Origin of the sequence: Microcoleus sp. B4-C2 (genome assembly GCF_036705265.1) — a bacterium.
In the GTDB taxonomy this organism is placed as follows: domain Bacteria; phylum Cyanobacteriota; class Cyanobacteriia; order Cyanobacteriales; family Microcoleaceae; genus Microcoleus.
In genome coordinates this window covers 1-48081 of sequence record NZ_JAUBUB010000002.1, presented here as the reverse complement: position 1 = coordinate 48081, position 48081 = coordinate 1, and the positions used below count along the sequence as shown (strand labels likewise).

Annotated in this window: 43 protein-coding genes and 1 pseudogene; 16 read left to right on the top strand and 28 right to left on the bottom strand. The window is 46.3% G+C overall.

All coding sequences use genetic code 11. The features are described 5' to 3' along the window. Positions 1-143: 143 nt before the first annotated feature. Together QUB20_RS01335 and QUB20_RS01330 are read left to right on the top strand one after the other, a co-directional pair. Complete coding sequence (locus QUB20_RS01335) at positions 144-335, top strand: NAD(P)H dehydrogenase subunit NdhS (RefSeq protein ID WP_333242613.1); 192 nt, start codon at positions 144-146, stop codon at positions 333-335. 153 nt (positions 336-488) lie between these two features. Next, the gene (locus QUB20_RS01330) at positions 489-1157 is read left to right on the top strand and encodes an HAS-barrel domain-containing protein (protein WP_333196850.1); all 669 of its coding nucleotides are present in this window, start codon (positions 489-491) and stop codon (positions 1155-1157) included. Between the two features lie 8 nt (positions 1158-1165). Here the strand turns inward: QUB20_RS01330 and QUB20_RS01325 are convergent, their stop codons facing one another. The 3 genes from QUB20_RS01325 to QUB20_RS01315 all read right to left on the bottom strand — a co-directional run bounded on the left by QUB20_RS01325 (position 1166) and on the right by QUB20_RS01315 (position 2507). After that, positions 1166-1396: a DUF7336 domain-containing protein gene (locus QUB20_RS01325; protein WP_333242616.1), complete on the bottom strand. Its 231-nt coding sequence runs from the start codon at positions 1394-1396 to the stop codon at positions 1166-1168. A gap of 53 nt (positions 1397-1449) precedes the next feature. Then, complete coding sequence (locus tag QUB20_RS01320; protein ID WP_333242619.1) at positions 1450-1992, bottom strand: hypothetical protein; 543 nt, start codon at positions 1990-1992, stop codon at positions 1450-1452. Positions 1993-2243: 251 nt separating this feature from the next. Further along, positions 2244-2507 (bottom strand): peptide ABC transporter substrate-binding protein, encoded by a 264-nt coding sequence (locus QUB20_RS01315; protein ID WP_333242624.1) that lies wholly within the window; start codon positions 2505-2507, stop codon positions 2244-2246. Positions 2508-2622: 115 nt separating this feature from the next. On the opposite strand from QUB20_RS01315, the gene QUB20_RS01310 reads away from it, so the two are divergent. Together QUB20_RS01310 and QUB20_RS01305 are read left to right on the top strand one after the other, a co-directional pair. Beyond that, positions 2623-2859, top strand: coding sequence for a helix-turn-helix transcriptional regulator (locus tag QUB20_RS01310; protein ID WP_333242628.1), 237 nt, complete (start codon positions 2623-2625; stop codon positions 2857-2859). Between the two features lie 99 nt (positions 2860-2958). After that, positions 2959-3261 (top strand): Rieske (2Fe-2S) protein, encoded by a 303-nt coding sequence (locus QUB20_RS01305; RefSeq protein WP_333242632.1) that lies wholly within the window; start codon positions 2959-2961, stop codon positions 3259-3261. 187 nt (positions 3262-3448) lie between these two features. Here the strand turns inward: QUB20_RS01305 and QUB20_RS01300 are convergent, their stop codons facing one another. Together QUB20_RS01300 and xrtO are read right to left on the bottom strand one after the other, a co-directional pair. Continuing rightward, entirely contained in the window at positions 3449-6349 is a 2901-nt protein-coding gene (locus QUB20_RS01300; RefSeq protein WP_333242634.1) for a TIGR02921 family PEP-CTERM protein, read from the bottom strand. After that, positions 6339-7892 carry an exosortase O gene (gene xrtO / locus QUB20_RS01295; RefSeq protein ID WP_333242637.1) on the bottom strand — a complete coding sequence of 518 codons (1554 nt, stop codon included), beginning with the start codon at positions 7890-7892 and terminating at the stop codon, positions 6339-6341. Before xrtO ends, QUB20_RS01300 begins: the two co-directional genes overlap by 11 nt. 127 nt (positions 7893-8019) lie before the next feature. Here xrtO and smpB point away from each other — a divergent pair, with 127 nt between their 5' ends. The 3 genes from smpB (at position 8020) to QUB20_RS01280 (ending at position 10270) form a co-directional block, all read left to right on the top strand. Next, positions 8020-8487, top strand: a complete 468-nt coding sequence (gene smpB, locus QUB20_RS01290) for an SsrA-binding protein SmpB (protein ID WP_006631384.1) — start codon at positions 8020-8022, stop codon at positions 8485-8487. Positions 8488-9329: 842 nt separating this feature from the next. Then, on the top strand, positions 9330-10046 hold the full coding sequence (locus tag QUB20_RS01285; protein WP_333057234.1) for a tetratricopeptide repeat protein: 717 nt from the start codon (positions 9330-9332) through the stop codon (positions 10044-10046). Continuing rightward, positions 10043-10270, top strand: coding sequence for an Osc7112_2153 family protein (locus tag QUB20_RS01280; RefSeq protein ID WP_333057233.1), 228 nt, complete (start codon positions 10043-10045; stop codon positions 10268-10270). The genes QUB20_RS01285 and QUB20_RS01280 overlap by 4 nt, the downstream gene beginning before the upstream one ends. A gap of 438 nt (positions 10271-10708) precedes the next feature. Here the strand turns inward: QUB20_RS01280 and QUB20_RS01275 are convergent, their stop codons facing one another. The 13 genes from QUB20_RS01275 to QUB20_RS01215 form a co-directional block, all read right to left on the bottom strand. Then, positions 10709-12169 (bottom strand): IctB family putative bicarbonate transporter, encoded by a 1461-nt coding sequence (locus QUB20_RS01275; protein ID WP_333242709.1) that lies wholly within the window; start codon positions 12167-12169, stop codon positions 10709-10711. 397 nt (positions 12170-12566) lie between these two features. Further along, on the bottom strand, positions 12567-13451 hold the full coding sequence (locus QUB20_RS01270; protein ID WP_333242640.1) for a histidine kinase dimerization/phospho-acceptor domain-containing protein: 885 nt from the start codon (positions 13449-13451) through the stop codon (positions 12567-12569). 158 nt (positions 13452-13609) lie between these two features. After that, a complete protein-coding gene (locus tag QUB20_RS01265; protein WP_333242642.1) occupies positions 13610-15052 on the bottom strand; it encodes a 1-acyl-sn-glycerol-3-phosphate acyltransferase in 1443 nt (480 codons plus the stop codon). A gap of 611 nt (positions 15053-15663) precedes the next feature. Continuing rightward, on the bottom strand, positions 15664-17670 hold the full coding sequence (locus QUB20_RS01260; protein ID WP_333242645.1) for a ribonuclease R family protein: 2007 nt from the start codon (positions 17668-17670) through the stop codon (positions 15664-15666). 313 nt (positions 17671-17983) lie between these two features. Beyond that, a complete protein-coding gene (gene rpsR / locus QUB20_RS01255) occupies positions 17984-18199 on the bottom strand; it encodes a 30S ribosomal protein S18 (protein ID WP_006631377.1) in 216 nt (71 codons plus the stop codon). 168 nt (positions 18200-18367) lie between these two features. Next, positions 18368-18556 (bottom strand): 50S ribosomal protein L33, encoded by a 189-nt coding sequence (rpmG, locus tag QUB20_RS01250; protein ID WP_006631376.1) that lies wholly within the window; start codon positions 18554-18556, stop codon positions 18368-18370. A gap of 38 nt (positions 18557-18594) precedes the next feature. Beyond that, on the bottom strand, positions 18595-19128 hold the full coding sequence (locus QUB20_RS01245) for an RDD family protein (protein ID WP_333242649.1): 534 nt from the start codon (positions 19126-19128) through the stop codon (positions 18595-18597). Positions 19129-19234: 106 nt separating this feature from the next. After that, positions 19235-19477: a DUF7219 family protein gene (locus tag QUB20_RS01240; RefSeq protein ID WP_190658612.1), complete on the bottom strand. Its 243-nt coding sequence runs from the start codon at positions 19475-19477 to the stop codon at positions 19235-19237. Positions 19478-19839: 362 nt separating this feature from the next. Further along, on the bottom strand, positions 19840-20121 hold the full coding sequence (locus QUB20_RS01235) for a type II toxin-antitoxin system mRNA interferase toxin, RelE/StbE family (RefSeq protein WP_333242652.1): 282 nt from the start codon (positions 20119-20121) through the stop codon (positions 19840-19842). Positions 20122-21019: 898 nt separating this feature from the next. Beyond that, the gene (locus QUB20_RS01230; protein ID WP_333242655.1) at positions 21020-21493 is read right to left on the bottom strand and encodes a hypothetical protein; all 474 of its coding nucleotides are present in this window, start codon (positions 21491-21493) and stop codon (positions 21020-21022) included. 161 nt (positions 21494-21654) lie between these two features. After that, positions 21655-21873, bottom strand: coding sequence for a hypothetical protein (locus QUB20_RS01225; RefSeq protein ID WP_333242658.1), 219 nt, complete (start codon positions 21871-21873; stop codon positions 21655-21657). Then, positions 21870-22049 (bottom strand): hypothetical protein, encoded by a 180-nt coding sequence (locus QUB20_RS01220; protein ID WP_333291101.1) that lies wholly within the window; start codon positions 22047-22049, stop codon positions 21870-21872. The genes QUB20_RS01225 and QUB20_RS01220 overlap by 4 nt, the downstream gene beginning before the upstream one ends. Positions 22050-22065: 16 nt before the next feature. Then, positions 22066-22695 (bottom strand): hypothetical protein, encoded by a 630-nt coding sequence (locus QUB20_RS01215; protein WP_333242660.1) that lies wholly within the window; start codon positions 22693-22695, stop codon positions 22066-22068. A gap of 57 nt (positions 22696-22752) precedes the next feature. Between QUB20_RS01215 and QUB20_RS01210 the strand changes: the two genes are divergently transcribed. Both QUB20_RS01210 and QUB20_RS01205 read left to right on the top strand, forming a co-directional pair. Further along, positions 22753-23460, top strand: coding sequence for a hypothetical protein (locus QUB20_RS01210; protein WP_333242663.1), 708 nt, complete (start codon positions 22753-22755; stop codon positions 23458-23460). Positions 23461-23682: 222 nt separating this feature from the next. After that, positions 23683-24561, top strand: coding sequence for an SGNH/GDSL hydrolase family protein (locus QUB20_RS01205; protein ID WP_333242666.1), 879 nt, complete (start codon positions 23683-23685; stop codon positions 24559-24561). 116 nt (positions 24562-24677) lie between these two features. Here QUB20_RS01205 and QUB20_RS01200 read toward each other — a convergent pair whose 3' ends face one another. From QUB20_RS01200 to QUB20_RS01190, 3 genes are all read right to left on the bottom strand, one after another. Next, positions 24678-25577 (bottom strand): DUF4436 family protein, encoded by a 900-nt coding sequence (locus tag QUB20_RS01200; protein ID WP_333057223.1) that lies wholly within the window; start codon positions 25575-25577, stop codon positions 24678-24680. A gap of 228 nt (positions 25578-25805) precedes the next feature. Then, on the bottom strand, positions 25806-27320 hold the full coding sequence (locus QUB20_RS01195; protein ID WP_333242669.1) for a carotenoid oxygenase family protein: 1515 nt from the start codon (positions 27318-27320) through the stop codon (positions 25806-25808). Positions 27321-27463: 143 nt separating this feature from the next. Next, positions 27464-28918: a folate/biopterin family MFS transporter gene (locus QUB20_RS01190; RefSeq protein WP_333242672.1), complete on the bottom strand. Its 1455-nt coding sequence runs from the start codon at positions 28916-28918 to the stop codon at positions 27464-27466. 261 nt (positions 28919-29179) lie between these two features. Here QUB20_RS01190 and QUB20_RS01185 point away from each other — a divergent pair, with 261 nt between their 5' ends. Then, positions 29180-29665 carry a cupin domain-containing protein gene (locus tag QUB20_RS01185; protein WP_333242676.1) on the top strand — a complete coding sequence of 162 codons (486 nt, stop codon included), beginning with the start codon at positions 29180-29182 and terminating at the stop codon, positions 29663-29665. A 6-nt stretch (positions 29666-29671) separates the two neighbouring features. Continuing rightward, the gene (locus QUB20_RS01180) at positions 29672-30307 is read left to right on the top strand and encodes a class I SAM-dependent methyltransferase (RefSeq protein WP_333057219.1); all 636 of its coding nucleotides are present in this window, start codon (positions 29672-29674) and stop codon (positions 30305-30307) included. A gap of 73 nt (positions 30308-30380) precedes the next feature. Here QUB20_RS01180 and QUB20_RS01175 read toward each other — a convergent pair whose 3' ends face one another. From QUB20_RS01175 to kdpA, 6 genes are all read right to left on the bottom strand, one after another. Continuing rightward, complete coding sequence (locus tag QUB20_RS01175) at positions 30381-31649, bottom strand: sodium:proton antiporter (protein ID WP_333242679.1); 1269 nt, start codon at positions 31647-31649, stop codon at positions 30381-30383. Between the two features lie 202 nt (positions 31650-31851). Continuing rightward, the gene (locus QUB20_RS01170) at positions 31852-33003 is read right to left on the bottom strand and encodes a universal stress protein (RefSeq protein ID WP_333057217.1); all 1152 of its coding nucleotides are present in this window, start codon (positions 33001-33003) and stop codon (positions 31852-31854) included. A 133-nt stretch (positions 33004-33136) separates the two neighbouring features. Then, positions 33137-33763, bottom strand: a complete 627-nt coding sequence (gene kdpC / locus QUB20_RS01165) for a K(+)-transporting ATPase subunit C (protein ID WP_333242682.1) — start codon at positions 33761-33763, stop codon at positions 33137-33139. 41 nt (positions 33764-33804) lie between these two features. Then, positions 33805-34074 (bottom strand): K(+)-transporting ATPase subunit F, encoded by a 270-nt coding sequence (kdpF, locus tag QUB20_RS01160; RefSeq protein ID WP_333242684.1) that lies wholly within the window; start codon positions 34072-34074, stop codon positions 33805-33807. A gap of 131 nt (positions 34075-34205) precedes the next feature. Continuing rightward, positions 34206-36299 (bottom strand): potassium-transporting ATPase subunit KdpB, encoded by a 2094-nt coding sequence (gene kdpB / locus QUB20_RS01155; protein WP_333242687.1) that lies wholly within the window; start codon positions 36297-36299, stop codon positions 34206-34208. Positions 36300-36377: 78 nt separating this feature from the next. Then, entirely contained in the window at positions 36378-38138 is a 1761-nt protein-coding gene (gene kdpA, locus QUB20_RS01150) for a potassium-transporting ATPase subunit KdpA (RefSeq protein WP_333242690.1), read from the bottom strand. Between the two features lie 300 nt (positions 38139-38438). Between kdpA and QUB20_RS01145 the strand changes: the two genes are divergently transcribed. From QUB20_RS01145 to QUB20_RS28575, 3 genes and pseudogenes are all read left to right on the top strand, one after another. Continuing rightward, on the top strand, positions 38439-39539 hold the full coding sequence (locus QUB20_RS01145) for a HAMP domain-containing sensor histidine kinase (RefSeq protein ID WP_333242693.1): 1101 nt from the start codon (positions 38439-38441) through the stop codon (positions 39537-39539). Continuing rightward, on the top strand, positions 39536-40228 hold the full coding sequence (locus QUB20_RS01140) for a response regulator transcription factor (protein WP_333057210.1): 693 nt from the start codon (positions 39536-39538) through the stop codon (positions 40226-40228). Before QUB20_RS01145 ends, QUB20_RS01140 begins: the two co-directional genes overlap by 4 nt. A gap of 202 nt (positions 40229-40430) precedes the next feature. Continuing rightward, positions 40431-43130 (top strand): annotated as a pseudogene (locus QUB20_RS28575) (esterase-like activity of phytase family protein); the annotation flags it as partial. Here QUB20_RS28575 and QUB20_RS28570 read toward each other — a convergent pair. After that, on the bottom strand, positions 43066-43227 hold the full coding sequence (locus tag QUB20_RS28570; protein WP_445299367.1) for a hypothetical protein: 162 nt from the start codon (positions 43225-43227) through the stop codon (positions 43066-43068). The pseudogene QUB20_RS28575 and the gene QUB20_RS28570 overlap by 65 nt on opposite strands. A 740-nt stretch (positions 43228-43967) precedes the next feature. Between QUB20_RS28570 and QUB20_RS28565 the strand changes: the two genes are divergently transcribed. Both QUB20_RS28565 and QUB20_RS01130 read left to right on the top strand, forming a co-directional pair. Further along, on the top strand, positions 43968-45032 hold the full coding sequence (locus QUB20_RS28565) for a calcium-binding protein (RefSeq protein WP_445299366.1): 1065 nt from the start codon (positions 43968-43970) through the stop codon (positions 45030-45032). Between the two features lie 312 nt (positions 45033-45344). Next, positions 45345-48081, top strand: a 2737-nt coding sequence (locus QUB20_RS01130) for a choice-of-anchor Y domain-containing protein (protein ID WP_333291096.1), incomplete at its 3' end; no start/stop codon positions are given.

Sequence of the window (48081 nt, the reverse complement as noted above, 5' to 3'; positions counted from 1 at the left end):
AGGCAAGATGCCTGTGCTTGTTTGTGGAACAGGCATCTTGCCTGTGCTTGTTTGTGGAACAGGCATCTTGCCTGTTTTAGCATCAACTCTCGATCGCCAAGAAACGCTAAGCTATAAACAGCCAACTTAACTTTCAAACAATTATGATTTTTCCAGGTTCGGCAGTTCGAGTTAAAGATAAGGGTGAGATTTACTACGCCTTTCAAGGACAAGTCCAGCGAGTTAGCGACGGGAAAGTCGCGGTACTGTTTGAAGGCGGGAATTGGGACAAGCTGATTACATTCCGCGTGTCGCAGTTGGAACTTGTGGATGCTACGGCGGGCCGGGCGAAATAGTCAGCGGTCATTAGTCATTGTTAATGGGTAATTTGTAATTGCTAAAGTACCCAATACCAGGCTACTAACTCAAGACCCTTGAAAACTAGCACAAAACCAATGACTAATGACTAATGACTGATGACGAATGACTAATGACTAATCACTAAAACTATGCGTTTACCTTTACCCCAATTTGCTACAAAAGAGCGCCATCCCGATCGCATTGCTGAGGTAATCGAGACGGCAACTTCGGAGTTTTTGGCTCAATGTTTGGAACCGGAAGACTTAAGCTTTCCCGTGATGCCGCCTTTTGGGAGTTGGGTGAAGGCCGAGGATGAAGAGTCGAAAAATCAAATTTACGGCGTGGTTTATTACGCTACGACTAGCCCGATCGACTCGGTGCACAGAGCTCGCGCTTTGGGTTTGTCCCTCGAAGAGTTGCGGGAAGAACAACCGCAGATTTTTGCGATGCTCAAAACCGAGTTTCGAGTGGCGATTGTGGGGTTTGAGGCTGCGCCGGAAAGGTTGAACGGCCACGGCCCATCGAGGGGTAAAATTTATCAGTATTTGCCACCGCGCCCGCCGCAAATTCACCAGGCGGTTTATCGCTGCGAACCGGATGAGGTGATTGATTTTACCGTACAGTTGGACTTTTTGAGGACGCTGCTGGGGGTGACTAATGCGCCAGTGGATGCGCTGACGGCGGCGGCGATTCGTGAGATTTATCAGTTGCGGATGCGCGATCGATCTTGGTTGGTGGAAGCGGGAAGGAGTTTGAGTGTTTTGCTGAAGGATGATTACGATCGGTTGCGGGTGATTTTGAGTCAGATTCATCCGTAAGGGAAAGGTTAAGAATCTGAATAATAAACAGTTACATAGCCGTCGATCCAGTGGTCTTTATCTAAGGGATAACAGCTTATATGAAAGCCTTCTGGAGCATCTATAAAACCGGGCTGGGAGAGCATTCTTGCCTTAGCAGATTCGGCTAATGTTTTAGTCGAATAAATACCGATAATTTTGTAGTCTTCGCCGTCATCTCCGAATTCATGGACGTGCTGAAGAATAAAGACATTAACCATCTTCTTAAAATCATTTAATTATTGCTCTTTAAGTTGATTATAGTAGAAAGCATTCATTCCAACCATGCGTCTAAGTCTAATGTAAAGTGATGGGTACTTTCCAGCAAAAAAGAGCGACCTTGTTTAACTAAATTGCCTTGACAAATAACCGGAATTCTGGCTTGATAAGCTTTAACTGCCAGTTCGTAGACTGGTTCTGCTAGTTCTAACTGAATGCGCCGCAGCTTGCCAACAATAACGCCCGTCAAAGTTAATTTTCCGGCTGATAATCCTTCTTGCAAGTTGGTGACTATGCCTTGAATGGTAATGTTAGGAACTGATGTCAAGAGGTTGCTGAGAATTTCGAGCTGGGAACGATTTTCAGCAATTTCTAGGGTTTGTAAAACTTCAGCCATCCGGCGGGGAAAGTCTAAAAATTCTGGTTTTAATGGTAGCAGAATCTCTAACTCTTCTGAGGTTTCGCTGTGGCGATTCCAGAGAGAAGCTTTATCGTCAATTTGTCGCACTTCTTGCCAGCAATGCGTTTCGAGGTAAGTACGCACAATTTCTGGCTGTAGATTTTTGAGAATTTCGGGATCTCGAACGGTGACTATCATAGGGTTTCGCTCTGGCGATCAATTCGCGACATAAAGGTGGTAAGCTGTTCTGCATTTAAATTGTCTGTCAAAAAACAATCTAACTCTTGTGGGGTGGGCGTCCCGCCCGCCCTGAATATGCAATTTAAAGGCGCGACAGCTTAAGAGCTTTTACATTAAGGAAGAAACGATCGCACTTAATTCAAAATGCGATCGCCCCATTCAGTTTTGCAGAACACTGCGTCTGATGTAAAAGAGCATTTTTGCCCAATTTAATCTAAAGAAACATAGCGAATCAAACTCCGCATGAGCTTGCCGATAGTCGGGGCAGGTAAAATCTGCGACCATTCTTGAACTGCTGCAAAGCGACGCAAGTAGAGTGCGCTAACAATTTTATCGATTCCCTTCTGGGAGCCAATCACTAGGATCAGCACAGGTTCCCGGTCTGGTTCAGCAGGCACAGGATTTGGCTGCGATGTCGGCGATGTAGGGATTTCGTTGATATTTGTGGAAACAAAAAGCTGTGTTTGAGTCATTGCGGTCGCTCTCCTCTATCTGATAGGTGCTAATTGTCAACTACTCGCAGTGTAGCGCATTAGATGACAATCAGCAACGTTTACAGGAGCATGACTCTCTGACAAAATCGGGAACATGGCAAGAGCAGGTAAAGCCCTCAAAAAAATATTAGAGGCATACGATATCAGTCAATATCAATTGGCGGCAAAGATGGAAATCGATCGCTCAAACGTTAGTCGTTGGGTGAGTGAAGAACGAGATCCATCCGCTGAGGCGGTATTTGCGATTAAGCAAGCGTTGCAGACATTCAATCGGGAGGCGGCTGATGAATTCGTCAGGTTGTACCTGGGAAATGACGAGGAAAACGGTTAGGTTATCAGGTGTGGAGAGCGCCCCACCGATCGCCCTTGCTGCATTCAAGGACGATCGCCCATTAATTTGCAATAATTTATTTAAAGCGAGGAAGATTATATGTGGCTAGAAATAACAGCGCTAAATCAAGTTCCCGAATGGGGTGTCTTGAAGGTAAAAGTTGACGAAACTTCAGTGATTTTGAACCGTCAAGGCATGAATGTCACTTGTTACCGCAATGCTTGCACTCATTTGGAATATCCGATCGACATGGGTAAAGTCAGCAACGGTATCATTACCTGTCCTTTTCACAAATATCAGTACAAATTAGATACGGGTAAATGTTTGAATGCACCCAGCGATTCCCTGGAATCTTATCCGGTAAAGATTGAGGGCGATCGCGTTTTTGTAGAAATAGATTAGTCATTAGTCTTAGCTAAGTCCGACAGTCCGACAGGGGTTGAAACCCCTGTCTCATAGCTAAAGTCGTCTAAAGACGACTGTAGATTAGTATTTGATATCAAGTCCGGCTTAAATACCCCCTCACTCTCTTAGTCTGCGGAGGCCGACTTTGTTTATGTAGTAGCGGTTTCAAGCGCCGAACCATCTTTCAACCTACCATTTTCGCGCGCCGCTGGCGGAGGAAAATCACCAAAAGCCCGATCGCACCTACCGCCAACAGCAGCCATTCTTCCGGTTCAGGAACCCCCGAAACATTCAGAGGATTATTCGGCTTACTCAACTGTTCCTTACCCGATTCTACCTCTCTGTCAAATCGATCGCTCTTAGCTTCCGCTGCTTTTAGTTGCTCCCTTTGCGCGTCATTAACTAACACAATCATCGAAGAATAAGGCGTCACCACTTTGAAATTTTTAGCTACTGCGTGCATCGCATCCAGTTGCGTCAATTGATTGGAACTTTTCTGCTTGCTAAGTGCAGTTATCAACTGCCGCGCAGCTATTGGTTTAAATCCTTCATTTCCGGCATCTTTTGGCTCTGTAACAGCCCCCGATTTGAGTGTCTTTTCTGATTTGGAATTTTTGGCATAAGTCCAAGCATAGCCGTCAACAACGCTAACGGTAGATTGGCCCGAAGCTGCTGTCGTTGCTACTCGCTGCATCGCCTCTTTCATATCTGTAGAAACTCCGCCACCGCTATCTTGAATGACCTTTAAAGTTGCGTCGTCGTAGCCGGGGGGCAAACCTCCCAAATGCACTGTCCATAGGGGTGCAGAGATGGAAAGTTTAAGTTTGCGATCGTCCGACAATTCGTAACTGTGGCGATCGCTCACCAAAAATACATTATCGTAACTTTTATCGCCCCGCAACTGTGCAAACTGTTGCAGCATATCTTTGAGCTGGATTGTACCATAAAATGTCACCTTTGCCGCATCGAAATTGCGTACATCTTCCACAAACTTAGGTGGCATTCCCGCAGCGCTGGCGATATACAAATCAACAGCATTTTTTCCTGCTGCATTAGCTTTCAACCATTCAAAAGTCTCTTTTACATCCTTATTTTTCGCCACCATGCTGCGGGAAGTATCGAGAATAACTGCAATTTTCTTGCCTTGGGGTAGCGAGTAATTTGGATCAGCCAACGGCTTAGCAGAAATGATATTTCCTCCCGGTAGAATCGCCTGCTGCACGGTTAGCGGTTGCTGTGCGACTGCGGGCAAAAAGGGTGGTAGCCAAGTTTCTCTTGCTTCTTTACCGCTGTATTTTACATCTTTTCCGGCGATCGTGCGGCGAGTATTTTGGTTCCAAAAAATGTTGCGTTTTTCAGCCAAAACAGGCATCGCCCAACCCTGCGGCTGTCGCATGACTTTGTAAGTAAGCCACAGGTGCATTTCCGTTGGCCCGTCAGTTGGCATGAATTCTCTTTTAGCCGGGATTGGAAAAGCCCGCAAACGGTATTGTTTGGGGCCAATTTGTTCTAGCAAAGCCGGATCGACTCTTTCTACTACCTGTTGGTTGTAGACTTGCTGTGCGGCACCGCGAGGCGATACCGTAAATACAAAACGTTTATTTAAATCCCCAGTATCTCCTAGCCAAACTCCTGTAACTGCGGCGCTTTCAGGGAGGGAAAAGTAGTAAAATACTTCTTGCAAGTTCGGCGTTTGATTTTTGTAAACTTCGTAGAGTTGAACGTCAGCCCAGTCGCCGTTTTCTTTGACTGTAACTTCTTGCGACTGCAACCACACTTTTTCTTGATTGACATTCAGCAAACCAGCTTTAGCTTCTTCCCGATTTGATGTTGACTGCACCGCGTGTTTTACTGCTGCTGTGTCGCCTTTTTGCAGTTGCGTATCGAAGAATTCGCCGTAGAGTTTTTCTGCTTTTTCCACATCAGCACTAGAGCCTTGATACAAAAACGGCGACATTAAAAAATTATAGCTGTTCTGCAAGGTTTGAGCCGCTGCGTCAGGGAAAATCCAAATATTTTTGTATATCTCATAAATGTGGTTGTTTTCTCCTACAGTGCTGAGGTAGCGGTAAGGGGACAAATAAGCGTTAACTAAGCCCGATCGAATCATATCAGATTTGGCTAATAAAGTTTGGCGGCTGCTGTCGTTTGCGGGGGGAGTCGCCAGCATTTTCAGCGCTGCAACTTGTGGCTGCTGCTGCAAAGCCGAGAAAATAGCCAGCCAAGCTGCTATGACTCCCAAACTTCCGATTAGTGCTTTATTTTTTCCGTATTGTGCAGCAAAACTCTGCCATATTTTCCGCCCGGAATGAATGTAGAGAAAGCCGTACAGCGAAGGCATGACAACGAATAAGCTACAGGTTAAACCAAACAATATAAACGATAGCGGTATCCAAATTAAAGCCGAGGCCCACGCCCCGTATTTAAACATCTCCAGAAATGGTGAAACCCATGTAAACTTGAAAAATTGAATGACGACAAATAAGAATCCATAAAGTGTATACAATGCCACAGGTACAGCGTAATAAAGCAGCAATGTTGCCGCCCAAGTGCCAACTACTACCATTAAACTGTGACATCCTAATTGCAGCCACGCACTTCGCTTTTCTCCGATTAAGTTGAAAATACGAGGCTGTTGATTATGGGAATTCTGGGAATCGAAAATATTTTGCACATTTTCTCTTTTACCCAGATATCCGTACAGCATTTCCACTGAAAATGCTGCAATGCACAAAGCAATAGTAGCGATGATTAGAGAACTAGCTGGGGTGAGTTCTCGCAGCAGGAACAAGCGGAGCAAACACAGCAAAAATAGCGGTGATTCTACGCCGTAAAACCAACGCATTAGCTGTAGGGGTTGCTCGCTAAAACGCCTAGATCCTATTACTGTACATACAGTGGGTACTGCGATCGTAGCTGCCATCGTCAAAGAAAACTCTAGCGGGATAGTGCCCTCGATTGTCGCCATAATTAATGGCACTCCTATAATCGGCAAAATTCCCAAGTAAACAATCGATAAAAATGTCAAATTCCAAACCCAAAAAAATGTTTGAAAAATTCCATCAAATACCTGTTTAATTTTCATTCATTTCTCCTTGTAAGCTTTGTTTAACGGTATCGTAGACGTTACCAGCAAACTCTTTTACCTCATGATTTTCTGCTTGTAGGGATCTGTCAAATAAAATGGAAACTAGCACCCAAGTATGATTTTTATGGGTAATATCGCTGCCGATGCGCGACAAGAAGTTATCGGTAGTTTGCTGGGTCGATTGCAGCCAGTATGCAGCAGATAGTTGGTTGTCTTTGAGAGACAGCCAGCGCGCTGTTACGGAAGGAGTTAGTTGTTTTTTTTCTATGCCATTGACGGGAATTCCGCTGGCTACAAAACACAACTCGGGGGCGTGATAAGTTTGCCAGGATGTGCTCGCTACTGTGAGCATGGAACCGCGCAAGTTGCCGGCGACAAATCTGATTTTTTGTGTTTGCGTGTCTGGATAGTTGCCAAAGAATTTTTGTTCGCTAGGATTCAGCGGAATCGACTCTGATTTAATGTATTCAGGTAATGTTAAAGGTGCGATCGCCATTTTTGACGTTTCTACATGAGACAGTTGAGCCATTATTGCCAAAACTGTGACTGCTGCAATTATTCCTGGTTTGGCTAAAGGGTGATTTGGAAGAATTTCTGAGTTTGGTTTTGCAGAAATACCGCTGGTTTTTTCTGGCTGAAATTTCGGTACTCGTTGCAGCATTAACCACGTCACAAAACAAGCACAGACTAAACCGACAATTCCCAGAGGAACGTGCATAATTTGTGCTATGTTTGGCTGTTGAAAAACTTCTGAAACCAGGACTAACACGGCAACCCGCGCAGCGTTAGCACATACCAACATTAAGAGATTAGCAGCGCCGACTGCTAGCCATCTTAAGCTCAATTTACGCCCTTCCAGCCAGGTAGCAGCTAGCAAAAATAGCGTTCCGACTAAAAGGGTTTTAATGCCGCTGCAAGGCACGTCAACCTGAGCGATGCCGTTTTCCAAAATGATAATATCGTAAGAAGAAATAGCCCCAATGTGCAGCAGAGAAAGCAACTGTTCTACTACCTGAGCAGTGAGGACTCGCGCGGGCAAACCTAAGCCGCTATTCAACTGACTATTAAATGGTAAAATACAAGCAAGCAAGCCCGCAATTGGTAAGTTTTTTCGCCAAAAGTTGGAATCCACCAATAAGCCGCACAGCCCGTAAGTTCCGAGGATAAATAGCAGGACAGTAACTTGTTTGATATCAATTATGTACTGAAGGGCGATCGAGCAAATACCCGCACCCAACATTAACAGCAGCGGATCTCGCCTCAAAACGAAATTGGGTGAAAATCCGAAGGGGCGAGCGGAGTTCCCGCTCGATCGCACTACTAATGCTACAATCAGAAAGCCAATTACTATTTTGTACAGTGTGGGTATCTCAACAAACGAGGATAACAGCCACTTAACAGCCGAGATATTGGCCCAAAACCAAGCAAGCGCCAGCAAAAAAGGAGCCAGCCAAACCAAATTAACCGCAGGATGAGGAGTAACAGAATCTGGAATTGCAGAATCAGTGATATTGGTGCGCTGCATGATACCGCTTGACATTCACGTTGGTGACATCTTAGCTCAGCCAAATTGGTAATGTCCAGACCGATTATTTAAGTTTTGTCAAGCTTCGATTTTCTCTACAGAGAAGCTAGCGTTATAATAATTAATTTTATCGGAGGTAAAAATGAGCGAAAAAAGTCCAGGATACAAAATTGTTAGCGATAACCGACAAGCGCGCCATCTCTATGAAATTATAGAGACATACCAAGTGGGAATCGAGTTGAAGGGCACCGAAGTCAAATCTATTCGGGAAGGAAAAGCCAATTTGCGCGACGGATATGGCTTAGTTCGGAACGGGGAACTGTGGCTGATCAACGTTCACATTTCGCCTTGGAGAAGTGCTAGCAACTATTTTAATCACGAACCCCGCCGCACCCGTAAATTGCTGATGCACAAGCAGGAAATTCGCAAATTAATCGGCAAAGTCGAAGAAAAAGGCTTGACTTTAGTGCCGTTAAAAATGTATTTGAAAGGCGGCTGGGTAAAACTGGATATCGGTTTGGGTAAAGGGAAAAAACTGTACGACAAGCGCGAAGATTTGAAGAAACGCGAAGATAAGCGGGATATGGAAAGAGCGATGAAGCAATTTTAGTCAGAGTCATTAGTCATTAGTCATTAGTTATTAGACATCTCCGAAAAATAAACTAAAACCTTTGCTACTCAAAGGTTGAAAGTTAATTTAGGGAGATGTTTATTAGTCAGGAGTCATTAGTGGTTCATGATGGGTGATTGCTGATTAATGATTGGCTATTTTAAATCGATTTCGGTTCATGACTCATTATAATATTTTTCAAAATCCTCAAGGGAGGAGGTTGAGGACTTCCATCGTCACTACAAACTTAATTAGAGTTATTTCACCGCAGTCCATCTTAGGATCGCGAATTAAATAACTTACAATTTTAATTGTTATTGTGGGATGGGCCTGAAAGCCCGTCCTTTTTGGACGGGCTTTCAGGCCCATCCCACTTTCAAGAGTGGAAGTTATTTAATTCTCATTCCTTACAGCAAATTCTATGTTGATTAACTAAACCCCAGCTCGTTCGCTCCCCGTAGGGAAACGGCCCAGGGTAAGTCCCTCTACACTTCATAAACCTGGAATACGCTGTATCTCCTCATACAGTCGCATACTGTCGATCGACTGCTGCCTAAGTATTATTACTTAGACAAGGAGAAGAGTTCTATCTGCTTTCTGCTTCCCGGTTCTTTTTTTCTGAAAATATCCGGATGGCTTGTGGAGTCTCAGGAATGGTTAACCTATGCTCGAATACCTCTGGGTAGTGGGAACATTACCCAAGCATTCGGCTGTGGACTCACAAACTCTTATAAGAAAGGGACTCAAACCTGAGTCATTTCGTAAGATTATATGCCATTAGGGTGGCAATTAAATCTGGTCAAAAAAATATCGCCCAACTCTCAAGTTAAAAAATGCTAAAAATGACACCATTAGCTAACATTTTCAATGCCATGAAAGAGCCAGTAAAAAAGCATAATAACTCCAAGTGGGGAGCCTTCTTGCTGATGCTAGCAGTAGGCTTTGGCGGCTGGCAAATTGGGTTGCCGGAGCTGGCATCTTTTTTTAATAATAGGGCTTTTGAAAACTACAAAGCCAATCGATTCGCTGATACTCAACAAGCATATGAGTTAGCGCTCTGGGTAGATCCAAAAAGCCGCACAGCTCTTTACAATTTAGGATGGCTTTGCGAAGAGGTGCAAGATTTAGAGTGCGCCAGAGAAAAATATCTGCAAGCTGCAAAACTCGGTCTGCCTGCTGCTTACAGCAACCTGGCTAGGTTATATATAGTCGATAAAAAAAACTATCCGGCTGCCGTCCACTTCCTGTGGCAAGGTTTGAAATTAGCTGAGGACGATCGAGTAAAATATTCTTTACTCAAAAACTTGGGATGGGCTCGCCTGGAACAGGGTCGATATTCAGAGGCATTGCAGCATCTGGATGAAGCGATTAAAATTGATAGTGAAGGGCCAGCAACTTACTGCTTAAAAGCGCAAGTCCTAGAAAAGATAAAAAATACGAAGGAAGCGCTACCGCAGTGGAAAATTTGTCTAAAGTATGCGGATTCTCAAGAATTCGATGAGGATATATGGATAGGGATGGCACGTCAACGATTAAACGAGGAAAAAACAAAAAAATGAAACGCACAGTTTTGCTTTCATCAACCATACTGGCAATTATAACGGTACTGGAGCTAAGTCAAGCCTCAAAAGCAGTGCCAACTCCTGCGACTGTTAAACCTGCCCTTAATCAATCAGTCGAAATGCTGTTGAGTTCGGATCAGTCGATGCGACAGTGCAGAGATAGAAATGGTGGAAAATATGCGTGTCCGAGATTCATCATGACTCCGGAGAGCGAAGAATAAGAGTTATTTTCAATAAATTTTGTAGAGTGTACCATCACCACTTTACAGCAACAGGTATGTAGTATGTAGTAGTAAGTATGCAGGGTGCGCCGTCCGCACCTTATAGCATTTGAGATGTGAGATTAAGAATTGAAGAATTGGAAATAACTTATGGCGATAATGGTTTGCAGCTTGCATAAAGCTGCATTCTTTTTTGGAACTGTTATAACTCTTAATCATTGCTGTCTAGGCTATTGCTGGCATCCACACCGGGCGCAGGGCTGTTTCATTCGACCAAGGGACAAACCCTGGTGAAGATTCCCGATATTTGAAACATCGATTTCATCATTGGTGGAGGGGGTAGGCAAAGAAAGGAACTACCCCTACAAAACGATGATTTCCCTGAGAATGAAACCGCCCTGCCACCGGGCGGGGATAAAACCCCGCCAGCAATTCTATCTACTCGCCCTCCGTCAAAGCTGAATCTTGCTGCTGATGCGAGGTGCTGTAAAAACTAGCAATAATCGCCACCATCAACCACCAAAGCATATTAACTTCCGGCCGGTACCAAACTGTATCGACAAAACCGTGGGCCATCATGCCGGCTAAAGTGGCGATCGCCCCAATCAACCAAAACCCCTGATTCGATTTGAGATTTTGGATTTGAGATTTGGGATTTTGGGATTCTTCCTCTAAATTAGAGATGTTAAATTGTGCATCCCGCAGATTTTTGATCTGCAACAAACCATGATTGACGGTGACAGTCATCAGCCACAGGAAACACATTAAACCGATAAAACCGGTTTCTACCACAATTTCCAGCAGCACCGAGTAAGCGCTCAAAGCAGTGAATCTCGGCTTCATATAAAGCGGGTAAACTTTATTAAAAGCAGTGTTTCCCGGCCCGATTCCCAGAATTGGCCGATCGCGAATCATGTCAATCACCGCCGTCCACACATTAATCCGAAAATTGTTACTACTGTCACCTCGTCCAATAAACATACTCGAAACTCGATCGCGCAGAGGCTCCACTAAAGCCACTCCTAAAATTAACGCCCCAGCCAAACCTCCTAACCCTAACGGCAGCGCCCAAGTTCGCCAGAACCGAGGCATCAAAGGGCTGTACCAGTACCACAGCAGCACTAAAAATACCACCAGTAGAGCCACAAAACCGATCCAAGCACCCCGGCTGTCCGTGTAGCGCAAACACGCGCAATTCACCACCAGCATCGTCAGCGCTAAAACTCTTGTTCCCCATCCTTTCCACACAAAAAGCGCGGCGGCGCTCAATGCAATGGCTGGCAGTAAATAGGAACCAAGCAAGTTAGGATTTCCCAGAAAGCTGTAAACTCGCGTGACATTGGCTTGAGTAGAAGTCGGATCGTTCCAAGTAGCTAATGGTGGCACTTTATCAATCCACTGCCGCACGCCGTAGAAACTGACAACTAGAGAGACGTTCAAAAATACGGCAATTAACCACGATCGCCAACGGGGATCTCGCAAGATCCGAGCCATCAGCGCAAAAAACAGCAAATACAGGGTTAGCTTGCTCCAACCAGTAGCAGCGGCGACTTTCACCGGCGACATCGCCGTTGCGACGGTGGCTATGCCCCAGTACAGCAGTACCAGCAAGTAAATCGGCCTCAAGGCGATCGGGCGATCGTCCGAAACAGTTAGCAGCACCCAAAATGCAGCGCTAGCCGCCATCAACACCCCCACCAAGGCATTGTTTACAAACGGCGCCAAACCGAAAGTCAAGGCCAGCAAAACAAAACCCAAGGGTTCTGCCCACTGCATCAGCCAGCTACTCTGCCGCCAACTGCGTAAAGAGCCGATCGCCAAATTGAATAAATAACTTCTACTTTGCCACTGAGAGAGCGGCAAATTTGCCAGAGTTAATTGTTGCCAAACTGAATTCATTTTTAGATTGATTATTGGTAATTGGGAATTGGGAATTGGGAATTGGGAATTGAGTCTAAAAGCATCGACAATTGGTAGTAAGCTGTTACGCATCTAAATTGTATTCTTGTGGGGCGGGACGCCCACCCCACAAGAATTTGCTCGAATTTGATTGTCAAATGTAGATGCGCCTCAGCTTAACTCGCATCTTGAACCATTCTCGATTAAGGCTTTTCGGGTCGGCTCCACCCAGAATAAATTTCTTGTGGGCGGGGCACGCGAGGCCGCGCATAAAAGCCTTATTGAGAATGGTGCAACATCTCAGTATTAATTAACAAATGACTTGTTTCATCTTCCTTCTTCTTTCCATCCGTTACATCCGTTAGAAAATCCGTTGCCGAACTTCCTTCTTCCTTCTTTACCCTTCCAACAATTCCGTAGCATTTGTGCAGGGCAACCAGAGCACGTAGCGATATCCAGATTCCGGGGTTCCTTGAATCGAGAGTTGACCGCCTTGAATTTCCACCAATTGGCAGCAAAGCAGCAGCCCCAAGCGTTCGCGCGCCCCGTAACCAGCTAACACTGGTGCACTATCCTCTGCATTCTGCGCCGCCAAAGCCGCCAACTCAGAAAACGCCAGCGTTAATCGCTGCGAACCCTGTGTCGGGAGTTGCGGTTCTCCGGGAGAGTCGGTTTCGGAGTTCGATGGCGAACCGCTACCAGATCCGGCCTTCAACAAGTAGTCGGTGTAGAGTTTAGCATGGGGCAAACTTTCCCCTAACCAAGGATGAAAAACCCAAACTCCGATGTTGATACCGTCTTCTTTCCGAGAAACGTGGACTCGAATCACGCTGCCTGCCCCAGCAGATTGAATAATGCTAAAAATTAAGTGGTGCAGCATTTGCTGAACCTTATCTTTATCTACCAACCAGATGCGCGACCCGGGCCCCATCGACAAATTAATTTCTTGCTCTCGTCTACTTGCCACGGACGACAGAATTGTCACAACCTGCTGGCACAGAGTTTCTATATCGACTGCGGTTCGCTTCAAGGTGAAAGCGGAATCATCTAGTTCGGCCAGTTCCAAAATTTCTTCAACTAGCGATCGCAAAGAGCGGCTGCTGTCTTGGATCACGTCAATATATTCTTTTTGCTTGCTCGTTAAGGGGCCATAAATTTCTTGTTTCAACACACTTGCCATGCCGAGGACAGAAGTGAGTGGTGTGAGCAATTCCTGCGCTAAATTATTTAGCAGTTTTACTTTAATTGAGTTAGTAGACAAATCGATAGGTTTGTTAGTCATCGTTAATTTTTATTGGTTCATTGTCGAGCGAGGGTTTGCGGTTCATTAGACCTATTCCAAAAGTCTATAACAATTTGTTTATAATTCACCACAAAAAAAAGGTAGTGAAGAAGAATATATATTCCTTATTCCCTAAAAGCTCTTCCTTATCTGAGTAATTAAGATTTAATCATTGCTTCTAAAGCTGATTGCAAGTCTTGAGTGAGTTCGGCAACTGCTAACCTGCGACTGGTTTGATATCGATCCCAACGATCGCTCACTGATATGGGTTCGCCCACGGTCATTTGTACCTGCTGTTTGCCCAACTTCGGTCTGCCGAAAGGATTTCCCCCTTTGATGCGAGCCAGTACGTCCCACAGCAGTAAAGTTGTTTCTGCCAAACGTTCTGCTGTCAGTTGTTCTGCGACGTACCTGCCCGTGACAGACACGAAACTTTCTACAAGTCTCATGTGCCACATCCGAAGACTTGCTTCTTCAGCGAGGCGATCGGCTAATCCTCTTTCTAAGGGAGAAAGTGCTGCAATATCTTTGATATCTTCTCGATAAATATACTCCCAGCCTGCTTGTTCCAGACGGCGGCAGCGGTCTATTAAACTGCCTTTGGGCTTTAAGTTAAAATATTCTTCGGCTACTTGCAAACCCACGTCTAACAAAGCTTTCAGTCGAGCAATCATTACTTCATTGTCCGAATCATTTGCCGTTATTTTGGGGGAGAATAATGATGTTAAACTAGATGTAGATGACTGTATTTGCTTATGATAAAAACGGCTGTAAAACTCTTCCATTACTGCTAGCAAATGACCGCCAAGTCGAATCAGGCGTAGATATTGGAATTTATGATTTTGGTTTTCGGAATCGGAATTTGCCGTCTCTAAATTAGCGATATCGGTGCGTTCTAAGGGTGGCAGTCCGCAATCAATTTCTAATTGAGTTAAAAGTTTTTCTAGGGGTTGCCAAGGTGGATTGACATAGCGGTATTGAATGCCGATCGGCACAATTAAAACTTTTTCAGTGCGTCCGGCTTTTAGCAAATCTTCAACGCACCAGAAGCCCATTTGAGCAATTCCCGGTTCGAGGGGGCTGACTATTTCATTGTGACCGTTGGTAGCGCCTTCTGGGGCGGCGGCGATCGGGAATTGGCTGTTGACAAATAAATCGCGGGCCGATCGCAATCCGGCGCGATCGATCTTACCGCGAACGATCGGAGTGCCACCGAGTTGGGAATAAAGCCAGCCGACTCCCGCACCGGCCCACAGGGGAATGCCGCGATCGTAGATAAAGTGGGAATGTACCGGGAATTGCAGGGGAATGCCTTTTGCCCGCGCCGCCTGGGGAACGAGTTTCCAAATTAGTTGTCCCAAACAGTAGGGATCGTCTGAGTTGGGGTGGCGGAAGGCTAGCAAGAAGCGAACTTTCTGATTTTGAAATTGGTGGAATAGTTCGGCGAGGGTTTCGACGTTTTCGGCTTGAACGTGGCTGATACTCGTCCGAAATCGCAGCCACCAGGGGAGTATTTGCTTACAACCTTGCATCACTAGGGGGTTGTAGGCTGGGGGTATGAATTCCAGCGGCGGCTGAACTTGGCTAATTGAATTGGGCATTTTGCGATTTTAAATTTTAAATTTTAGATTTTAGATTACTAGGTTGGGGTGAAAACTTCCAATTTTGAGAATGCTGAAGTTTGTTTTATTAACCGCAGAGGACGCAGAGGACACGGAGGAAGAGAGGATATAGCAAAGCGTGTCGTGTCAATTTAATGTCAAAAGTATTACCTGTCTGGGATCGGATATCATGTCGAGTCGATCGACCCCAATATTTTGGTCGGGGCCGGTGTACGGTATTTCTGGCTGATATTACAGATTCAGAGGTAAACTAGCCCTGACAAGAATTAGGATTATTTTACAGGACTAAATATAAAGCGATCATCTTTTTTACCCCCTGTCCTTGACAAGGCAGGGCTGTTTCATTCTCACGAAAATGGCGATTTAGTACGGTAGTGCCCCCGTGCCTACCCCCCCACAGACGACTTCACAGGCGTTTAAGACATGGGGGCAGCCACGGGGGGCAGCCCCTACAAGAGAATGAAACAGCCCTGCTTGACAATGGGGATGCGAGGAGGTCAGAAACTCGACTAAAAACGAGATTTATCCTCAGTTTCCACCTTCAACACAGATTTTTGCAATCCAAAATCTAAAATCTAAAATCTAAAATCCTATTGTGCGGCTTCAAATATCATTTCTTGGAAGTTAATGACATCCGATCGCGGATCGCAGTGGGTGACTTTGACTTCTAGTCGATCGCCGATTGCGACCGATCGACCAAATCGCATTGCCAATTCTAAACCCAAATCTTCCAATAAAATCAATCCCAGATTGCTGTCTTCCCTCAGCCAGCGAAGCATTAAGGCTTCCCAAACTTCATCGGGGTTGCGCCGCAAATATTCCAATCCCCAATAGCGGTTGGTTTGGCGTTCGACAGTGGATGCTTCTTTAACTGCGGTGCCGAGACACATCACAATGTCCTGTATTTCTTCAGCGGAAAAAGGTAGTGGTTCGCCCCGCAGGTGGGCTTTGATTTGGAAGTGAGTCAGCAAGTCGGTATAGCGGCGGATGGGAGAAGTAACTTGGGTGTATAATTCCAAACCCAAGCCGGCGTGGCGTCCGGGGGTGAGTCCCATTTCGCTGCGGGGCATACACCGGCGCACGGCGCAAGCGCGGGCGGGGCCTGCGGGAACGGCTAGCAGTTCTTCATCGGGAGGGAGTTCGGGCTGTGGCTGATAGCGGTAGGGTATGGGCAGGTTGTGAGCTTGACCGTAGCGGGCGGCTAGTTCGCCGGCTAAAATCATCATTTCGGCGACTAGCATCCGGGCGGTGGAGTCGTCGATGACGTGGATTTTGATGTCGTCGCCGTTGACTTTGATGACGGATTCTGGCATGAAAATGCTGATTGCGCCTTGGGCTTCCCGCCATTTTTGCCGCAGTTTGGCCGCAGAGGCGATCGCTGCTATTTCTGGTTCTGCTTCGATTCCCAACTCCAGCATTTCGTCTACGTCATCGTATGTCAAGCGGTAGGTGGGTTTTATGGTGCTGATGTGGATGCTGTAATCTTGAGCCGCGCCGATTTCGTCTAAGGTGACGCTGAAGCTGAGGGCGCTGCACTCTTTGCCTTGAATTAAACTCATTGGCCCGGTTGCCAAAGCTGGGGGAAACATGGAGATCATTCCCGTGGGCAGGTAAACCGTAGTGGTGCGCTTTCTGGCTTCGAGGTCGAGTTCGTCTCCGGGGGAAAGCAAGCGGGTGGGATCGGCGATGTGTATCCAGATCCGCTGCTGGCCGTTTTCGAGGAATTCTAAGCTGAGGCCGTCGTCGATTTCGGTGGTGCTTTCGTCGTCGATCGTGTAAACCTTGAGGTGAGTTAAATCGAGACGATTTGTGTCGGAGTCGGTTGGGGGATTTTCTAGGCAGCGTTGGGCCACTTCTAATACCTTTGCGGAGAATTGTAGGGGAATTTGGCTTCGCCGCAAAAACAGGTTTTCGTGGGTACTCCAGAGGCCGAGCTCGACTAGGAGGCCAAATGCTGCTTCGGGGTTTTCGGATCGTTGTAAGCTGGCTAAAGTTTCTAAGGCTGGGGTGCGGTGCGTTGCTTCTTCTCCGAGGAGGGCAAAGCGTTCTAGGGCGTCGAGGCGAGTTCGATCGCTATTTTCCCAATCTACATTTTCCCCTGCCAGCCGCTGTTTGACTCGATCCCAAAATCCTTGGGATTCTTGGTGTCGCTGCTGTTCTACTTCTTGCTGGTGTTTGATTTCGGCTACTTGGGCTGCAGATCGCGGTTCGTAGCGATCGCCCTTTTGTTTGAAATACAGTTTATCTGTTGACAGCAAACAGTAGGCCGCGTAACACTGGGCCGCACTGCGTTCGGAAAATAGCAGTATTGCCAGGGATTCGGGATCTGCTGTTTCTCCGTCACCGACTAAAAGTTCCCAAGCGACTTCCAAACTCGACGGATCTGAGTAGGCTTCTACTTCTTTGAGAAATTTGGGAATGTCGGAGGGTTTGTAAGTTTCTCCGACTACTTCGTAGCTGATTTGTTTGGGCGGTATGCTGTGCGGTTGACCGTTTTCGTCTACCACGACCCAGTTTTTCTTGCCGTCGGGGCGATCGGCAACTGCCAGACGGCGGTCGCCGTGCACTCTAAATTCTACTAACGTTCCCTTCTCCACTTGCCAGCTTTATATTTGAGATTTTGGATTTTTACCGTGGCCACTTATCGAGTTTCGAGCTTGCGATTTTAGATTTTGGATATTGGCATTTTTTCTGGTCAATTGTGAAAGTTAAAATCTAAAAAGTTGTTCTTTATTCTTGCTTTTTTTTTAACTTTTGACTTGTGATTAAGACTTGCGCTGCTGCGACTCTTAATCTTATTTCGCGATTATTTCGCTGCATTCTTGCTGCACTATTAATGACAGAAAGACGTTGTTTTCGCGCAAGTCTTATTCCCAGTCCAAAATCTAAAACCCAAAATCCCAAATCCTGTTAACCTTCTTGGTTTACGAAGGGCATCAAAGCTACAATTCTTGCTCTTTTGATGCTTCTGGTCAGGTCTCGCTGCTGTTTTGCCGTCAAACCGGTAATCCGGCGGGGCAAAATTTTACCGCGTTCTGTGACGTATTTTTTGAGCAAATCTACATCTTTGTAGTCGATCGGGTCTCCTGGTTTGATGGGCGAAACGCGCCGGCGAAAGTAAGTCATGGTTTGTTGTTTGTTGACTGTTGTTTGTTGACTGTTGATTGTGAGTTTTTAGTTATTAGCCGTTAGTTGCTAGCCGTCAGGAAAGCATTGGTTAATTATCTGCTTTTCGCCGATCAATATCAATTGCCAACAACTGATGACTGATGACTAAGGACTAATGACTAATCGCTACTTGATCTCTTTGTGGGCAGTGTGGCTGTTGCAATGGGGGCAGAACTTTTTGAGTTCCAGCCGCGCCGTCGTGTTGCGACGGTTCTTGGTGGTGGTGTACCGAGACACGCCTTTTGAGCGTTTGCTTACGTTTGTACGGCACTCAGTACACTCTAGAGTAATTATGATGCGGACGCCTTTAGCCATAATTCTAAATAAATTTCGACTAATTTAAACACAATTTATTATCTTCTCACATTGCTCTGCACTTGGTCAAGCAATCTTCTAACTTTGATGTCGAGGGAGTAGCCACGGCGGGTTCCAACTACGATCGTCCCGCCGATGCGATCGTGGAAAGCTTGGGGAAACCTTTCGGCGGAGGTGAGGGCTACGCTACAGTCGATCGCCAGGGGCAGCATCAGCAGCAAGACGGCGGCGTTGGTAGATGTGAGTCCACCTATACCTGCGAAGGCTAAGGCCGCGCAAAAGCCCAGCAATGCCTCGCGCTTGCACAGTTTTTGCACTCCGGGAGTCCGTTGGAATCTGGGATCGACAATTTTCATGTCCAAAGCCCAGCGCCCGAGACTTTGACCTTGGTTTTTCCTGACGATGGCTACGCGCATGATCAGCCACAGCAGGACAAAAAATATGGTTTGGACGATCGCATTAGTACCCAGAAGCAAACTGGGCAGCCAAACTGCGATTCCGTCGATGCAGAGTGCCGCGGCGCGGCGGCCGACGGATACTTTGGGAAGGAGAGGTACTAAATCGGAACTCATAGGCAAAAGGGTCGATCGTCACTAGCTACTTTTTGATCTTAAGCTCTCGATTAATCGATCGGCATCAATGGCGTGTAACTCAACTTCCAAGCCAAGCGCTAATTATTCAAGCTGAAAATGGATTTTCGCCGATTCCCAACTGCTTTTTTGACTTTTCCACCTGTTCCCACAGTGTTTGGATCTGAGTAAATGCCTGTTCCACAGAGATTTTACCGTTAGATGTCAAGGAACTGATGTAACCCACTCGCTGAGAAAACTCTTGTAAATTCGCATTAAATACTAAATTCTCTGGCTTTACTTCACCGTAATAACGATTTTGAGGATATAAAAAATTTGAATTTGCTACCATTGCTTTAACCTCGCTTGAAAACCTTTTTTTCTAGTTATCTATATTATAAACCGCGATCCCCTTCTAAAGGTGTGCTGTAAGTAGCAGAAATCATGTGACATTGGGCGAACTTTTTTGTGATGGCAATTACATCGACAGATGAGGGCGACAAAAACCTCAGTAATTTCACCTGTACAACTTACGCAGGCGGGGTCAATCGATTGCGCGATTTTAGATTTTAGATTTTAGATTTTAGATTTTAGATTTGAAGCATTGACCCCACGGATAAATTCGGGGGGAAAGTTTCTCGGATACAGGTTTTTTCTTTATCGAAATCCAGGGGCTTGCAGCCGTAGGGTATAGCGTCAAGCCGCAGCTACATATTAATAAACCTCATCATGGCTTCCAATATCAACCAAGACAATTAAATCATCACCTGTTGTAGCATCTTTTTTGAAAGCAAAAATGATTCGACAATCATAAGCAACAGAACAAGACCACAAACCGTCCAATTTACCCGTTAACTTATGAGATTTTAAAGCGTGATTAAAAGGATCATCGCCCAACAATCTTAAAACCTCTAATATCTGGTCTTGTAATTGGTGATTTTTTTTAATTAATCGCTTAAAACGTCTTTTGAAACACGGATCGGTTGTTAAAATCATTCTTCCTCATCCTCCAATAAATATGACTTCAAATTCTCACAAGTTAATTTCAAGGCTGTTCTTGGCTATACAGCATTAAAAAAAATGTATGTATAGCATGGCTAAGGCGCTTTACTCATCACCCAGTTCGCGCAGTAGAAGGAAGCAATTACCAAAGCGCCTTAATAGCCTTGGCGGTTGCTATAACTTGATAATTCCTCTAGCAATTTGCTCAACAAGTTCCTAGCGAGAAATGCGGTATCTTTTAGAAAAAACATCCAGTTTTTTGATAGCCGTTTTGGTAAGGCTAAAGGCGCAGCTTTTTTTGATCTCGTCGTACATCTCTGGCTGATTTCTCATGCTTTTATGTTTGGGTTTAGCCATGTCAAAAACTCCTTTCTGATTCAGAAAACAAAATTTCAGCTTGATCCGACGTGAAAATGACCAAAAAAAAGGAGTTCTTGGTAGGACTCCTGGCAAAGGTTTACATTATTCAATTTTTGGTTGTGAAGCGTTGGAAGAACCAAACGCTCGTCCGACAAGATAGTCGAGTTTTTCGAGAAGGTTATAAGTGCTAAGTTTGAATATTTCCACTTGCTTCTTGCAAAGCAGGGAGTGCTGGAAATTCTAAGCTTTGGGATTATAAAAGTCATGATAACACAAACAATCAAAATCGGCAATAGTTTTGTAATTTATTCTTTAAGTCTTTGCTAGATTGCTTTTAGCTCTTAATAAGAGCATGGTAGTGGTTGAGGACTTAACTTTTACAGCGGTTCCTGCTGTATTACGGCATACTCAATGAATCCTCAATATTTAAGAAATTGGTTTGTCAATTGTTGCTGCTATACCTCAGAAAAGCAGGAACCACTGTATCATTCTTGGCAATTAATAATTGGTAATTGAGTAGGATATAAATCTTTCATTCTTCATTGAAGTCTTCATTAAAGTCTTCATTGAAGTCTTCATATAACTTTTCTTCTTTTATCTCTAACATATCTAGCGCTTGATCTAGCCAAAAGTCCGAATCGGTTGACGCTCTTCTTTCAAATAGATAAACATTTCTTGTGTAATCTATCAATTTACCGGAATCAGTTTGACCCATATAATGTTCAGGGGTAACGCTAAATAATTTCCAACCTTGACTTCCTAATTTATTAAATAATGTGATATAGTCATCTTTCATCTTTATGTTATTTGTATATGCCCCTGTAATTATAAATCCATTAAAACGATATTTTAGACCCAAAAAGTTAGATTTTAATTCGTCGTTATAGTAAACTTGAATATATTCATACTGGGGCTTAGTCACTATTTGTTCTACCAAAGAGAGTAGTCCCCTTATAAATTCTTTATTTTCTAAAAATTTATTTATTTCATCTGAATTGTCATTCATAATAATACCCTCAACCGTTCAAAATTTTAATATCCTAGAGATTATTATAGCAGCGATCATCACCCAACAATTCTAAAACCTCTAATATCTGGTCTTGTAATTGCTTATTTTTTTAATTAATCGCTTAAGACTTCTTTTGAAACTCGGATCGGTTGTTAAAATCATTCGTCCTCATCCTCTAATAGATATGACTTCAACTCTTCAAAAGTTCCTCTCATGGCTGTTCCCGTCTCTACAGCCCTAAAAACTTCCTGAGCACTCGCCAAAATTTCATCCCGCCGATTTTCAATCCGTCGCTTGCGGATAAACTCAAACAACCGATCCTGATCTTCTATTGATAAACTTTCGATTTGATCGATAATTTCTTGTACCGTCATCATACAGCCTCCTTTAAAGTAAAATTAACTAAAGATTTAGCCTCCGCCCAAACCCGATCCTCAATCAAACGACTTAACCCCTGTTCCGTCACAATATCCACCTTACAACCTAACATATCTTGCAAAGCCATGACATAAAAAAATGAGATGATAGGCAGTATAAGCAAGCTTTTTTTCATTACTCTAATCATTTCATTACTTCTTTGGCAAAGTATCACTACAACCAGCTTCTTTAAATTGTTGAAGCAACCGATTTCTATCGGCTTGAGAAATGTAACTCATTAATTTAGCTGGATCGACGAGCGGTTTAGGCCAAGCATATTCGTAGATACCAGCTTGATTGTTGCTAGTGTTAATAAAAGTCACCCCTAAATAGTTACCTTGTTGAACCAAAATCGTGCGTTCGCTTGTTCTGATTTGTTTGCCAGAGATAGTTCCTTGAGCAAAACTTATCCCGATGTCATTGGCTGTGGGAATAAAAGTTTCTAAAATACACACTCGACCTTTGATCGTTGAGGGATAAATATCTAGATTTTCTTCTAGCGCCGTCCATTTACCGATAAAAGGTGCTACATCAGGATTAACTGGCAACCAAGCTCTAACAAACGCTTTCAAGTTCTGAATTTCATTTTGATTACGGCGATCTCGAAGATAAAAATCACGATTTCCCGGCTGCGGAGAAGCAACAAAACTGCGAAAGCGATTCATTAATTGCTGTAATTCATTCTCAGTTGGATATCGTTTAGATTGTTGTGCAATAATTGGTAAACAGCAACCCAAAATTATCATATTGACCATCAAGGTTACTAGCGCGCGTTTTCTCATAAGTAATACTTTCCAGTTCTGTCAACCCTTAGTTTACCAGCCTTGCTCATACAACTTATGTATAAACCACCACTCTCACAAGCCCAACTCGAGCGCACGCCAATCACCTGCGATCGCACTGTGCTAAGTAAAGCATATGCGATCGGCAAAAAAGCAGAGCGCCACAATTTGGCAAAACTAATAACCTGTGCGGTTATATTACTGCCTGCAAACCGAGCTTTTTCTGCTCCTACTTACTTGGGTAGCGAACCTAGTGCTGAGGCTGACAGCGCTAAATTTACTCAAAAGGTTAACATCATCCAGGCTCAAAATAGCACCCAGGTGCCGCTGAGCATTCGGTATGGTGGAACAGAAGCTAGGGGAGGCTTTGTCCTCATGCAACTGACTGCACCCAATCGAGATACAACTCAACCGGCTTACGGTGGCAAGCTTCGTTTCTACGATGTTCATCTTGCCAAAATGTTTGAAACTTCCCATTTTTTGTGCCAGCAGTTTAGAGGCGTTTCCGGTTATGAATGGGTTTATTCAGCAGGTAATGGAAGTATTCGCATGGGAAACTTTAGAATTCCCTGTAGTTTAGCTAGCGAAATGGCTTCAACCTACGGCTTAGGTAAGCCAGAAAGCACAAGCATTGCCAAAGATACCGAGGGCGGCCCTCCTGAATCAGATGTCTATTCTATTCCGATTTTAGACATCACCGGTTCTAAAATTCAGCGGTGGATGAATTTTGTGCAAAATTTTAAACCAACTAGCAGGGATATGTAGTGACCTGCAATACTCAACACTCAAACCTGCAATAAACGTCATTTCTCAGCGTTCGACCGATCGCAAATCGACTGATCTCGCCGAACGTCTCACGCCGAAGTCCAGGATTGTTTGCAACTATAGTGAAATTGATGGCTCACTCTCAGAAGACTCAGGCTAAAATCTACGATTAAACTGAGGACACGCATCAAATAGGCTCTTTTTTATTCTTCCTTCTTCCTTATGTCTGCAAATGCGCGTCAAGCGAAGCTATCCCGAAGGGAATCGCCCCGTCCCAAACCCCGGCTGAGGCAAGTTTTAATCAGACTTCCCATCGCCGTAATTGCTGCTGTTATTGCCTTCAACCTTCTTCACTCCTTAATTCCAGTGTTTAAAGAATCTGTATCCCAAGCAACGCCGCCACCAGAAATCCAGAACGTACTCGCCGGCAATCGCAAAATTGTGATAGTGGGCGACAGCATCACCGAGGGCGGGAAATACCCCGGAGGTTACGTTTGGCGGCTGCAACGCTATCTCAATGCCCTTTATCCCGATCGCCAAATCGAAATCGTCAACGCCGGAATCTCCGGTAACAAGGCGACTGATATGCAAGCACGCTTCCAGAAAGATGCGATCGACCAAAAGCCAGATTTAGTGATGATTAATGTCGGAGTCAACGACGTTTGGCACGCTTTCTTTGACTTCCAAAACCTGCGATTTTATCCGCAAGGCAAGTTGCCCACCGGAGTGCCACTGGCAGAATATCGGGAGAAAATAACTCAAATGGTGCTGGCGGCAAAAGCCGCAGGAATTCGAGTTGTACTGCTTTCTCCTACTCCTATCGGCGAAATTCTCGACAACCCAGAAAATCGCAGGTTGCAAGAGTATATTGCCGCGATGCGAGAAATTGCGTTAGAGAATCAGTGCTTGTTTATCGATTTGAATGCGCCTTGTCGGGAAGTTATCGCCACGTATCAAAAGCACGCGGGCAAAACTCTGAATTTGTTGGCTGCAGATGGAGTGCACCCAAATCAATCGGGATATCGAATTATAGCTTTTACTATCTTGCGCGGTTTGGGCGTACCCGCAAAGGATATTGAGAATTTGGAAGTCAAAAATTGAATCTTTGAATTTAGTTAACAGTTGACTTTGGGGTGTTAATTGAAAGTATCAAAGCTACAAGCCCCCTGATTTATGTCGCGGGTAAATTATTCCAATATAACATCTAAAATCTCAAATCATTCAATCGGCGGATGATACCGCTTTAACCAACAACTACCGATAATCACCAACGCCACCACAACTATAATTTCTGTCCAAAAAAACGACAGAAAATCACTGGCAGTTCCCACCGGCGGAACTCCCGGTTGAGCATTGCGAATAGCGGGAAAAGCAAATAGCATTACACCAGTCCAGCTCAGCATTCCCACTTCCGGTAACTTACCCGATTTCATCACTTTTAATGCTAGCAAAAGCGCCATAATTGACAGCACCCACATGATCACAATAATCACTAAGGCAAAGAATTTCACCGGGAGCGATCGAGTTGCAGAAACATCGATATAAATAAAGATAGATGAATTCTCTTCCATCGGCTTATAACTGATGTCGAAACCGGGAACATCGGCATGGAAATTAAATTCCAGAGGTACGGGATTGAGTTCAAATGGAGCAAACTTTTTACCAATCGAAGGCAGCGGGTCGATCGAAATAGCTACTTTAGCAATGTGGGTGTCAAACGGGTAATTGTTAATTTTCCCTTTGACTAAGTTAAACTTCAATGCAGGGACAATCATCGGTTTGCCTTCTTTAAAGGTAATTTCCGAATCCGGTACATTTGCGCCGTTAACTGTCATTAACAAGTCTTGAGCCGGGTAAGTTGGCCCTTTTTTATAAATACCTTTGAGTTCAAACTGCAAGCGGGCTTCTAATTCGTTTTTAATGGGGTCAACGGCAATTAATGTCATTTTTACCTCAACCAAGCCTTTCGACGCTACAGCGCTTTCTGGAGATGGATTGTAAGGCTCTTGGGCGTTAGCATTGTGAGAGTAAATAGATAAGATAATTGCAAAGATTACGACCAGACTGCAAATTAAAATAAGTATTTTTTTGAGATTAACTTTGTTGATACTTTGCATTTAATAGGGATTTTTATGTGTTAAAATGTTGTTAGTATTTCCCGCAGTCCGCCAGGGGTTTAAACCCCTGGCTCATAGCTAAAGTCGGTTAAAACCGACTGAAGAAACTTGAGCGATAATAAATGTTGGTTTTAGTCCTCTTTTAGAGGACTTTCGCTGTGAGCCGGGGTTTTCAACCCCCGGCGGGCTGTGGCGAGCGGCGCAAGAACCAGGCGAATCAACGCGAAACTACGAACCGATAGGAAGCAGTACATTTGATGTAAAACTGCCGTGCAAGCCGTAGGGAATGTGCTGTTTTAAATGCAAGCGCGCTACAGGGCCTTTGGTAATGTCGCGAGCATCTAAAATCACTAAGGTCGATCGATGATTAGCTGCATCATACATTAAAAGCAGCAGCCAGCCGTCATCCTCAGCCGTTGCACCTTCAGGCGAGACGCCTGAACCACGGGGAACAAACACCGGTTCCCCCGCAAAACCGCGCGGCGCCGCACTCCAAATTTGCCTTTCACCAGTCACGAAATCAATTTTGAGGATAGCTTGCAAAGGAGCATTTCCCGTGGGAGCATCCGCAGCACCGATATAAAGATATCGGTAAGGTTGTCCGACATTCTTGGGATGCAAAGTGGGAAACTCGCAGCACCGAGTTTCAACAACTTGATGCTGTACGGTTTTGTCTTGCAAATTCAACTTAAACCGCCACAATTCGCCCGCTGGAATGCTCTCAAAATCAACCTCGCGAAAATCGCCGTCTGCTTCTACAGTTGGAAATGATTCGTAACAAACTGAATCCACAAAAACTTCGTCTCCTTCTTCCCATGCGTTGCAGTGGTGGAACACAAAACAAGGTTCGGTTTCTAATATCTTCACCTCGTCAGTGCCGTTGCGGGGAATTAAAATTGCTTGCGTTGGCTTGTTTGGCGAAAATTGAATGCACTGGGATGCACTCCGAAATCCTAACAAGAAAAGCAGCGGATTAAATGAGACGGGATTTTGGAAGAATATGCAGTAATTCGGGGTAATTACCATGTCGTGCAGGAAGGCAAAACCCGGTATTGCATGGGCGTGACGCTGCAAAAGTTTGCCGCTTTCGTCGAATTCGTAAATCGTGATGGTACTCGACAAACCGGGCTTGACGGAAAAGTTGATTAATCTGTCTCCTTTGCCATTTTTCCCTTTTTCAATTCTGGGGTGGGCGGCGAAAGCTTCGCCGGGTTGTAAAACGCCGTCTAGGGTGTCTAAGCCGAGTGTTTCTAGGGTGCGGGGGTCGAGTCTGTAGGGCTGTGCGGCTTCCCAAAGTGCTAGCAGTTTGTCGCCCCAATAAATGATGTTGGTGTTGGCAATGTTTTTGATTTTGACATCAAAGATGTTGGCCAGCGGGCCCCCTGGCTTTTGTGTGCCGAAAACGCCTCGGTGGAGGATTTTTCCGGCTTTTTGTTCGGCGAGATAGCCTTCTGTGCGGACGAATCGGTTGCGGAAATGGGCGCGGCCTTCGGATATTGCGATCGCACAAATCATCCCGTCGCCGTCAAACGGATGGTGGATGCGCTGGCCGTTGACATCTAATAATCCGGGCCCGTTGCGAAAGAATGTGCCTTGCAAGCCGGGGGGGATTTCGCCTTCTATGTTGTCAATCCAGTAGTCGGATTCGTTGGGTTGGGATTCGTAGCCGCGCTGCCAGTCTGTGCGATCGTATGATAGGTTTTGGGCGGCTGTTTGAGGTGGGGAAAGTTGTAAGTTTTGCATGGGTGTAATAAGCTTTTCTTGATTTAACCGCAGAGAACACAGAGGGCGCAGAGAGAAGGAAATTCGGAGAATGGGGAAACACAGTTAAATTCATCCGTTAAATTCATCCGTGTATCCGTGTCAAAATCCGTGTGTGCCTGCCTTTATTTGCTGTCTGCGGTGCGGCTTTGTGACCTTACTGTCGGTACTAAGTCGGGAAAGTATTCGGGCATGAAATGCTGTCCGCCTGGTTTGGAACTGCCTGGTTCTGGTTCTAATACGGGAAGAGACTTTTGATTGTTTGGATCGCTGCTTTCTGTACTGTCGGCGGGCAGCCAATTTAAGAAGGGTAGGGGCAGAAGTGTGGACAGGTTTGTGATGACTATTAGCAGCCAGAGGTTATCGAAATTGCGATCGGTAATTCCTAGCAAGTGGGTCAAAAGTGCGCCGCCTTCGTGGGAAATAAGTCCTGCTAAGTTGGTGACTGACATCAACACTGCAAATAAAGTTGCTTCGACGCCTGGGGGACACAATCTGGCGGAGAGTACGAGCACCGGCATATAAGCAATTTGTCCGATTACTGTCAGGATTAGGCTGTCTCCGATGCTGAACCATTGATCGTCAATTCCTAAAGCTCTGTTGGCATGAGTTACTAATAATAAAGTAGTCATGCCCAAAGCTGTCGCTATGACGGTTGACCAGCCAAAAATTACTCGAAATGGAACTGTTTTGAGGAAGCGCTGAAACAGCCAGATGCCGGCGAGGGAGGCAATGCTGGTAACGAGGCGCACTCGGCCGAGAAATTCTGGTTGAAAGCCTAATTCGTTGGTGGTGAAAAAGAAGAAGGCGGAGTCTGAGCTTGGGGTGGCTTGCCAGAGGAAGAGAAAGGCTGTGGGCAGCCAAATTGTTTTTTGGGTAACAGCTTGCCGTAGTTGTTTGAATTGGTCTTTGACTGTTTCAAAGTCGGTTCTTTTGTTGGTTTTTTCTTCGGCAATTAACCAAGCTGTTGCTGATACAATTAGCGGGAAAGATGCGGTGATTAAAAAGATAGTATGAGTGCTGAAGTGTTGCAGCAGGGAACCGCTGAGGTAGGCGGTAATTAGTCCGCCGAGGGCTGCAGCGCCCCAAGACAAGGATTGCAGGGAACCGGCGTCGGTAACGGATTCTTTTCTGGCCCTTTCGACTACCAGGGAGTCGGCGATTACGTCGCTGACGGCGAGGGAGAGGGAACTCAGGGCGATCGCGCCTGTAGCTGCCAGCGGTGTGTGTACAATTGTTGCGAGGCTCACCCATGCTAAGGTTCCCAGCAGCCCGGAGAGGACGATGTAAGGGCGTCTGCGGTAGCCGAATATCGGCAAACCGTCCGACATGAAGCCGAAGACGGGTTTGATAATCCAAGGCAGGGCGACGACGCCCAGCATTGCCGAGACTTCTGCCGGACTCATGCCGAGTTCGTCTTTGAGAAAGAAGCTGACGGCTAAGCGGGCTAGTCCGAGAATGCCTTGGACGAAGTAAATCAGTAAGATGGCTATGAGTTCGGGGGTTGGCTCATTCCCAAAGAATACTTTTTCTTTTAAAGATTCTTTGAGTTTGCTGACGCCGGAGGGGGAAACGAGCATTTGAGCAATATTTCTTAATGAATCTCAATATTTATAACACATTCTTAATGAGTTGGGGGAACTGCCGGAGGTGGGAGGCGAGAGTGGCGGGGATCTGGTAAGTGCTATAAAATTGTATTTATCTTGAATTTAAGCGTGTTTTGTAATAATAAAAACCGAAAAACGAACCGCGAAGGCGCGTTAGGCGAAGCCGCGCGTAAACCCTAGGACGCCAAGCAAGAGAAAGAAGAAAAAACTCACAACTGCGGTCAGCTTTGTTATATGATTATTGACCCTAAAAATGTGCCGGAAATTACGGGTTCTAAGTACCCTCAGCAATTCCAATCTGCTGTTGCGGGGAGAGTTAAAAAACGCTTGGGCGATGCTGCCGGATTGCAGAATTTTGGGGTAAATTTGGTGAGACTTGCGCCGGGAAGTTGTTCTGCTCTCAGGCATTGGCATACCCGTCAAGATGAGTTAATCTATGTTCTGGAAGGGGAAGTTACTCTGATTACAAATGCGGGAGAGCAAGTGCTGCAACCGGGTATGGCGGCTGGTTTTCCGGCGGGTGATGCAGATGGGCATCATTTAGTCAACCGCTCGAATGCAGATGTGGTTTATCTGGAAATTGGCGATTCCCTTCGGGATAGCTTCGCTTCACGCACTTCGGGAGATAGTGCCGAATATCCCGATGACGATCTAATTGCCAAAGCTAGCGATAATGGTTGGATTTTTACGCACAAAAACGGCGAGATTTATGAGAATTAAAAAAATATGAGTCAAGTGAATCTTTGGACTTCGGCGGAACACGCTTTGTGGTATCTGGCTAAGGCTGATGGAATTCCTCACCGCACTGAAGGTGAAGCGGTTTTGTTGGAGGAAGTGCCGAAAAATGTGAAGCGAATTCTGGATGTGGGTACGGGAGACGGGCGGTTGCTGGGTCTGCTTAAGTGCGATCGACCAAATGTTGAATGTGTGGCGATCGACTTTTCGCCGACAATGCTGGAAAAAGCCAGAATTCGCTTTGCTGATGACCCAAATGTCACGGTAATCGAGCACAATTTTGATGAATCGCTGCCGGATTTGGGGAAGTTTGATGCGGTTGTTTCTAGTTTTGCGATTCATCATGTAGCAGACGATCGCAAACGTTCGCTTTACACTGAGATTTTCGAGCTTTTGGAACCGGGAGGCATTTTTTGCAACTTGGAGCACGTAGCGTCCGCAACTCCGGCTTTACATGAGAGATTTCGAGAGGCGATCGGTATTAGCGATTCGCCAGATGATCCGTCTAATAAATTGCTGGATGTAGAAACCCAATTGCGCTGGTTTAGAGAAATTGGTTTTACCGATGCAGACTGTTATTGGAAGTGGCGGGAGCTCGCTTTATTAGTTGGGGTGAAACCTGTTTAGCTGGGGATAAGGACACGGCAGTTCCGTGTCCCTACAAATATTGCATACAATCTGTATGAGTTGCGTGAATTAATTAAATTAAATCCGGGACTTTAGGTTTGATTCGGCGCTCGTACCAGTTCATTAACGGGGTGGAACTAATACCGTGCAGAATCACAGAAAGTACGATCGTTGTAAAGGTAATCCAGGCAATTTTTTCGGCGGTTTCGCCTTTCAAACCGTCACCGAAAGCATAAGTAAGATAATAGATAGAACCGACACCACGAATGCCGAACCAACCGCACAGCAAGCGGCTGGCGGGATGTAAAGAACTGCCGATCGTACTAATCCAAGCTCCCACAGGCCGAATTAAAAAAATTAACAATCCACCTACTAAGAGGGAGTATCCTCCATAGGCCAACATAGGCTCTAAACGCAAAAGCGAACCTAATAGTAAAATAGTTGCTACTTCCATTAACTTTTCTATGCGCTCGGTAAAGTGCAGTTGGGAAAGCGGCTTTTCTGGGTTGCGGTAACTCCGCTGCGCGACAATTCCTGCTACAAAAACTGCGAGAAATCCGTAGCCGTTGACTACTTCTGTGAGGGAATATGCGATCAGAATTGTGCTGAGAGCAATGAAATCTTCCATTAATTGATCTGCAGGTTGATAGCGTTGGAGTTGGCGATCGATCCAGGTGACGGCTTTAGCTACTAAAATTCCCATAACGATAGCTGCGCCAATCGCCCAAATCAAGTCAACTGCCGCCCACTTCGCAAACCAGTTCGACCAGTTGTTATCTTTTAGCGCATAAATGCCGAAATAAACAAAGGGAAAAGCTAAGGCATCGTTTAAACCGCCTTCAGATGTTAAACCAAAGCGCAATTCGTCGCGATCGTCTATATCAGCTAACTGAACTTCTGAGGCTAAAACAGGATCGGTGGGAGCGAGAATTGCTCCCAGTAAAATCGCCGGGCCCCAATCTAATTTCACAAACCAATGAGCGACGGCGGCGACCGCAAAAATAGAAATTGGCATTAAAAAACCGATCAGCCGTGCTGTGGAATTCCAGGCCCAAAGTTGGAGCGGGCGATTCATTTTTAAGCCGCAACTGAACAGAGAAACAATAACTACAAATTCTGTAAGTCTTTCTATAAATTGAGCTTCGGGACGCAAGTCAATCAGCTTGATGCCGTAGGGCCCCAATCCGATACCGACAATTAGATAAATTAAGGCATAAGATACAGGCAATCGCGAAATCCAGCCGGAACCCAAGGTAACGGTAAGCAGGAGGATGCCAATAACTAGCAAGTTGAGAATGTAATCATCCACCATAACGATCGCACTTTTAATCAGATATAGCAAGTGCTATTTTGACAGGTAAAAGCTTCGGGCGCATCCGTCGTCCGCTAGATTCAGCTATCCTCCGAAAGTGGTGTGGGCGGGTTTATATAGATTGTTAGTGGGAATTAGAGATTGTTGGTGAAACCCTCCCTACAAGTATTATGGTTAATTTATCGGCTCTCATCCGACTCATGACTAATGACTAATGACTGAAGACTAATAATTAATTAGAAAGACCACTTTTTTCAGTAGCGATTATGTGCAAATCTACGTGTTTGAGCGATCGCACTAACTGTTGAGTCAAAGAACCCCGCAGCAGCAATTTCCAGCGGGATTGCTGGCTTTCGCCGATCACAATTTGAGTAACGCGATACTGTTTAGCTACTTCGGAAATCGCTTTGGCTATATTAGTGCCGTTTACCCGCAAAAATTTCCCGTTAAATTCTTGACACAGTTTCTCACAAGTTTCAACGTGCAAGCTTTCTGCTTTTGTTAAAAATCGGTCTGGATCGTTGACAAACACAGCATAAAATGGGGCATTCATGTAGCTCGCAATCCTCGCGCCTCGCCGCAGCAATTGCAAGGAGTTCGGATAAGTCGAGATGCACACTAAAACTCGTTCGTGAATGTTGCAAGATTGACCTTTTAAAGTTGCTGCGTCGTCTTCCACAGTGTCTGCGACTTCTCGCAGGGCGAGTTCTCGCAAAGCGATTAAATGACGGCGCTGGAAAAAATTTTCTAAAGATTGTTCAATTTTTTCAGGAGCATAAATCTTGCCTTCTAGCAACCTTTCTTCTAAAGTTTCCGGCGTGACATCGACAACGACTATTTCGTCAGCATCTTCGAGGACGCGATCGGGCACTCGCTCTCGCACTACAACTCCGGTAATTCTAGCTACTAAATCGTTGAGACTTTCTATGTGCTGAATGTTAAGGGTAGAGAAAACATCAATTCCAGCCTTGAGAATTTCTTCCACATCTTGATATCGTTTTTCTCGCAGAGAACCGGGAATGTTTGTATGAGCGAGTTCGTCTATTAATGCTAATTGAGGACGGCGTGCTATGACAGATTCTGTATCCATTTCGGTGAGCATTTTTTCGCCGCGTAGCATTTGTTTTTTGGACACTATTTCCAATGCTTCTGCTTTAGCTGCTGTCTCTTTCCTGCCGTGAGTTTCTAACAGTCCAATTACCACATCAATGCCTTCAGATTTGAGCGTGTGTCCTTCTTCCAGCATTCGGAACGTTTTGCCGACACCGGGGGCCATGCCGATAAATATTTTGTGCTTTCCCCGGCGGGAGGTGCGATCGTAAGTGCGGTTAGGTTGGGCATAAACCGCGTCTGGATTGTTAGTAAGTTCGCTAGAGTGAATCATAGCTGAGTTGTCAGTTGTTCTTTGTTCGTTGTTCGTTGTTAGTCACATTTGTAGGTTGGGTTGAACGAAGTGAAACCCAACTCCAACTTGAACTGAAGTGTTGGGTTTCGTTCCTCAACCCAACCTACGTATATTATAAACGGTCGAGAGCCAAATTCAGTTGGAGGACGTTAACTCCCGGTTCACCGAAAATGCCAATAAATCTGCCCTCTGTATTTTTAGCTACCAACATTTCTACTTGATTGATATTGAGCGATCGCACTGTTGCTATCCGCTGAATTTGCGATCGAGCTGCCTCTACGCTAATGTGCGGATCGAGGCTAGAACCCGAGGTGTAGACTAAATCAGCAGTTGGTTTGATACCAGCTTTGTTGAGGCGATCTAATTCAACTTGCACCCCCTGAAAACCATCTTTCTCATTACCTCGTTTCAGCAAACCAGAGTTACTGGGGGCAAGGTTGCTCGCTCCCGAAACACCCGTTCTTTGACTAACATTTTCTCCCTTTGTCGGATCGTAATTTTCTGTCGCAAAGCTGCTGTAGTTTGTGGTGCTGGGACGACCCCAAAAATATCTTTCTGAGGAGAAAGGCTGACCGATTAAAGCAGAGCCAACTACAACTCCTTGGTTGGTAATTAAGCTGCCGTTTGCCTGGGAGTTGAAGGCAATTTGGCCGATTACTAGCAAGATTAAAGGGTAAATAATGGCTGTAATTCCCCACAAAACCAGGGTAAGGCGAATGGCTCTAATTATTTCTCTCATAAATTACCTCGATCGGTTATTTGCTAAGGGTTAAATATTGACTAAAATCTTTCCGGCTGAAAGATGACTACGAACAAGTAAATAGAAAGGGCGATAATCACCAAACCTAGGAGACTTAAACCCCAGACAGCTTTTCGGGTCAAATCTTCACCCGCTGCAGCGTAAACAGCGGGGGCAACTATAGCATTGAAACACATTACTAGAAATAGCTGCACCGGGATTGGGTGGCGCTGCCAAAACATTTGTGCTAACTCAATAATTTCTTGGAAATCTCTAGGAAAAATATCATTCAGCAAATCATTCCGTTTCATGAATTCTCCTTATTTTGGGAATAAATATCGGTGTTTCTATTAGATGATTTTTGTGGGTAAATCGAGGCATAGCCTCTGGATCTGCGTTCCTCGGCAGAGCCGGGGAACGAGATTAATCCGTCTTTCCCGATCTATGCTAGCCCAACGGCGGTAATCAAAACATCAATAACTTTGATGGCGATAAACGGCGCGACTGCTCCGCCCAATCCGTAGATAAAAATATTCCGCTGCAACAGTTGATTTGCAGTCAAGGGTCTAAACTTTACACCAGTTAATGCTAGTGGAATCAAAGCTGGAATAATCAAAGCATTGTAAACTAATGCTGACAAAACCGCAGATTGACCGCTGGCTAAACCCATGACGTTTAATGCGCCTACGGGGGCAAAAATGGCGGGAATAATTGCAAAATATTTTGCGATATCGTTGGCTAGGGAAAAGGTGGTCAGCGCGCCGCGAGTAATCAGCAATTGTTTGCCAATTGTAACTAAATCAATTAGTTTGGTGGGGTCAGAATCTAAGTCCACCATGTTTGCAGCTTCCTTCGCGGCTTGGGTTCCAGAATTCATCGCCAAGCCTACGTTTGCTTGTGCTAGTGCGGGTGCGTCGTTGGTTCCGTCTCCCGTCATTGCGACTAATTTACCCTCGGCTTGTTGCTTGCGAATTACGTCGATTTTGTCTTCGGGAGTTGCTTCGGCAATGAAGTCGTCAACGCCTGCTTCATCGGCAATTACTGATGCTGTAATCCGGTTATCTCCGGTGAGCATAATGGTACGAATTCCCATTTTTCGCAGTTGGTCAAATCGATCGCGAATTCCCGGTTTAATCACATCTTTTAAATAGATAATGCCGTAGGTGTCGCTGCCTTGACAAACGCCTAAAGGCGTGCCTCCAAGCCGGGAAACTCGCTCGTAAGCTGCATCGAGATCGGGGCCGATATTGCCGCCGCGCGATCGCACAAAACCCTTCACCGCATCCACCGCACCCTTGCGAACCTCCGTCCCATCGGGCAAATCCGTGCCAGACATCCGCGTTTTTGCGGAAAAATCAAGCCCAGTGGCGTTGGTGCGATCGAACTCCACCTGTGCGCCCAAATTCTGAGCCAAACGGACGATCGACTTTCCCTCTGGAGTATCGTCAAACAGGCTAGCAGCAAGGGCTACACTCGCAACATCCTCCAGCGAGTGACCGTTTACCGGAATGAACTCCTCGGCTAAACGGTTCCCCAGCGTGATCGTCCCCGTTTTGTCCAAAATCAGCGTATTCACGTCGCCGCAAGCCTCCACGGCGCGTCCAGAGGTCGCTATCACGTTAAACTGAGCGACGCGATCCATGCCCGCAATGCCGATCGCGCTCAGCAAACCGCCGATCGTTGTTGGAATCAGCGCCACCAGCAGCGAAATCAGCGTCACCACGCCCACAGGGGTTTTCACGTAATTGCCGATCGGCGGAATCGTCGAAACCACAATCAAAAACACCAGAGTCAACACCGCTAGCAGCACCGTCAGCGCGATCTCATTCGGTGTTTTCGAGCGTTCTGCGCCCTCTACCAGCGCGATCATCCTGTCCAAAAATCCCTTACCGGGGTCGGCCATCACCCGCAGCGTCAGTTCGTCGGAAAGGATGCGCGTACCGCCGGTGACGGAACTGGCGATGTCCGAACCCGGTTCCTTGAGCACCGGCGCGGATTCGCCAGTGATCGCAGATTCATCTACCGAGGCGACACCTGCGATCACTTCGCCGTCGGCAGGAATGACATCGCCTGCGATCACTTTAATTTGGTCGCCGCGTCTCAGGGATGTCGAACTAACTTCTTGAATTGAACCGTCTGGTAGGAGTTTGCGGGCTGTTGTGTCGGCTTTGGTCGATCGCAGTGCGTCTGCTTGCGCTTTCCCCCGCCCTTCTGCTATCGCTTCGGCAAAATTAGCAAATACCAAGGTGAAGAACAAAATAAACGTGACTAAACCGTTGAAAACTCTCTGATTTTCGCCGGGAACCGGGCCGAACAGCGTCGGGTCGATCGTTAATAATGCAGTCACAATTGTGCCAACCCACACCACAAACATCACCGGATTTTTTAGCATCACCTGCGGGTTTAGCTTGACAAAAGCTTCTTTAAAAGCTCTTTGATACAGGCCTTTAGTATTTGCTTTTGGCGTATGCTTGCGAGACTCGCGAGAGCCTCTCGGAGGTTTTTTTGGGGAATCTGGAGTATGGGATGAGGTCATGTCGATTTGGGATTTTTAATGAACCACAGAGAACACAGAGAACGCAGAGAGAGAGAATAGTGAGGTTGAGAATTTTCGCTATTGAGATGGAGGAGTTGGTGTTGCTAAAGGTGTTGTGGGTACAGTTATCGATGCTGGTTCAAATTTGCTGTTGCTAATTTCATATCCTTCGGCAATTGGCCCTAAAGCCAAAACTGGGAAAAATGTCAGCGCGCCTAGTATTAATATTACTCCTGCGGTGACGCTGGTGAACAAAACTGAATCGGTTCTGAGAGTACCCGTTGTTTCGGGAACCAGTTGTTTGTTCGTCATGCTGTCGGCTAAAAGTAGCAGGGCAATAATTGGAACGTAGCGCCCCAACAGCATACTAAAACAGGTGCTTAAATTCCACCAAACTCCTGTCGGGGCGGGTTGAGAGTCGGCCAATCCTTCCAAGCCAGAACCGTTGTTGGCTGCAGCCGAAGCGTATTCGTACATCACCTGGGAAATGCCGTGAAATCCGGGGTTGCTGATGCCGCTCAAACTGTCGGTAAGGGCGAGGGAAATGGCACCGGGGATTAAAACTGCGATCGGGTGAATTAACAAAACAACGCTGGCTAAAACTATTTCCCGTTTCTCAATTTTGCGTCCCAAAAACTCCGGCGTTCTCCCCACCATCAAGCCCGTGAGAAACACGCTCAAAATTGAGTAGATAAATAAGTAAGCAGTTCCCGTTCCTTGTCCGCCCCAAACGATTTGCAGAAACAAATTAAACAGAGTGGCAAAACCACCGGGAGGCATTAAAGAATCGTGCATTCCGTTGACAGCGCCGCACATTGTGCCAGTCGTAGTCACCGCCCACAGTGCAGTTTCTGCCCAGCCAAACCTAACTTCTTTGCCTTCTAAATTTGGTTGCTGCGAACCCAGTAAATTATTAATTTGAGGGTTGCCGCCGTACTCGCCAAATGCTGCAATGCCAATCAAAATTACATAGATGGCAAACACCATCCAAAAAATCAGCCATCCCTGCTTTTTGTTGTTGGCAAATCTGCCGTAGGTGTGAATCATAGCTGCTGGTATAGAAAGCATTGCTAGTGTTTCCAGCAGGTTGGTAAAAGGATTGGGATTTTCAAAAGGATGAGCCGAGTTAATGGCAAAAAATCCGCCGCCATTTTCTCCCAGTTGTTTGATGCTTTCAAAGTGAGCTACTGGGCCGCGAGCAATTATTTGCGTGCCGCCTTCTAAGGTACGGGCAACGGCAGGCCCTGCGAGGGTTTCCGGCACTCCTGAAATTAGCAAAAGTAAGGCAATTATTAAAGAAAGGGGCAGCAGAATGCGGGTGATTGATTGAATTAAATCGATGTAAAAGTTGCCCAAGGGACGGCCGGTCAAGCCCCGGATAAAGGCAATCCCTACTGCTAAACCTGTAGCTGCTGAGGTAAACATTAAAAATCCCAGGGTTAACTGGGACAAATAAGTAAATGTTGTCTCGCCGGAGTAATGCTGTTGGTCGGTATTTGTGAGGAATGAAATAGTTGTGTGCAGCGCAGTATCCCAGGTTGGGGCAGTTAAGCCGGTGGCATTTAAAGGCAGCACTCCTTGAAGCATGAAAATTAGGAAAACAAATATGCCCATTGCTGCATTGCTGTACAGTAGCGATCGCGCATATTGCCAACCTGTCATCGAATCTATAGACCGGATATTGCTGGCTTTATAGATGAGTTTTTCTAGGGGTTTAATAGCGGGGTCGAGAATGGTTGGTTCTCCCATGTACACCCGCGCCATGTAATTACCAAAAATAGGGGCGATCGCTACTACAATGATTAGCGTTAATGCGATTTGAATTAATCCTTCAAGCATAACTGAGCCAATACTTCCTTAAAAGTGCAATCTGCTTTTAAAAATCAATATACTTGCCGTTAGGATTTTTGATAATCAGCCCGCAGGTATAAGTTGCTGTTTAGCCGTTATACTTAGCTGCTATATATTTTCACTGACTGACAAATGTTTAAATATTTAGCAGTATCTATACTTGCAGATATAGATGTTATCTAAACGCTTGTTTTTGCGTCACTGTAGACAAATTTTAGCGAATAAAAACCCTAGGGATAAGGCAGAGAGTAGAGTGTAAATATAAAATATAAAATGGATGGATAAGGGATGTTAAACAGCTTATTAAAAATCACAGACAACCTGGCAATTCAAGAGAAGTATTTGCGGGGGAGGTGGTCGATCGCAATTTTATTCGCGATCGTTGTAGTGCTGGAATTTACTACGCCGTCGGAGTATCTGTTTGGGTATTTGTACACAGGGCCGATTTTATTGGCAAATTCGCGCTTGAGTCGGTTGGGTAAGTTGCAAATTACGCTGGTATCGGCAGCTTTGACGCTGTTAAATTTGTTTGTTCCTCCTGGAGAATCGATCGCCCTAGCAACTGTAGCAAATAGATCGATCGCAGTCATGGCTTTAGGGGTGACGGGATATTTGAGCGATCGCAACCAGCAGTACCAAGAGACGATCGCGATCGCTAAAGCTGAGTTGCAGTCGCAGCAGCAGCTAGCAAGCATCCGAGAAGATTTTGTCTCTACTTTGAGTCACGACTTAAAAACGCCGATGCTGGGGGCGATAGAAACAATTAAAGCTTTTGGGTCAGCAAAATTTGGGAATGTCACCGCCAGTCAGCAAAAAGTTCTCGAAACAATGGCGCGATCGCACAAAATGTCTCTACAATTAGTAGAAACGCTGCTGGATGTTTACCGCAACGATGCCGAAGGTTTAAAACTGCAACTTGCGCCCGTAAATTTAGTAGCTTTGGCAGAAGAAGTAATCGCAACACTCATCCATTTGTCGGCGGCGCGCCGGGTTTACATTAATATGAGTTACGGAGAGTCAGATTTCCGTCGCTCTTTGTGGGTAAATGGCGATGCGGTGCAACTCCAGCGCGTTTTTGTTAATTTGCTAACAAACGGAATTAACCATTCTCCTCGCGGTGGCAAGGTAGAAATAATCATGGAATCTTATTCGAGTTTTCAGGTGGTGAAAGTTATCGATAGCGGGTTGGGAATTACTGCCGATGAACTGCCCCACTTGTTTGAGCGTTTTTATCAAGGACACAGCGATCGGCAAGCCAAAGGTTCGGGATTAGGATTATACTTATCTCGCCAAATTATTGACGCCCACGGCGGTATAATTTGGGCAGAAAATAAATTGCCACACGGTGCTTTATTTGGATTCCGACTCCCTGCTATCCCACAGAAATGAAACCAGCTTATCCGTTGCGAATTCTCCTAGTTGAAGACGACGAACTGTTTCGGTTGGGGCTGCAAACGCGGTTGCAACAAGAAAGTTGCTTGCAAGTAATTGCCGAGGCTGAAGATGGCGAAACCGCAGTAGAATTGACTCAGGAACACTTGCCAGATGTGGTAGTTCTCGATGTCGGTTTGCCTGGAATTGGCGGTATTGAAGCGTGCCGCCAAATTAAACAGCGACATCCAGCAATTCCCGTTTTAATCTTAACATCTCATTCCCAAAAATCCTTAATTGAAAGATTGATTAGTGCGGGTGCTCAGGGATATTGCCTCAAGGGAATTGCGGCGGAAACTTTGGTTTTAGCAATTCGATCGGTAGCGGCGGGTGCTTCGTGGTGGGATCAGGCGGCAACTGCGGAAATTCGGGCAGTTTTTGCTAATCCTGAACCTGTGAAAATTGGGTCAAAATCAGAAGTTTTGGAGAATCCGCTGACGAAGCGAGAACAGGAAATCTTGGCTTTAGTTGCGGGGGGGAAAAGCAATCAGGAAATTGCACAAATCTTGTACATTGCTCCGGGGACTGTGCGGGTTCACGTGCACGCGATTTTGCAAAAGTTAGAAGTGCGCGATCGCACTCAAGCTGCTGTACTCGCAATTCAGAAAGGATTGGTAGCAGAAGAACTTTTGGCGATCGAACCCTAAAAAAGCGAGTTGTGTACTGGAATTGTCGGTTTTTTAAAGGAATTATTGGCTAAATCCGCCCCTATCAAAAGGCTTCTGTTGCAGGTTCATGGGAAATTAGTATTCGTCTTGATTGTTAATTTTACTCATGACATTGAATTTGTGAATTTGCTAAGGTAGACAGGCCTTAATTTTCCTACCGTCATCTAACCAAAGGTGTATTATGCCAAATTTTATCAGTTCAGTTTTTAGTTCGATCGCCTTTATCGACTCTGCCCTTCCCGACAGCCAAACTCTCCACAACGGCATCGCAGCGGGGACAGAAGTTATTACCTTGGATGCGGCGCGGGATGGAGTAGCACAAATCACGGCCGCGCTAGCCAGTCGCAGCAATATCAAAAGCATTCATATAATCTCTCACGGTCGCCCCGCGAGTTTGCTGCTAGGCGCGATTGATCTAAACTTGACAAATTTAAAAACTTATGCTAAGCAATTGCAGCGTTGGTCGCGATCGCTGGCAGACAGTGGAGAGATTTTGCTGTACGGGTGCGATGTAGCGGCGGGGGAAAAGGGCGCTAACTTTGTGCAGCAACTGAGTCAGCTAACCAAGGCAAAAATTGCTGCTTCTCGATCGCCGATCGGCAGTTCCGCTATGGGCGGAGATTGGGAATTAGATTATACAACAGGAGCCGTGTCATCTGGGTTGGCGATCGACCCAGCCACAAGAGCCGCCTATCAATTTGCCTTCGGCCTGCAATTTTTGGGACAAGCAGGATTTCCGGCAAATACACCTGATGTTTCCGGAAACCCGATAGGTGGACTGTCTGGCCTTACCTACGCGGGCAACAACACTTACTACGCTATCTCCGACGGCCGCAATATTCCTGGCAGTCCCGGCTCGTCTCGGTTTTACACCCTCACTATACCTAATGTGAGTGCGGGTAGCTTGACACCAGCACCAGGACAAGTTAATTTTACAGCGGTGAGAACGATTGGCAATCCGCCTCCCTTTGCTGCAGATACATCGGATACAGAGGGCATTGCCTTAATCGGTAGCAATGTCTTCGTCTCTTCTGAAGGCAATTTCTCGCCAACTCCAACTATCCAGCCTTTTATCAATAGCTTCATCATTGCCACGGGACAGCAAAACCTAGTGCTGCCTATTTCTTCTCCCAAATACGACGTATCGGCAGATACTACCAGTGGCATCCGCAACAATCAAGGTTTTGAAAGTCTGACCATTACTCCCAGTCAAAGTTTTCTGTTTACAGCAACAGAAAATGCTCTCGAACAAGACGGCCCTGCTTCAGATCCCACGGCTGGCGCGCGATCGCGAATTTTAAGATATAACTTAGCCACAAACACCGCAAACGGGGAATTTCTTTACAACACCGATCCGCGCAACGGCATTTCAGAAATGCTGGCCGTTGATGATAATACGCTGCTGGTTCTAGAACGTTTTCTTGACTTATCGACGACACCGCCTTCAGGCGATTTGAAGCTTTATCAAATTTCTTTAAACGGTGCGACTGACATTCAAAGCAATACTGGCTTGACTGCTTCTGGTGTTACTGGCATTACACCAGTATCAAAAACTCCGATCGCTAGTACTGCTTATTTCCTCAGTGCAGCCTCTCCGCCGCTTGTAGACAATTTTGAAGGGATGACATTTGGGCCTTCTCAAACGGCAACTGGGAAGCGAACGCTCATTCTTGTCAGTGACAACAATTTTGCCATTCCCACCAGATTCGCAGCGTTTGCAGCCAACAACGCACCCGTACTTGAAAACAGCGGTTCCCCGGTACTAACAGCAATTAACGAAGATGTAGCTTCTACCAGCAGCACCGGCACCTTAGTTTCTGCTTTAATTGCAGGTGCTGTTACAGATCCCGACACCGCCGACACTCAAGGAATTGCAGTCACGGCGACAGACAATACTAACGGCAGTTGGGAATATTCAACTGATAGCGGTGCGACTTGGACGGCATTCGGCACCCCGTCAACAGCAGCAGCGAGACTGGTAGCAGGCACTGCCCGCATTCGCTTTGTTCCCAATGCTGACTACAACGGCACTGCCAATATCACTTATCAGGCATGGGATGGAACGACAACAAACTCTGGCACCACTACTACCTTCACGAACGGCGGGACGGGTGATATTTCTGCTCCCAGCAGTATGGGGGGGTTGGCAGCTTTCAGTACAGCCAGCGAGACAGCAACAATTACCGTCGATACGATCGTACCTGCTGCTGCCAATCTAGTTGCTACCAACATTACCGTCGCTGGCGGCACTGCACAAACTTTTACGGTAGATTACAGCGACAATGTTGCTGTCAACAGCAGCAGTTTGGATAATTCAGATATCCGGGTAACTGGGCCGGGCGGATTTAGCCAATTAGCAACATTGGTAAGCTTTACACCGATCGGCAACGGCACTCCGCGCACGGCTACCTATCAGATTGCTGCGCCTGGGGGCAGTTGGGATTTGGGTGACAATGGGAATTATGCGATCGCGATCGAATCGGGCCAAGTTAGCGATATCAATAATAACTTTGTCGCAGCCAGTAACTTGGGAAGCTTTAATGTCAATATTCCCAACCCAGGCACTTTTAATTTTAGTGCTGCCAATTACGAGATCGGTGAAAGCGGGGGTGTTGCGACAATTACCGTGACTCGGACAAGCAATACTAATGTGGCGGCTGATATCAGCTACAGCACTTCCGACGGGACTGCTAATGCAGGCAGTGACTACACGGCAACATCAGGAACCTTAAACTTTGCGATCGGGGCAACAAGCAAAACTTTTACGATTCCAATTAACGATGACACCTTAGTAGAGGAAAGTGAGATTGTTGCGCTTAGTCTGAATAATCCCACAAACGGTGCGAGTGTGGGAGCGCAAAGTACGGCGAATTTGACAATTTTAGATAACGATGTAGCACCAACTCCAACGCCGACAAGTCCGACTCCGACAAGTCCGACTCCGACAAGTCCAACGCCGACAAGTCCGACTCCGACAACTCCGACTCCGACAAGTCCAACGCCGACAAGTCCGACTCCGACAAGTCCAACGCCGACAAGTCCAACGCCGACAAGTCCAACGCCGACAACTCCGACTCCCACGGGAACTCCGACTCCGACTCCAACCGGAACTCCGACTCCCACGGAAACTCCAACCCCAACCGGAACTCCAACTCCGACTCCCACGGAAACTCCAACCCCAACCGGAACTCCAACTCCGACTCCCACGGAAACTCCCACTCCCACGGGAACTCCAACCCCCACGGACACTCCAACTCCCACGGGAACTCCGACTCCGACTCCAACCGGAACTCCGACTCCCACGGAAACTCCGACTCCAACCGGAACTCCGACTCCCACGGAAACTCCAACCCCAACCGGAACTCCAACTCCGACTCCCACGGAAACTCCGACTCCAACCGGAACTCCGACTCCCACGGAAACTCCAACCCCCACGGGAACTCCGACTCCCACGGAAACTCCAAATCCCACGGAAACTCCGACTCCAACGGGAACTCCAAATCCCACGGAAACTCCGACTCCAACGGGAACTCCGACTCCAACGGGAACTCCGACTCCAACCGGAACTCCGACTCCAACCGGAACTCCAACTCCCATCGGAACTCCAACCCCAACCGGAACTCCAACCCCAACCGGAATTCCGACTCCCACCGGCACTCCGACTCCCACCGGAATTCCTGTTGACTCTGACAGCGTTCAAGGGGGCGATGCCGATTGCATGTGCCAACAGATTACCCTACCCGCGATCGGTTCGATTCCGGGCCCGAATTCTGTCGATCGCACTTTCAATGGCACTGACGGCGACGACTTCCTCATCGGCAGCAATATCAACGACGTTATCAGCGGTTTCAACGGCGACGACATTCTGCTGGGCGAAAAAGGCAACGACAATATTTACGGGGGACTGCCCACCAATATCCCCCTTGGCCCGAATGCAGACAAAGACTTGCTGTTTGGCGGCAATGGCAATGATTACCTCAACGGCGCCGGCGGCGACGATCGCATTTTCGGGGGTAAGGGCGATGATGTGGCGATCGGCGGCAAAGACGATGACTTGATTTGGGGCGACAAAGGCAATGACACTCTCGTTGGGGCTCAGGGTAACGACTGCTTGTTTGGAGGCAGTTTTGACCCGTCGGGCCCTGATTCGACTGGACGCGATTTGCTGTTTGGCGCTGCTGGCAACGACTTCTTGAATGGGGGAGATGCTGCGGATACTCTAAGTGGCGGCGAGGGCAATGATACTGTTTACGGCGGCAAGGGCAAGGATGTTGTGGTGGGGGGTACTGGCAACGATCGGCTGTTGGGCGATCGCGGCAGTGATAGCATTTGTGGCGACGATGGGGACGATACTATTTTCGGAGACAGTGCGATCGACTTTAACGGCGAGGCAGATTCCCTGTGCGGCGCTGCTGGCAACGATCTGATGTTTGGCAACGGCGGTTCCGATAAACTGTGCGGCGATGAGGGCAACGATACTCTCTACGGCGGCAAAGGTGACGATTGTCTGATTGGGGGTTTGGGAAATGATATTCTCAACGGCGGCATTGGGCGCGATCGCTTTGTTTTAACAGCAGGTGAAGGCAGCGATCAAATTACTGATTTCACAAAAGGTGAAGATTTGCTGGTGTTAGCGGGCGGTCTAACTTTTTCTCAACTTAGTATTACCCAAAGCGCTAATGCAGCTTTCATCAGGATTGGTGAAAACGGTCAACTGTTGGCTGCTTTGAATGGAGTGCAAGCTAGTGCGATCGGTCTGAATGATTTTACCATCTTCGGGTAAGCACAAATTAATTAACTAAGGTGCGGAGTACGCACCTTAGTTAATTATGTAGGGTGCACAGCGCGTAGCTTGCCACTATGAGCAGTGTATCAAATCACTTTTTGCGTCCGGGAGTGCGATCGACAATACTCCAAGCTTTTGCTTGACACTGCTCTGCACTCCCGGTATTATTTTAGTAATAAAAATGACTTAAAAAAGCCACTTTACGGAGAAACTACTGACAGTGTATTTACGTAAATAAAAATTAAATGTAAAAAAATTGATAGTAGTTGGCAGCTAATACATAATCATCTCAAATTTAGGTGCATCTAGATGGGACAGATAATTATTAACGAATTCCGGCGGGACGGGCAATTCCAGGGGAATGAGTATGTGGAACTGCTGTTGACGGAAGATGTAAGCGCAACTCAGCTTCAGAGCTATTTTGTAGGCGACTCAACTGAGCCAACAGTAGCTAAATATTCAGCTTATCGATTTACTAATATGGCAAGTATTGCTCCTGTGTTTAAAGCAGGAACAATACTTACGATCGGCGGTTCGCCTGCCGATCAAGAGATTGCCTACAACCCCATACCGTCGGGAACAAACAACGATTGGAACATTCGATTGAGTCCCCAAGGTGGATTTTTGACAAAGCTGCTCCCAACCGGAAATTTGCATGGGGATTTCGCGGCTTCAGATGTTGTTTATGTTGATAATGCTAGCACTACAAATACCGATACAGTAGATTCGATCGCCTGGAGGACATCGGGAACTCACGGAGCCTTTGGGAGTGCAGCTAAGGTGCAAATTCCAGCACCAAGCAACGGGGGTAATGTCGAGTTTTTGAGCGATATTGGCGGCATCAACAGAACTGCTAGTTATACTATAGATAGTCCCGGCTCATTGGGTTTGCCCAACGGCGGAATTAACACTACTTATATTAACAGTCTCCGCAACCGGGAGGTTAACATTGCTCCGACTTGGGCAGATACTAATGTTAATCCGGCGATCGCAATTAATGAAGAGATACCCAGCACCGCTAACACAGGCTTTAGTATTTTTAACCTCACTAGCGAGTTAGGAAGTGACGCTAATGGCGATCCTTTGGGTGTCGCAGTCACCGCTGCAGACAATACTAACGGCAATTGGCAATTTTCAACTAACGGCAATACTTGGACAAATTTCGGTGCATTGTCGGAAAGTTCAGCAACAGTGCTCGGCCCGACTCTTCTTTATAATGGCTTACTTGGTAACACTCCCAGTTCTCAAAATTGGCTGTCTTTGACTAACTCAAATTTTGCTTCTCCTACCGCTACAGCTTCAGAATTTTTTAGCGGTAATGGAGTTAATTTAAACAGCAGTGCGGACAATAGAATTTATGCTGGCTATACAAAAAATTCTTTAAATCCGTCATTTCCACCGCTCGATCGCACTACAGGCTTTAGCTTGTCTTTTAATCTCCAAATTATCTCGGAATCCCGCACTAATCAAGATCGGGCAGGTTTTAGCATTGTTGCCGTTACTAGCGATCGCAAAGCCATTGAAATCGGTTTCCAGCGGCTATCTGAAAACTCTGGCAATATCTTTGCACAAGGCGACGGCATTACTCCCAACCTAGTCGGACAAACCAACGGCTTATTTCTTGCAGCAGAGAATGTTGCTTATAACACCAATATTGCTACTAACTACACTCTCAGAGTTCAAGGTAACAAATACTTTCTTTCCGATGGCAGCGAAATCATACTAACCGGCCCGCTGCGCGATTATTCAGGATTTAGCGACCAGATAGATCCTTACGAAACTCCTAATTTTCTATTCCTCGGTGACGGCACTAACTCGGCGCAAGCTAACATCAACCTGACGCGGGTTTCCTTGCAAACGCCTGCGAGAGTCCGCTTTGTACCCAACCCAGACTATTACAGTACCCCTGGAAGCGAACCAACAATTACCTTTCGGGCATGGGATGGAAGTAACGGAGTGGGTAACGGTACTGCGGGCGTCAATGCTTCAGTTACTGGGGGAACAACGCCGTTTAGCACTAATAGTTTAACAAGTTCGATCGCAGTTAATCCAGTCAACGATCCACCTTCGTTTGTCAAAGGGGTCGATCGCACTCTCAGCAGCAATTCGGGGCCACAAACCATCCCCGGATGGGCGACTGCGATTTCTCCAGGCCCTAACGAATCAGGACAAACTGTGGCTTTTCAAGTGGTAGGGAATGATAATGCTGCTTTGTTTAGTGTACAACCTGCGATCGACTCGGTGGGGACGCTAACCTTTACACCGATGCCGGGGGCGATCGGCAGTGCTAATATAACTCTAAACCTGAGAGATAATGGCGGTAGAGATAACGAAGGACTCGATACTTCTGATACCCAATCGTTCATTATCAACCTCACCAATCCAGGCACATTTAATTTCAGCAACGCCAACTACAGCGTTAATGAAAACGGTCAATTTGCCACAATTACCGTTACTCGCACTGATGCTAATGTGGCTGCTGCTGTCAGTTACAGTACAAGTAATGGCACTGCTAATGCTGGTAGTGACTATAACCAGAAATCGGGAACATTAAATTTTGGCATTGGCGAAACTACTCAAACTTTCACGATTCCAATTGTGGATGATTCAGAGATAGAAGAGAATGAAACTGTTAATTTAACTCTGAACAATCCCACTAACAAAGCAGATTTAGGAGCAATTTCTAGTGCTGTTTTGACTATTGTAGATACAACTCCAACTCCGACGCCGACGCCTGCGGAAACTCCAACTCCCACGGGAACTCCGACGCCGACGCCTGCGGAAACTCCAACTCCCACGGGAACTCCGACGCCGACGCCTGCGGAAACTCCAACTCCCACGGGAACTCCGACGCCGACGCCTGCGGAAACTCCAACTCCCACGGGAACTCCGACGCCGACGCCTGCGGAAACTCCAACTCCCACGGGAACTCCGACGCCGACGCCTGCGGAAACTCCAACTCCCACGGGAACTCCGACGCCGACGCCTGCGGAAACTCCAACTCCCACGGGAACTCCGACGCCGACGCCTGCGGAAACTCCAACTC

Bases quoted from the DNA above. Each gene is read 5' to 3' on its own strand.
- QUB20_RS01275 (WP_333242709.1), bottom strand. From the start codon at position 12,169: ATGAATTCAGTTTGGCAACAATTAACTCTGGCAAATTTGCCGCTCTCT.
- QUB20_RS01285 (WP_333057234.1), top strand. From the start codon at position 9,330: ATGACACCATTAGCTAACATTTTCAATGCCATGAAAGAGCCAGTAAAA.
- QUB20_RS01225 (WP_333242658.1), bottom strand. From the start codon at position 21,873: ATGATGACGGTACAAGAAATTATCGATCAAATCGAAAGTTTATCAATA.
- QUB20_RS28565 (WP_445299366.1), top strand. From the start codon at position 43,968: ATGTGCCAACAGATTACCCTACCCGCGATCGGTTCGATTCCGGGCCCG.
- QUB20_RS01230 (WP_333242655.1), bottom strand. From the start codon at position 21,493: ATGAATGACAATTCAGATGAAATAAATAAATTTTTAGAAAATAAAGAA.
- QUB20_RS01280 (WP_333057233.1), top strand. From the start codon at position 10,043: ATGAAACGCACAGTTTTGCTTTCATCAACCATACTGGCAATTATAACG.
- QUB20_RS01240 (WP_190658612.1), bottom strand. From the start codon at position 19,477: ATGGTAGCAAATTCAAATTTTTTATATCCTCAAAATCGTTATTACGGT.
- kdpC (WP_333242682.1), bottom strand. From the start codon at position 33,763: ATGAGAGAAATAATTAGAGCCATTCGCCTTACCCTGGTTTTGTGGGGA.
- QUB20_RS01270 (WP_333242640.1), bottom strand. From the start codon at position 13,451: ATGACTAACAAACCTATCGATTTGTCTACTAACTCAATTAAAGTAAAA.
- QUB20_RS01200 (WP_333057223.1), bottom strand. From the start codon at position 25,577: ATGCAAAGTATCAACAAAGTTAATCTCAAAAAAATACTTATTTTAATT.
- kdpA (WP_333242690.1), bottom strand. From the start codon at position 38,138: ATGCTTGAAGGATTAATTCAAATCGCATTAACGCTAATCATTGTAGTA.
- rpmG (WP_006631376.1), bottom strand. From the start codon at position 18,556: ATGGCTAAAGGCGTCCGCATCATAATTACTCTAGAGTGTACTGAGTGC.
- QUB20_RS01315 (WP_333242624.1), bottom strand. From the start codon at position 2,507: ATGACTCAAACACAGCTTTTTGTTTCCACAAATATCAACGAAATCCCT.
- QUB20_RS01310 (WP_333242628.1), top strand. From the start codon at position 2,623: ATGGCAAGAGCAGGTAAAGCCCTCAAAAAAATATTAGAGGCATACGAT.
- QUB20_RS01325 (WP_333242616.1), bottom strand. From the start codon at position 1,396: ATGGTTAATGTCTTTATTCTTCAGCACGTCCATGAATTCGGAGATGAC.
- rpsR (WP_006631377.1), bottom strand. From the start codon at position 18,199: ATGACTTACTTTCGCCGGCGCGTTTCGCCCATCAAACCAGGAGACCCG.
- QUB20_RS01220 (WP_333291101.1), bottom strand. From the start codon at position 22,049: ATGAAAAAAAGCTTGCTTATACTGCCTATCATCTCATTTTTTTATGTC.
- QUB20_RS01265 (WP_333242642.1), bottom strand. From the start codon at position 15,052: ATGCCCAATTCAATTAGCCAAGTTCAGCCGCCGCTGGAATTCATACCC.
- QUB20_RS01190 (WP_333242672.1), bottom strand. From the start codon at position 28,918: ATGCTCGTTTCCCCCTCCGGCGTCAGCAAACTCAAAGAATCTTTAAAA.
- xrtO (WP_333242637.1), bottom strand. From the start codon at position 7,892: ATGTCAAGCGGTATCATGCAGCGCACCAATATCACTGATTCTGCAATT.
- QUB20_RS01205 (WP_333242666.1), top strand. From the start codon at position 23,683: ATGTCTGCAAATGCGCGTCAAGCGAAGCTATCCCGAAGGGAATCGCCC.
- QUB20_RS01140 (WP_333057210.1), top strand. From the start codon at position 39,536: ATGAAACCAGCTTATCCGTTGCGAATTCTCCTAGTTGAAGACGACGAA.
- kdpB (WP_333242687.1), bottom strand. From the start codon at position 36,299: ATGACCTCATCCCATACTCCAGATTCCCCAAAAAAACCTCCGAGAGGC.
- QUB20_RS01320 (WP_333242619.1), bottom strand. From the start codon at position 1,992: ATGATAGTCACCGTTCGAGATCCCGAAATTCTCAAAAATCTACAGCCA.
- QUB20_RS01330 (WP_333196850.1), top strand. From the start codon at position 489: ATGCGTTTACCTTTACCCCAATTTGCTACAAAAGAGCGCCATCCCGAT.
- QUB20_RS01185 (WP_333242676.1), top strand. From the start codon at position 29,180: ATGATTATTGACCCTAAAAATGTGCCGGAAATTACGGGTTCTAAGTAC.
- QUB20_RS01300 (WP_333242634.1), bottom strand. From the start codon at position 6,349: ATGAAAATTAAACAGGTATTTGATGGAATTTTTCAAACATTTTTTTGG.
- QUB20_RS01235 (WP_333242652.1), bottom strand. From the start codon at position 20,121: ATGATTTTAACAACCGATCCGTGTTTCAAAAGACGTTTTAAGCGATTA.
- QUB20_RS01170 (WP_333057217.1), bottom strand. From the start codon at position 33,003: ATGATTCACTCTAGCGAACTTACTAACAATCCAGACGCGGTTTATGCC.
- QUB20_RS01335 (WP_333242613.1), top strand. From the start codon at position 144: ATGATTTTTCCAGGTTCGGCAGTTCGAGTTAAAGATAAGGGTGAGATT.
- smpB (WP_006631384.1), top strand. From the start codon at position 8,020: ATGAGCGAAAAAAGTCCAGGATACAAAATTGTTAGCGATAACCGACAA.
- QUB20_RS01145 (WP_333242693.1), top strand. From the start codon at position 38,439: ATGTTAAACAGCTTATTAAAAATCACAGACAACCTGGCAATTCAAGAG.
- QUB20_RS01245 (WP_333242649.1), bottom strand. From the start codon at position 19,128: ATGAGTTCCGATTTAGTACCTCTCCTTCCCAAAGTATCCGTCGGCCGC.
- QUB20_RS01180 (WP_333057219.1), top strand. From the start codon at position 29,672: ATGAGTCAAGTGAATCTTTGGACTTCGGCGGAACACGCTTTGTGGTAT.
- QUB20_RS01210 (WP_333242663.1), top strand. From the start codon at position 22,753: ATGTATAAACCACCACTCTCACAAGCCCAACTCGAGCGCACGCCAATC.
- QUB20_RS01305 (WP_333242632.1), top strand. From the start codon at position 2,959: ATGTGGCTAGAAATAACAGCGCTAAATCAAGTTCCCGAATGGGGTGTC.
- QUB20_RS01215 (WP_333242660.1), bottom strand. From the start codon at position 22,695: ATGAGAAAACGCGCGCTAGTAACCTTGATGGTCAATATGATAATTTTG.
- kdpF (WP_333242684.1), bottom strand. From the start codon at position 34,074: ATGAAACGGAATGATTTGCTGAATGATATTTTTCCTAGAGATTTCCAA.
- QUB20_RS01195 (WP_333242669.1), bottom strand. From the start codon at position 27,320: ATGCAAAACTTACAACTTTCCCCACCTCAAACAGCCGCCCAAAACCTA.